This window comes from Elioraea rosea (assembly GCF_007644105.1).
Lineage (GTDB): Bacteria > Pseudomonadota > Alphaproteobacteria > Acetobacterales > Acetobacteraceae > Elioraea_A > Elioraea_A rosea.
On record NZ_VFAC01000006.1, the window covers coordinates 1 to 54,858 of the forward strand.

Genomic DNA, 54,858 nt, shown 5'->3' on the forward strand with positions numbered 1-54,858 from the left:
GTTGCGCTCGCGGGCCCCGCGCTCGCGCAGGCGCAGCGGCCGCAGCAGGGGCGCGGCCAGCCGCAGCGGGGCCAGAGGCAGCAGGCGCAGGCGCCTCGGCCGCAGGGCAGTCCCGCCAACACGCCGCTCGGGCCCCTCGACACGCTCGCCCGCCACGCGCTGATCGTCGATTTCGACACGGGCGCGACGCTGCTCGAGAAGGATGCGGACATTCCGATGCCGCCCGCCTCGATGAGCAAGCTGATGACCGCCTATGTGGTGTTCGAGAAGCTCCGCGAAGGCAGGCTTAGGATGGAGACCGAGCTTCCGGTGAGCGAGCGCGCCTGGCGCATGGGCGGGTCGAAGATGTTCGTCGAGGTGGGCCAGACCGTCCGCGTCGATGACCTGCTTCGCGGCGTGATCGTGCAGTCCGGAAACGATGCCTGCGTGGTGCTCGCCGAGGCGATCAGCGGCTCGGAGGAAGCCTTCGCCGACATGATGACCGAGCGCGCCCGCGCCATCGGCCTGACGCAGACGACCCTGCGCAACTCGACCGGCTGGCCGGACCCGAACCACCGCATGTCCTGCCGCGACCTCGCAGTACTGTCGGCGCGGATCATCAACGACTTCCCGGACTACTACCGGATCTACAGCGAGAAGTCGTTCCGGTTTGCTAACATAAGCCAGGAGAACCGCAACCCGCTCCTCTACCGGAACGTGGGCGCCGATGGGCTCAAGACCGGGCACACGGAGGAGAGCGGGTACGGGCTCACCGCCTCTGCCATCCAGGGCGGGCGGCGCGTGATCATGGTGGTGAACGGGCTTCCCTCGATGCGCGTGCGGGGCGAGGAGAGCGAGAGGCTGATCGGCTGGGCCTTCCGCGAGTTCGAGAACGTGCGGCTGTTTGGCGCGGCCGAGACGGTGGAGGAGGTGCCCGTCTATCTCGGCGAGCGCGCCACCGTGCCGCTCGTCGCGGGGCGTGACCTCGTGATGACCGTGCCACGCAACTGGCGCTCGGGCGCGCAGATCGCGGTGCGCTACGCCGCCCCCGTGAAGGCCCCTGTCGCGCGTGGCATGGAGCTCGGCCATCTCGAAGTCTCGGGCCGCGGCGTGCCGGACATGACGGTGCCGCTCTTCGCCGGCGCCGACGTGCCGCGGCTCGGCTTCGTGCCGCGCATCGGCGCGAGCCTGAGGCATCTCGTCTTCGGAAGCTGACGCCTCTACCCTCCGCGCCATGCGGGGAAGGTTCATCACGCTCGAGGGCGGCGAGGGCGCGGGAAAGACGACGCAGCGCTCGCTGCTCGCAGCGTCGCTCCGCGCCTCTGGGCTCGAGGTGCTGGAGACGCGCGAGCCGGGAGGCGAGGCGGGCGCGGAGGCGATCCGCGCGCTTCTCGTCTCCGGCGAGCCCGGACGGTGGGAGCCGCTTGCCGAGACGCTCCTGCACTACGCGGCCCGGGCGCAGCATGTCGCCCGCGTCATCGAGCCTGGCCTCGCGCGCGGCGCCTGGGTGGTCTCCGACCGCTTCGCCGATTCGACCGCCGTGTACCAGGGTGCGGGGCAGGGGCTCGCGGCCGAGAGGATCGCCGCGGTGCACGCCGCCACGCTCGGCGGCTTCGCTCCCGACCTCACACTGATCCTCGACGTGCCCGTCGAGACCGGCCTTGCCCGCGCGGGGCAACGGGGGGAGACGAACCGCTACGAGCGCTTCGATGCTGGGTTCCATGCGCGCATCCGCGAGGGGTTCCTGGCGATCGCCGCCGCCGAGCCTCGCCGCTGCACGGTGATCGACGCTTCGCGCCCGCCCGGACAGGTGGCGGCAGCGATCCGCGAAGCCCTCGGCGCCCGCCTCGGCCTCTCCCTTCCCGACACGGCATGAGCCCGGCCGAGGCGACAGAACTGCTCGGGCACGCCGCGGCGGCGGAAAGCTTCGCCGCTGCCTGGGGCTCGGGGCGGCTGCACCATGCCTGGCTGATCGGCGGCCCACCCGGCATCGGCAAGGCGACGCTCGCCTACCGCGCGGCACGCTGGGTTCTCGCCGGCGGCCCGGCCTCGGAGGAGACGTTTGGCCTCGCTTCGAGCCACCCGGTGTTCCGCAAGGTCGCCGGGGGGAGCCACCCCGACCTCCGCGTGGTCGAGCGGGCGGAGAACGCCAAGACAGGCCGGCTCTACAGCGAGATCCGGGTCGACGACATCCGCGCGATGACGGACTTCCTCCGCCTGACCGGTGCCGAAAGCCCCTGGCGGGTGGCCATCATCGACCCGGCGGACGAGCTCTCCACCGAAGCCGCGAACGCGCTTCTGAAGATCCTCGAGGAACCGCCACCGAAAGCACTGATCCTGCTCGTCTCGCACACCCCGGCGAGGCTGCTGCCGACGATCAGGAGCCGCTGCCGGCGCCTGATGCTGAGCCCGCTGCCGAAGGCCGATGTCGCCGCCCTGCTCGCCCGGCTCGCTCCCGCGCTTCCGGCAGCCGAGGCAGAAGCGTCGGCCGCGCTTTCGGGCGGCTCGATCGGGCGGGCGCTCGCGCTCGCCGAAGGCGGGGCGGCGGAGCTGTCGGCCGCGATCGGGCGCGTGTTCCAGGGGCTTCCGGCACTCGACCAGGCGGCCGCGCATGCGCTGGCGGACAGGCTCGCGCGGCCAGGCGCGGAGGAGGGGTTCGCCCTGTTCATGGGCCTGGTGCGCGACCGGCTTGCCGCGCTCGCCAAGGCGGCCGCCACGGGCCGGGCCGATGCCGTCGCTCGGCTCCGCCCGCTTGAAGAGTGGGGAACGCTGTGGGAGAAGGTCGGCCGCATGGCGCGCCTTGCCGACGCGCTCAATCTCGACCGCAAGCAGGCCGTGCTCTCCGTTCTCCAGGCCCTTCGCCCGGGCGCGGCGCTCGACGCGCCCTGACCCTGCCGGCCGGGAGCGTCGCCCAGGAAGAATGATGCAGAAACAGCGCTACTACGTCACGACGCCGATCTATTACGTCAACGACGTTCCCCATATCGGCCACGCCTACACGACGCTCGCGGCCGATGTGCTCGCACGCTTCATGCGGCTCGACGGGCGGGAGGTGTTCTTCCTCACGGGCACCGACGAGCATGGCCAGAAGGTCGAGAAGGCCGCGGCCGCGCGCGGCCTCGAACCGAAGCCCTTCACCGACGAGGTGAGCGCGAATTTCCGCGAGCTCGCCGAAGCGATGGGGTTCTCGAACGACGACTTCATCCGCACCACCGAGCCGCGCCACTACCGCGCCTGCGAGGAGCTCTGGCGCCGCATCCACGCCGCGGGCGACCTCTATCTCGGCGACTATGGCGGCTGGTACGCCGTGCGCGACGAGGCGTTCTACCGCGAGAGCGAGACCGTCGTCGGCGAGGATGGCATCCGCCGCGGCCCGTCCGGCGCGCCGGTCGACTGGGTGAAGGAGCCGTCCTGGTTCTTCCGCCTGTCGGCCTGGCAGGACAGGCTTCTCGCCTTCTACGAGGCGAACCCCGACTTCATCGCACCCGAGAGCCGGCGCAACGAGGTGCTGAGCTTCGTGCGGTCGGGGCTCGAGGACCTTTCCGTCAGCCGCACGAGCTTCGGCTGGGGCGTGCCGGTTCCCGACAGCCCAGGCCATGTGATGTATGTCTGGCTCGATGCGTTGACCAACTACGTCACTGCCACCGGCTGGCCCAACACGCATGCCGAGCGTGCAGGGTTTTGGCCTGCTGATCTCCACCTCGTCGGCAAGGACATCCTGCGGTTCCACGCCGTCTACTGGCCCGCCTTCCTGATGAGCGCCGGGCTCGAACCGCCGAAGCGCGTCTTCGCCCATGGGTGGTGGACCGTCGAGGGGCAGAAGATGTCGAAGTCCCTCGGCAACGTGGTCGACCCGTACGCGGTGATCGGCGAGTTCGGGCGCGACGCGTTCCGCTTCTTCCTTCTGCGCGAGATCCATTTCGGCGCGGATGGGGATTTCTCGCGCCGCGGGATGCTGCGGCGGCTGAACGTCGATCTCGCCAACGAGTTCGGCAACCTCGCCCAGCGGACGCTCGGCTTCGTCGCGCGCAACTGCGGCGGCGTGCTGCCCGCGCCGGCCGCGCTGTCGGATGACGACAAGGCGCTGCTCGACAGTGCAGCGGCGCTGCTGCCCACCTTGCGGGCCGAGATCGGCCGCCAGGCATTCCATTCCGGGCTCGAGGCCGTGTGGAGCGTCATCCGCGACGCCAACGCCTATGTCGACCGCGAGGCGCCCTGGACGCTCAGGAAGACCAATCCCGAGCGCATGGGCACGGTGCTGTGGACGCTCGCGGAGCTCCTCCGCCGCCTCGGCATCCTGCTCCAGCCGGTGATGCCGGATGCGATGGCGACGCTGCTCGACCAGCTCGGTGTATCCGACCGCAGCTTCGCCGCGCTCGAGGCGCCGATGCCGGGCGGCGTTGCCCTGCCTGCGCCGAGCCCGATCTTCCGCAAGGTGGACGACGAGGCGGGGAAGGGGGTCTGAGACCGTGCTGATCGACAGCCACTGCCATCTCGACCACTGGGAGGAGGCGGAGCGGGAAGGGCTCGTGACGCGCGCCCGCGAGGCCGGCGTCGGCACGCTCATCACCATCGGCGTGCGGATGCGCCAGGCGGCGACGGTGAAGGCGATCGCCGAGGCATTCCCCGAGGTGTGGTGCACCGTCGGCATCCACCCGCACAACGCGGCGGAAGAGCCAGTGCCCGAGGTGGCGGACCTCGTGGCGCTCGCCGATCACCCACGCGTCGTCGGCATCGGCGAAAGCGGGCTCGACTACCACTATGACAAGGCGCCGCGAGACATTGCGGCTGAAAGCTTCCGCCGCCACATCCGTGCCGCGCGCGAAACAGGCCTGCCGCTCGTCGTACACGCGCGCGACGCGGACGCCGATATCTCGCGGATCTTGAAGGAAGAACACGAGGCTGGAGGGGCGTTTCCGTTCCTCCTCCACTGCTTCACCTCCGGCCGCCAACTCGCTTTCGATGCAGTAAAGCTCGGCGGCTCCGTGAGCTTCTCGGGCGTCTTGACCTTCCGGCGCTCCGACGAACTCCGCGACATCGCGCGCGAACTGCCAGCAGACAGGCTGCTGGTCGAGACCGATGCGCCCTATCTCGCGCCCGAGCCGTTCCGCGGCAAGCGGTGCGAGCCCGCGCTCGTCGCCTACACCGCCAAGGCGCTCGCCTCCGTCCGCGGCCTTCCGGTGCCTGCGCTCGCCGAGCTCACCACCGCCAACACGCTCCGGCTGTTCAGCCGGATCAGGCTGCCGCAAAGCGCGTGAAGGTCATCGTCCTCGGCTGCGGCTCGTCCGGCGGCGTTCCGCTGATCGGCGGGCGATGGGGACGCTGCGACCCGTCCGACCCGCGGAACCGCCGCACGCGCGCCTCGATCCTGGTCGAGACCGAGGGGCGAACGCTTCTGGTCGACACCACGCCCGACCTTCGCGCCCAGCTTCTCGCGGCGGAGCGCTGGAAGCTCGATGCGGTGCTCTACACCCATGCGCATGCAGACCACATCATGGGGCTCGATGACCTGCGTGCGGTGAACCGGCTGATCGGGGCGCCGCTTCCGGCCTTCGCAGATGGCCGCACGCTCGCCGACCTGCGCCGCCGCTTCGACTACGCGTTCCAGCCGCTGAGGCAGGGCTCGGGGTTCTTCCGCCCGGTGCTCGAGCCCGTCGAGATCGTGCCGGGCGAGCCCTTCGAGGCCGCGGGTGTCTCAGTGCTGCCGGTCCTGCAGGACCATGGCTTCATGCCGAGCCTCGGCTTCCGCATAGGCGACTTCGCGTATTCGACCGACGTTCTCGATCTCGACGAGGCCGCGCTCGCAGCGCTCGAGGGGGTTCGCGTCTGGATCGTCGGCTGCTTCCAGGAGCGGCCGCACGTGACGCATGCGCATCTCGAGCGCGCGCTGTCCTGGGTGGCGCGGCTGAAGCCAGAGAGGACGGTGCTGACCCACATGGGCGAAGGCTTCGACTACGCCACGCTGTCGGCCATTCTTCCGGCCGGGGTCGAGCCTGGCTACGACGGCCTCGTGCTGGATGTCTGACCACACCGACATTTTCCATAATCATGATTAGCGGATATTCGTGTGGTCCCAAGGGAGGGGCGCGATGACGAACGACACGCCGGAAGCCGCAGAGGAGCTTCGCCGCCTCCTCCGTGTCATGGCCGCGCTGCGCGACCCCGAGCGCGGCTGCCCCTGGGACCGCGAGCAGAGCTTCGACACGATCGCGCCGTACACGCTCGAGGAAGCCTATGAGGTGGCCGATGCGATCGCCCGGCGCGACTGGGCGGCCCTCGAGGACGAGCTCGGCGATCTCCTGTTCCAGGTCGTCTACTACGCGCAGATGGGCTCAGAGGACGGGCGCTTCGACTTCGCCGCCATCGCCCGTGGCATCGCCGAGAAGATGATCCGCCGCCACCCGCACGTGTTCGGGGCTGAGAGCCGCGAGAGCTCCGCCGAGCAGACCGCCGCCTGGGAGGCGCAGAAGGCCGAGGAACGCGCGCGCCGGGCCGAGACCGGCGTGCTCGCTGGGCTTCCCCTCGCCCTCCCCGCCCTCACCCGTGCCGCCAAGCTCACAAGCCGCGCCGCCCGCGTCGGCTTCGACTGGCCGGACGCCGACGCCGTACTCGACAAGCTCGCCGAGGAGACCGGAGAGCTCCGCGCCGAGCTCGCAACCGCCGCGCGCGACCAGGCGAGGCTCGCGGACGAGGTGGGCGACATGCTGTTCGTCCTCGCCAACCTTGCCCGCAAGCTCGAGCTCGACCCGGAGGCGTGCCTGCGCGGCGCCAACGCCAAGTTCGAGCGCCGCTTCGGTGCGATCGAGGCCGCGCTCGCGTCGGAGGGGCGAAGCCCCGACCAGGCGAGCCTCGAGGAAATGGAGGCGCACTGGCAGGCGGCGAAGGCGGCGGAGCGCGCATGAGCCGTCCCGAGGTCATCGCCTCGCTCGCCACCTCGGCCGACGGGTTCGTCGCCGAAGCCGGCGGCGGGTTCGACTTCCTGCTTCCCTATGACCCCTCCGCGCTCGGCTTCGACGCCTTCCTCGCCGGCATCGACACGGTGCTGATGGGCAGGACGACCTTCGAGCATGTGCTCGCCATGGGCCCCTGGCCCTATGGCGGCAAGCGGGGCGTCATCGTTACCTCGCGCGAGGCGGCTCTGCCGGAGGGCGTGATCGCCATCCCGCCGGAGCCGGCGGCGCTGGCCCCTGCGCTCGCGTCCCTCGGCGCGCGGCGCGTGTGGAATGTCGGCGGCCCGCGCACCCTCGCCTTCAGCCACGCGGCGGGCCTGCTCGACAGGCTGGAGCTGCACGTCGTTCCCGTCGCGCTCGGGGCCGGCATCTCGCTCGGCTTCGCGCCCGCCTCGCTCGCTCTCGAGGAGGCGACCACCGTGCCCCTCGGCGTCGCCCGGCTGCGCTGGCGCGTGCTTCGCCCGTGAGCGCCTTCGGCGTCTGGCCCACCCTCGTCCTCGTCTCCGCCGCCTGGGGAACCACGCTTCTCTGGATCAAGCTCGCTGGCGGAACGCTCGCCCCCTTCACGCTGACGATGTGGCGTGGGGTGGCCGCGATCATCGCGCTCGGGCTGTTCCTCCTGTGGCGCGGAGAGCGGCCGCGCATGCGGCTTCGCGACGTGCTCGTCCTCGGCACGACGAATGGCTGGCTGTCCTCCGCGCTCATGGCCTTCGCACTTGGCCGCATAGACACCGCGCCGGCCGCGCTCGTCGCCGCCTCGATGCCGCTGATCCTCGCGATCCTCTCGCACCTCTTCCTGCCGGGGGAGCGGCTCACCGCGCGCGCGGCAACCGGCATCGTCATCGGCTTCTGTGGCATCGCGCTCGTGCTCGGCCCGGGCGTGCTCGCCGCCTCCTCGGCCTCCATCGAGGGGTTCGCCGCGATGCTCGCGGTCGCTACCGGCTATGCGACGGGCGCGACCTACGGCCGGCGCACGAGGCCGCCCGACCCGGCAGGAACCGCGCTCGGCCAGCAGGGCGTGTCGGTCGTCGTCTCGGCCCTGCTCGCGCTCGCAACGGGACAGGGAATCGCCCCGCCGACGGATGCTCTGACGATCGGCTCCATCGCCGCGCTCGGCTCGGTCGCGACCGCGCTGCCCATGGTCCTCTACTGGCGGCTTCTCTCCCGCGCGCCGACCTCCATCGCAGGCTTCGTCGACTACCTGATTCCGCTCTGGGCGACGCTGATCGCCGTGACGATCCTCGGCGAGCACCCGCAGCCGACGGCGCTCGCAGGCGGCGCGCTCGTGCTGGCAGGCATCGCGGTCACGACGCGGCCGTTCAGGCGGGCAGCGGGATGAACTCGCTCTCTCCCGGCACTGCCTCGAACCGCCCGGCCTGCCAGTCGGCCTTCGCCTGCTCGATGCGCTCCTTCGAGGACGAGACGAAGTTCCACCAGATGAAGCGCGGCCCGTCCATCGCCGCGCCGCCGAGAACGAGGATGCGCGAGGCCGTGACGGCGGCGAGCGCGATGGGGTCGCCCGCGCGGAACACGAGAAGCCGCCCCGCCTCATGCCGCACGCCGCCGATCTCGATCGAGCCCTCGAGGACGTAGACCGCCCTCTCCTCAGTCTCGCGCGGCAGCCCGAGCCGCGCGCCCGGCTCGAGCGCGATGTCGGCATAGAGCGTCTCGGAAGCAGGCCGCACCGGGCTCCGCATGCCGAACCCCTCGCCGACGATCAGGCGTATGTCGAGCCCCTCGCCCGACCAGGCGGGAAGCTCGCCGGCGGCGTAATGGTCGAAGCCCGGCGCACGCTCCTCCTGCGCCTTGGGCAGGGCGATCCAGCTCTGGATGCCGTAGAGCCTGTGCGGTGCCGCGCGGGCAGCGAGCGGCGAGCGCTCGCTGTGCGCGATCCCCTTTCCCGCCGTCATCCAGTTCACCGCGCCGGGCGTGATCTCCATCTCCGTGCCGAGGCTGTCGCGGTGCATTACGCGGCCCTCGAACAGATAGGTGACGGTGGCGAGCCCGATATGCGGATGCGGGCGGACATCGACACCCGTGCCGGTGACGAACTCGCCCGGCCCCATCTGGTCCCAGAAGATGAAGGGCCCCACCATCTTGCGGCCCACCGAGGGCAGCGCCCGCCTTACCTCGAAGCCGCCGATGTCATGCGCGCGCGGCACGATCACGGTCTCGACAGCGCCGTCGGGCGTTGCCGGGCATTCCGGGTCGGAGGCGGGAAGCCAGCTCATCGCGGTCTCTCCTTCGGCGCATCCGCGCGGCCCTCGAGCGCCATCATGGTCGCGAGCGCCGTGGCGGCGAGGCTTTCCTTCCCCTCCCTTACCGCGAAGAGATCGGCCGAGACCACCGTGAGCGTGCCGCCCGAACGCTTCACTTCGGCACGCGCGACGATCACCTCGCCATCGGCCGGGCTCATGAAGTTGACCTTCATCTCGACGGTGAGGATCGACGCCTCCGCCGCGAACAGCGTGAAGGCGGCATAGCCGCAGGCCGTGTCGGCGAGGGTGGCGACGGCGCCGCCATGGACGAAGCCGTGCTGCTGCAGGAGGTCGTCGCGCCGCTCCAGGGTGATCTCGCAGCGCCCGGGCGCGAGCGCGGTCATGCGCGCCCCGAGCATCGCGGTGAAGGCTTGGCGCGCGAAGCTGTCGCGCACCCGCGCCTCCCAGCCCGGGTCGCGCGGCGTCATGGCTCGAGGAGGGCGGCGTGCACCGCCTGCCAGGTCGCGCGGTCAGGCGCGGCGATCAGCCCGCCACGATGCACCCCGCCGTGATACGGCCTTCCGTCCAGCAGCGCCGCATGGCCGCCCGCCTCGCGATGGATCAGCACGCCTGGCGCATGGTCCCACGGCATCAGCTTCCAGTAGAGAAGCGCGTCCAGCTGGCCCGACGCGGCGAGCCGCCACTCATGCGCTGCGCACCGGAGCTCCCAGCCCGCGGCGAAGAGGCCGAGCCGCGGCCGAACGCGCGCGGCGAGTTCCTCGGGAAGGTAGCGATGGCTGATCGCCGCGCGCATTGCGCCGACCGGCCCTGGGGCAGAAGCGCGCAGGTCATGCCTCCGCCCGTGGCGATCCTCGACCCATGCCCCCTGCCCTGCCAGCGCGATCGCCGTGTCGTGCAGTACGGGGTCATGGATCCAGGCCGCAACCGGATCGCCACGGTGGAGAAGCGCCAGCATCGTGCAGAACAGCGGCAGGCCGGCGGCGAAGTTCGCCGTGCCGTCCACCGGGTCGAGAACGAAGCACCACTCCGCCCCGCCGGTCGCAGCCAGCAGCGAGGCATCGGCAGACGCCGCCTCCTCGCCGACGATCTCGATACCGGGGCAGAGCCGCGCGAGCGCGGCGACGACGGCGCGCTCGCAGGCCTCGTCCGCCGCGGTGACAAGGTCCTGCGGGCCCGATTTTGCGCGCACCTCGCCGTCTGCGAGGTTGCGGAACCGCGGCATCACCTCCGTGACCGCGGCTTCCGCAAGCGCCGCAGCGATGTCGGAGGCGCGCGTGGCGGAGGCGACGGGGTTGGAGAGGCTCACCCCTCGATGCCGAAGATGTCGCTCTCCTTCATGATCACGCGGTCCTTGCCGTCGAGCTTCACTTCGGTGCCGGACCATTTCCCGTAGAGAACGACGTCGCCGACCTTCACGTCGAGCTTCATCAGCCGCCCGTCCTCCGCCCGCGAGCCGGGGCCGACCGCGAGCACCTTGCCGCGCGTCGGCTTCTCGCCGGCCGTCTCGGGAATGATGATGCCGCCCTTGCTCTTGGTCTCGGCGGAGATCGGCTCGACCAGGATACGGTCGCCGAGCGGGCGGAATTTCGACGGCATGGGTCTCTCTTTCTCTGTCCTTGGGGGATCGTGCCGGCGGATGGCATCAGGAAGTGCCGGAGCAGTCAATCCGGTGCAAGATCGCACGCGAGAACCGGAGGAGCCCATGTCGGTCGACCTCGCCCAGGCGCGGGCGGACACGCCAGGCTGCGCGCATGTCGCGCATTTCAACAACGCCGGCGCCGCGCTGAAGCCGCGCCCTGTCATCGAGGCGGTGCGGCGGCATCTCGACCTCGAGGCGACGATCGGCGGCTACGAGGCGGCCGATGCCGCCCACGCGGCCGCCGAGCGGTTCTACGACGCCGTCGCGACGCTTCTGTCCTGCCATCGCGACGAGGTTGCCTTCGTCGAGAGCGCCACGCGCGGCTGGGACATGGCCTTCCACGCCCTGCGGTTCCGCGAGGGAGACCGCATCCTGACCGGGCGTGCGGAATACGCCTCGAACGTGATCGCGATGCTCCGCGAGGCCGAGCGCACGGGGGCAAGCCTCGAGATCGTGCCCGATGACGAGGCTGGGCAGATCGACGTCGCCGCGCTCGAGGCGATGATCGACGACCGCGTGAAACTCATCGCGCTCACGCACGTGCCGACGAATGGCGGGCTCGTGAATCCGGCCGAGGCGGTGGGCGCCGTCGCGCGCCGCGCGGGGGTGCCCTTTCTGCTCGATGCCTGCCAGAGCGCCGGCCAGATGCCGCTCGACGTCGATCGCCTCGGCTGCGACATGCTCTCTGCGACGGGCCGGAAGTTCCTCCGCGGGCCGCGCGGCACGGGGTTTCTCTATGTCCGCCGCGCCTGGATCGAGCGCCTCGACCCGCCCTTCCTGGACCTTCATTCCGCGACATGGACCGGCCCGCGAAGCTACGCCGTGCGCGGCGACGCGCGGCGCTTCGAGCAGTGGGAGCGTGACGTCGCCGGCCAGATCGGCTTCGGCGTCGCCGTAGGCTATGCCCTCTCCGTCGGCCTGGCGGCGATCTGGTCGCGCATCTCGATGCTGGCCGCGAGCCTGCGCGAGCGGCTCGCCGTGCTGCCTGGGGTCAGCGTGCACGACAAGGGCGCCGTGCGGTCGGGCATCGTCACGTTCAACGTGGACGGCGAGACGGCGGAGGCGGTGCAGCGAAGGCTCCGCGCCGAGGCCATCAACACCGCGACCTCAACGGCGGGCAACGCGCGGTTCGACATGCCCGACCGCGGGCTCGACGCGCTCGTCCGCGCCTCGGTGCACTACTACAACTCGGAGGAGGAGATCGCGCGCCTCTGCGAGGCGGTCGCCAGCCGCTAGCCGGGCCCGCGCTTGAGGCCTTCCCTGGCGGCGCGGGCGCGACGGCTTTCGAAGCGCGCGCGGTCATCGTCCGACAGCCGCACGGCGAGATGGATCGCCTCCGCCCCGTCGCGCCGGTCGATCACCTCGCCATGCGCGTAGAGCCAGGCGAGGGCCGCACCCTCCGCCGGCTTCAGCGCGATGCGGTGCACGGCGAGCCCGGCGGAGAGCTTCGCGTCGATCGCAGCCTTCAGCGTACCCAGGCCCGCGCCGGTCAGCGCGGAGACGAGCACGAGACCAGCCCGGCCGGCGAGCGCCTCGCGGTCATCGTCCGCGAGAAGGTCTGACTTGTTCAGCACCTCGATCACCCTGTCCTGCCAGGCGGGGTCGAGCGCGCCGTCCTTCACCATGCTGTCGAGCACGGCGAGAACGTCTGCCCGCTGCGCGGCGCTGTCGGGGTGGGCGACGTCGCGCACATGCAAGATGATGTCTGCCTCCGCCACCTCCTCGAGCGTGGCGCGGAATGCCTCGACGAGCTCATGCGGCAGGTCGGAGATGAAGCCCACCGTGTCGGAGAGGATGACGCTCCGGCCAGAGGGGAGCTTCAGCCCGCGCATCGTCGGGTCGAGCGTGGCGAAGAGCTGGTCCTTGGCCAGCACCTCGGCCCCGGTGATGGTGTTGAACAGCGTCGACTTGCCGGCGTTCGTGTAGCCGACGAGGGCGACGACCGGGAAAGGCACCTTCTTCCTCGCGCCGCGATGCAGCCCGCGGGTGCGGCGCACCTCCTCGAGCTCCTTCCTGATCTTGGCGATGCGCTCGCCGATCAGCCGCCTGTCGATCTCGATCTGGCTTTCGCCGGGGCCGCCGAGGAAGCCGAAGCCGCCGCGCTGCCGCTCGAGATGGGTCCAGGACCGCACGAGCCGCGTGCGCTGGTAGTCGAGATGGGCGAGCTCGACCTGGAGCGAGCCTTCGCGGGTGCGCGCGCGGGCGCCGAAGATCTCGAGGATCAGCCCGGTGCGGTCGATCACCTTGCAGCCCCAGGCGCGCTCGAGGTTGCGCTGCTGCACGGGTGTGAGCTGGGCATCCACCACCGCGACAGCGATGCGGTGAAGCTTGACCTCGGCGCCGACATTCTCGACCTGGCCGGAGCCGAGCAGCGTGGACGGCCGGCGCGCGCGGAGGGGCAGGATGCCTTTCCACGCGACCTCGAGCCCGATCGCACCGGCGAGCGCCGCGGCCTCCTCGAGGCGCGCCTCCGCCGGGCGAAGCAGCGATGGGGGAATCTCTCCAGGGTCGGACCCGGCGGCGCGCGCGGCGTCCGGCCGTTCCCAGGGCAACACGACGGCAGCGGCGTTCGGCTCGGGCGGAAGCCTCTCCTCCGCCGGCGCCTCCGCCGGCTCAGTCGCCCGCCGTTGCCGGCGCAGAAGCGCTCTCCCTCGGCGTTGCCGTCAGCGTGTTCGGGCCCGGCGCCTGAGCAGGCTGCTCGGATCCGGCGCGGGAGGCATCGAACAGCATGATCGGCGCACCCGGCATCACCGTCGAGATCGCATGCTTGTAGACAAGCTGCGTATGGCCATCACGGCGGAGAAGCACCGAGAAATTGTCGAACCAGGTAATGATGCCCTGGAGCTTCACGCCGTTCACGAGGAAGACCGTGACGGGTGTCTTGTTCTTGCGCACGTGATTCAGGAACACGTCCTGCACGTTTTGCGCTTTTTCGGTCGCCATGGCCCAACCTTTTCTGCGTCATTGCCGCGTTCGGCATGTGCGGCACATTCGCGCGCGGCATATCCCGGCCGTTTCGCACTTGCGAGATATAGCACGCGCCCGACACCGTACAAGAACACCAGCATTCGCGGCGGCACGCAACAGAATGCGCGTGCTGGACGCCGTGGTCATGCACGCGTGACGAGAAAACCCCTGAGCATGGCGTGATCGGCCGCGTGCCAGTCATGCCCCGCTGCGGCGAGCCCGCCGTCATGCGCCGCATCGCCCACGAGAACGCCCGTCAGCCCCGCGTTGCGCGCAGCCAGCATGTCGAGTGCCGTGTCGCCGACATACCAGACGGTCCGGCTGGCCGAGAGGCCGAGCGCACCGAGCGCCAGGCGAAGCGGGGCCGGGTCGGGCTTGTCGGCTTCGGCATCGCCTGCCCCGACGAGGGCGCCGAACCGGGGCGCCCAGCCGAGCGCCTCTGCCTCCCGGCGGAGATAGCGACCGGTCTTGTTCGAAACGACCGCAAGGGGAATGCCGAGAGCGGCCGCGTGTTCGAGCGTCGCCGCAGCGCCTGGAAGGGGCGTGACGGTCTGCAGGTGCGTCTGCTCGAGCGCGGCGTAGAACACGTCCCTCGCCTCCTCCCAGCCGCGTCCGAACATCGAGGGGAAGGTGTCGCGCAGCGATTTCCGGACGCGCGCGCGCACCTCGTCGAGGCTCCAGGGCGCTTGGCCGAAGCGGGTGAGCGCCGCATTCAGGGCGGTGGCAATGCCCGGCCAGGCATCGACGAGCGTGTTGTCCCAGTCGAAGAGGATCGCCTCCGGCGGCGGCGGGGCAGCGCTCACGCCGCGCGGTGATCCAGCACTCACGCTGCGCGGCCGGCCGGTTCGTTCCGCATGCCGTGCACGTGGCGGGCGAAGATGTCGAACAGCTTCCGTGTGACGGGCCCGGGCGTGCCGTCTCCCACCTTCGCGCCATCCACCGCCAGGATCGGCTTCACGAAGCTCGTCGCCGAGGTGATGAACGCCTCCTTCGCCTCGCGGAGCTCGGCCTCGGTGAACGGCTCCTCGGCGAAGTCGATGCCGTTCTCGCCCATCAGGTCGACCAGGACGCGGCGCGTGCAGCCAGGCAGGATGTTCGAGCCGAGGTCGCGCGTCCGCAGCCGTCCCTTCGCGTCGACGATCCAGAAGCTGGTCGCGGCACCTTCGGTCACGGTGCCGTCGGGCGCGATCAGGATCGCTTCCGAGGCGCCCTTCTCCTTCGCCGCCTGGCGGGCGAGCACGTTCGGCAGAAGCCCCACGGTCTTGATGTCGCAGCGCGCCCAGCGCTGGTCGGGGTAGGTGATGGCGGTGGTGCCCCAGTTCTCGATCGAGGACGGGTAGGGCTTGATCCGCTTGACGGTGACGACGATCGCCGGCGGCACGGGCTTGGAGGGGAACGCATGGTCGCGCCGGGCGACGCCGCGGCTGACCTGCATGTAGAGGAGCCCCTCCTCGATCCGGTTGCGCCGGATCACCTCGCGCAGCACGCCCTTCAGCGCCTCGCGTCCCATCGGCATGGGAATGCGGATCTCGCGCAGGGAGCGCTCGAGCCTGTCGAGATGCGGGACGTCATCGATGAAACGCCCGCCATGGACGTGCACCACCTCGTACACGGCATCGGCGAACTGGTAGCCGCGGTCCTCCACATGCACCGACGCCTCCCGGTGCGGGACGTAGCGGCCATTCACATAGGCGATGCGCGACATCGGCGGCCTCCTGGCTGGGTGGCCGGAGTGAAGCGCAAGCCGGGGCGGATGGCTAGGCGAAGGAGCGAAGGGCGGGCCCGCGTTGGAATGGTCACGCGAAGGATCGTCTCAATGGCCCGGAGACTTGCCCGGCGCCGAAGGCCCGGTCAGTGCGCGGGCGCACAGACGCGGGCAGTCAGAGCAGCGCCCCGTCAGGTCCCGTCGCGCAGGGGCAGGGCATGGGTCGCGAATGGGTTGCCTGTGACGCGGGTGAAGCCAAGGGCGTTGTACATGGCCGCCGCACCCGGATTGTCCGGCCCCATGCGCACGCGGATCAGGCGGAAATGCTGCGCGGCATCGGCAAGCGCATGGCGGGCGAGTGCCGCGCCGATGCCGCGCCCTCGCATGTCGCGACGCACATAGAGGTGCCGCAACCTGCCGACGGATGGGTCCTGAGAATGCGGGTCGATGCCGCGGCCGAGCACGCCCGCGAGCGTCTCGCCGACCCAGGCGCCGATCACCATCTCGCCCGGCCTGTCGAACCGGTTCGTCCCGGCATGCCAGTCGGCCGCCATGCGGTCGAGGAAGCGATGGCCCTCCTGCCGCGCATCCTCGGCGAGTGCCGTGAACCCCGCGCCGTCGATATCGTCGAAGGGGCGGATCACCGCGCCGCTCATGCAGGCCTCTCGGCGACGTCGACGACACGGCCGCCGGAGAGGGCGAGCAGCGCGTCGGGGGTGGTGGCGAAGACATGGGCGGGGCTTCCCGCCGCCGCCCAGACGCGGGAAAGCCGCATGACCCGTTCGTCGATCAGAACGACGGGCGGCGTCAGGTGCGCGATCGGCGAGACACCGCCGATGGCGAAGCCTGTCGTCTCGCGCACCCAGCGGCCCTCCGCCCGCTCGATCGGCGCGCCGACCGCCTCTGCGACGCGGGCGAGGTCGACGCGGTCGGCGCCGGAGGCGACGACGAGAACAGGACGCGCGGAGCCCTTGGCGCGGAAGACGAGGCTCTTGGCGATCTCGGCGACGGCGCAGCCGACGGCGCGGGCAGCATCCTCGGCCGTGCGGGTGCCTTCAGGAAAGACGGAGATCGTGTCGTCATGCCCGGCAGCGAGAAGGGCGGCGCGGACCCGCGCGACGGAACCCCCAGCCTGCGGAGCCGGACCTCCCGCCTGCGGCACTGGACCTCCCGCCTGCGGCACTGGGCCTGCCCCCTGAGGCGCGCCTGCCTGGCTGTCGTCAGGCATTGCCGTTCACGGCGGCGCGGTCATCGGCGTTCACGCCGAGCGTCTTCAGCTTCCGATGCAGCGCGCTCCGCTCCATGCCGACGAAGCTCGCCGTGCGGCTGATGTTGCCCGAGAAGCGGTTGAGCTGCGCGAGAAGGTACTGCCGCTCGAACAGCTCGCGCGCCTCGCGCAGCGGCAGCGCCATGATCTCCCCGCCCCTCTCCCAGCGCAGGACCGTCGGCGCCGTCGCGCCGATATCGGGCGGCAGGTGCTCGGCGCGGATCGACTCGCGCGGTTCGCCAGGCGCCATGATCAGCAGCCAGTCCATCAGGTTGCGCAGCTGCCGCACGTTGCCCGGCCAGTCATAGCTCTGCAGCACCGCCAGTGCGTCGTCGGAGAGGTCGCGCAGCGCGAGCCCAGAGGCCTCGGCGGATCGGGCGAGGAAGTGCCGCGCGAGCGCGGGGATGTCCTCGCGCCGCTCGCGCAGCGCAGGCAGGCGCAACGGCACGACGTTGAGGCGATAGAACAGGTCCTCGCGGAAGCGGCCGGCCTGGATCTCGGCGGCAAGGTCGCGGTTCGTCGTCGCGATCACGCGCACATCGACCTTCACGCGCGTCGCGCCGCCGATGCGCTCGAAGGCCTGGTCCTGCAGCACGCGGACGATCTTGCCCTGCGTCTCGAGCGGCATGTCTGCCACCTCGTCGAGCAGGATCGTGCCGCCATGGGCGTGCTCGAGCGTTCCCGCGCGGCGGGGGCTCGCCACGGGGTCCGCGCCCGCCTCGACGCCGAACAGCTCGTCCTCGAGCCGCGCGGGGTTCAGCGTGGCGCAGTTCAGCACCATGAAGGGGCCGGAGGCGCGGCGGCTCAACGTGTGCAGCATCCGCGCCACCACCTCCTTGCCCGCGCCTGCGGGGCCGGTGATCAGCACGCGCGAGCCGGTGGGCGCCACCTTCTCGACGGCGGCGCGAAGCTCGCGCATCTGCGGGCTCGTGCCGATCAGCTCGGTCTCCGCGCCGGCGCGGAGGCGCAACTCGCTGTTCTCGCGCTGGAGCTGCGCGGCCTCGATCGCACGGCGGACGACGAGGAGGAGGCGGTCGGCCTTGAACGGCTTCTCGATGAACTCGTAGGCGCCCTGCTGGATCGCCTGGACCGCCGTCTCGATCGTGCCGTGGCCGGAGATCATCACCACGGGAACGTGCGGCTCCTCCCGATGCAGCACCTCGAGGATGCCCAGGCCGTCGAGTCGCGAGCCCTGCAGCCAGACATCGAGGATGACCAGGGATGGCCGGCGCTGCTTGAACGCGGCGATGGCTGCGTCGCTGTCGCCCGCCTCGCGTGTCTCGTAGCCCTCGTCGCGCAGGATGCCGGTGACGAGCATGCGGATATCGGGCTCGTCGTCGACGATCAGGATGTCATGCGCCATGGGCGGCCTTCGGCATCTCCGTCTCGCTCCTCGGCGTGGGCCAGGGTTCCCCCTCCCGTCCGTCTCCCCGACCCGGGGCGGCGAGCGGCAGCGTCAGCGCGACCCGCGCACCCGGCAATCCGTCCTGCCGGTCGGATAGATCGAGCCGGCCCGTGTGGTCTTCCATGATCTTCTTGACGATCGCAAGACCGAGCCCGGTTCCCTTGGTTTTCCGCGTCACATACGGTTCCGTGAGCGACTCGCGGCCGTCCGCCGGAAGCCCCTCCCCGTCATCCTCCACCACGATCGTCGCCCTGCCTTCGGCCGAGGCGACCGTCACGGCGATTCGCCCCGCGCCCTCGCGCGCGGCAACCGCGTCCGCCGCATTCTGCAACAGGTTGGTCACGGCCTGGGAGATCAGCCTCCGGTCGCACAACGCGCGCGGGGGCGGCTCCTCGATCGCGACGTCGTAGGTGACGGCGGGGTGGGCGTTGCGCTGCAGGAACACCGCCTGTCGGACGATGTCGGCGAGATCCTCCGGCTTCAGCACAGGCTGCGGCATGCGCGCGAAGGCGGAGAACTCGTCGACCATCCGCCCGATGTCGCCGACCTGCCGCACGATGGTGTCCGTACAAATCCGGAACGTGTCGGGATCGGACTGGATTTCGGAGAGGTACTTCCGCTTGAGCCGCTCTGCGGAAAGCTGGATCGGGGTCAGCGGGTTCTTGATCTCGTGCGCGATGCGCCGCGCGACGTCCGCCCAGGCAGCCTGTCGCTGCGCGGCGAGAAGCGCGGTGACGTCGTCGAAGGTGACGACGAAGCCCCGCACCCGCTCGTCGGCGAGCTCTGTGTCGATGCGGACGAGCAGGGTCCGTCGCGACGAGACCGGACCGATGCGCACCTCCGCCTCCGCCGCGGCACGCGGGTTGGTGGCAGCCTTCTCGAGCACCGCTGCGAACTCGGGCACCACGTCGGCGAGGCTCGCGCCGAGATGGGAGACGAGGTCGATGCCGAGAAGCTCCGACGCCGAACGGTTCGGCAGGTTGATGCGCCCCTGCCCATCGAGCCCGATCACGCCCGCGGAGACGCCCGCGAGCACGCCTTCGGTGAAGCGCCGCCGCTCGTCGATCTGGCGGTAGGCGTCCATCAGCTCGTCGCGGTTGGCGGAGAGCTGGCCGATCATGCGGTTGAAGGCGCGCGAGAGCACGCCGATCTCGTCGTCGGACTGCCGTTCCGGCACGCGGATGCCGAGATCGCCCGCGCGCACGCGTTCGGCCGCGAAGACGAGCGAGGAGATCGGCCGGGCCATCTGCCCCGCGATGACCAGGCCGATGAGCACGGCGGCAAAGAGGATCATTAGCGCTACGACGGTGAAGATCAGCGCGAAGGTGATCTGCAGCCCGGACCTGCTCGCCTCGAGGCGTCGGTACTCGGCGACGGCCTGCTCGGTCCGCTCCATGTGGCCGAGCACGTCCGGGTCGACCGGGCGGCCGACCAGGAGCATCAGCGGGCCCGGAATGTCGAGGGAGACGAGCGCACGCACGCGGTCCTGTCCCGGCGCGGGTCGCAGCAGCGCCACCTCGCCGCTGCGTGCATACTCCATCGCCCAGGCGGGAAGGTTCTCGCCGACCGGCGGCACGAGGAGCCCAGCGGTCGCGACCAGCCTTCCGTTCGCCGCGTTGAACACCACCGCCTCGGTGAGGCCGCGGAACACGATCTGCCTCTCGAGAAGGAGCGAGAACACGGTCGGCCCCTGCGCGATGAGCATCTGGCCTGCGCGGTTGAGGTCGTTCGCCATCGCCAGCGCCTCCGCACGGATCGTGCGCTGGTGCTCCTCGAGATAGGCCTGCGAGGCGGCGAGACTTTCCTCGAGCGCGGTGCGGACGCGCTGGTTGAACCAGTTCTCGAGGCCGCGGTTGAAGAAGGCGGCGGAGAAGCCCGTGACGATGATCGTCGGCGTCACCGCGACGAGGCCGAACAGCACGACGAGGCGTACGTGCAGCCGCGAGCCGGCCGATCCGCGCCTTCGCTCCGCCCAGACGCGCACGACGCGCACGGCGAGGATGGCGGCGAGCGCGAGGAGCAGCGCGAGGTTGGCGTTGACCAGCCAGAGGATGGAGCCCGGCGGCAGGCCGAGCGCGCCCGTGCCGGTGACGGCAGCGAAGGTGAACACGCCGGCAGCGACGGATGCGATGGCGATGCCGAGCGTCACCCACCGCCCGGCGCGGCCGACGACGAGCCATTCCATCGTGCGGCGAAGCACGCCGCGCCGCTCCGCCCTGCCCTCCGTCGCCGCTGCCTCGTCGGTTGCTGCCATGCCGTGCGCCGTCAGCCGAGGCCGCGCACCACGGGGATCTCGAGCTCGCGGATCTTCTTGCGCAGCGTGTTGCGGTTGAGCCCGAGGACGTGCGCGGCGCGGATCTGGTTGCCGCGCGTCGCGGTCAGGGTGAGCTGGATCAGCGGCCGCTCGATCTCCTGGATGATCCGGTCATGCACGCCGGGGCTCGGCAGCCCGTCCTTGTGGCCCGCGAAATAGGCGCGGAGATGCCGCTCCACCGCCTGCGCAAGCGTCTCCGGCTCGCCCGCGACAGGCTCGGGCTCTCCGGCCACGGTCTCGGCGAGCTCTGCCGCGATCACCTCCTCGCCGATCGTCTCCTGCGGGTAGAGCGCGGCAAGGCGACGCATCAGGTTCTCGAGCTCTCGCACGTTGCCAGGCCAGCGATAGGCCTTCAGCCGCTCGACCGCGCCGGCATCGAGGATCTTCGCAGGAAGCCCCTTCTGCCGGTTGGCGGAGAGGAAGTGGCGCGCGAGGGCGGGGATGTCCTCCTCGCGCTCGCGCAGAGGGGGAAGGCGGATCGGCACGACATTGAGGCGATAGAAAAGGTCCTCGCGGAACAGGCCCTGGCGGATCAGCGCGCGCAGATCGCGATGCGTGGCCGCGACGATGCGCACGTTGACGCGCACAGGCGTGCGCCCGCCGACGGAGGTGAACTCGCCTTCCTGCAGCACGCGCAACAGCCGCGTCTGCGCCTCGGGCGGCATGTCGCCGATCTCGTCGAGGAACAGCGTACCGCCATTGGCCTGCTCGAAACGCCCCTGCGAGCGATTGAGCGCGCCGGTGAAGGCGCCGCGCTCATGGCCGAACAGCTCGCTCTCGATCAGCTCGCGCGGGATCGCCGCCATGTTGATCGCGACGAACGGCCCGGCCCGGCGCGCGCCGTAGTCGTGCAACGCGCGCGCGACCAGCTCCTTCCCCGTGCCGCTCTCGCCGGTGATCATCACGGTGAGGTCGGTCGCGGTGACGCGCGCGACGGTGCGGTAGATCTCCTGCATCGCCGCCGAACGCCCGACGAGGGGAAGCTTCTCCTCCTCCGCCTCCGCCTGCTCGGGCGTCTCGGCCGGCGCGGGCGGGGCGGCGAGCGCACGGCCGACCACGGCGAGCAGCTCGTTCAGGTCGAAGGGCTTCGGCAGGTACTCGAAGGCGCCGCGCTGGGTCGCCTTCACCGCCGTCGTCAGCGTCGACTGCGCGCTCATCACCACGACGCGAAGGTCGGGGCGGACGCGCCGGATGCGCGGCACGAGGTCGAGGCCGTTCTCGTCGGGCATCACCACGTCGGTGATGACGAGATCGCCCTCCCCGTCCTCCACCCAGCGCCACAGCGTCGCGGCCGTGCCTGTCGTGCGCACCTGGTAGCCCGAGCGCGTCAGCGCCTGGCCGAGCACGGTGCGGATCGAGCGGTCGTCGTCTGCGACGAGGATCGTTGCGGTCATCCTGCCCCCTCAGCGCTCATGCGACCTCGTCGTCCTGCACCAGCCTGACCCCGGTCCCGGGGTGCATCGGCAGGTGCAGGCGGAACACCGTGCGGCCGGGGACGCTGTCGCATTCGACGAGCCCGCCATGGTCGCCGACGATCTTGGCGACGAGCGCGAGGCCGAGACCGCTTCCCTGGCGCTTCGTTGTCACGAACGGGTCGAACAGGTTCGGGCGAAGCTGCTCGGGGATGCCGTGGCCGCTGTCGCGCACAGAGACGACGAGCGGCAGGTGGAGCCGCGTGGTCGCGCCCGGAACGGCAAGGCGGACGCCGTGCTGGTAGGCGGTGGCGAGCTCGATCGTCCCGCCGGCCTCGGGGATCGCCTCCGCGGCATTCTTCACGAGGTTGAGCACGACCTGGATGAGCTGGTCGCGGTTGCCCCAGACGGCGGGAAGCGAGGGGTCGTACGCCTCGACGAAGCGCACATGCCGCGCGAAGCCCGATTGCGCGAGGCGGCGCACATGCTCGAGCACCTGGTGGATGTTGACCTCGCCGCGCTCGATCGGGCGGTCGGAGAAGCTCTCCATGCGGTCGACGAGGGCGCGGATCCGGTCCGCCTCGTCCTGGATGAGTTGCGTCAGCTCCCGGTCCTGCTCGGAGGCGGAGCTTTCGAGAAGCTGGGCGGCGCCGCGGATGCCCGAAAGCGGGTTCTTCACCTCGTGCGCGAGGATCGCCGCCATGCCGGTGACCGAGCGCGCGGCGTTGCGGAAGCCCATCTGCTTCTCGAGCTTCTGCGGCGTCGAGCCGTCGATCAGCGTCAGCGCGACGCAGTCGGGTGCCTCGGGAACCGGCGCGCCGTGCACGGTGATGCCGCGCTTGGAAAGCCGCGGGCTCTCGATCGCCATGTCGTAGTCCGACACGCTCACCGCACCGTCGAGCACCTGGCCGATGAGCTGGTGAAGCGGGCTGTCCTCCGGCACGAGCTCGGCGAGCCGCGTGCCGCGGAGCGAGGTGGCGGAGAGCGCGAAGAATTCCTCCGCCGCCTGGTTCGCGAAGCGGAACCGCCCCTGGCGGTCGACGACCACCACGGCGGTGGCAAGCGCGGAGAGGATGGACGCCGCATCGGGCGCGGGCGTTGACGCGACCGCCGGCCGCAGCAGCCGTGCCGGCGCCTCCATGATCTCCTCGGCGAGGTCCCGCACCACGGCGAGGGACCGCCGCCCCCGCCCGGCCTTCAGTCCGACCTTCATGCCAAGCCCCCTGCCCGCGCCACGGCCGTCATCCCGTCATCCCCCGCTGCCCAGACCCGCCCCCCGCGGGCATGCCTCATGCGGCGAGCCTGAGCGGCTCGCCCCTCTGCTCGGCCTCGATCAGCGGCCGGTAGAAGCCTTCGATCAGCTCTGCCACCTCTGCGCGCGTGTCGGCGCGGTTCACCGCGGAGCGGAACTCGGCTGAACCGGGGAGACCCTTCGAGTACCAGCCGACATGCTTGCGTGCGAGGCGCACGCCCGGGTTCTCGCCGTGGTGGGAGAGCATCGCGTCATAGTGCTGCATCAGCACGGCGTGCTGACGCGCGAGGCTCGGCTCAGGCAGGCGCTCGCCCGTCGCGAGGAAATGCGCCACCTGGGCGAGGATCCACGGCCTGCCATAGGCGCCGCGGCCGATCATCACCCCGTCGGCCCCGGAGAGCGCGAGCGCCTCGGACGCGTCCTCGGGGGTCACGATGTCGCCGTTGACGATCACGGGCAGGCGCGTGGCCGCCTTCACGCGCGCGACGAACGTCCAGTCCGCCTCGCCGGTGTAGAACATCTGCCGCGTGCGGCCATGCACGGTCACCATGCGGATGCCGCATTCCTCGGCGATGCGCGCGAGGTTCGGCGCGTTCAGGCGCGAATGGTCCCATCCCATGCGCATCTTGAGCGTCACCGGCACCGACACGGCACGGACCGTGGTCTCGAGGATGCGGGCGGCGTGCACCTCGTCCTTCATGAGCGCCGAGCCCGCGCTCTGCCCGTTCGTGACCTTCTTCACCGGGCAGCCGAAATTGATGTCGATGATCGCAGCACCCCGGTCCTCGTTCAGCCGCGCGGCCTCGGCCATCGCTTCCGGATCGCAGCCGGCGAGCTGGACCGACTGGGGCGAGCCCGGGGCGCCCTCGTCCGCCTCGCGGTCGAGCGCGGCCATCTTCAGCGTCTGGCGGTTCTCGCGGATCATCGCCCAGGAGGCGATCATCTCGGAGACGACGAGCCCCGCGCCAAGGCTACGGCAGAGCCTGCGAAACGGCAGGTCCGTCACGCCGGACATGGGCGCGAGGATCACCGGCACGGCGATCGTGGCGCGCGGTCCGAGGACGATCGGCGCAAGGGGGCCGGGCGGGCGCTGCGGACGTTCGGTCCGGGCTGCGCGCGCGCTGGTCACATCCGGGGCGGCGTCTGCACACTCGGCATCCATCGCCTTGGGGTCTCTCTCGATGCTGCTCACGATTTGGGCAAAGTAGCGACGCACCCCCCGCTCCGCAATCGGCCATCCACGCGAGCTCGACCGCACGGGCATTTCCTCGTCGGTGGCGAGGCGCTAGCGTGCGGGCGCATGCGAAGCGTGGCGCTCATTCTCGCGGCCGGGCGCGGCGAGCGCCTCGGTTCGCCCCTCCCCAAGCAGTTCCTCACCCTGGCCGGGCAGCCCCTGCTCCGCCATTCCGCCCGCGCCTTCCTCGCGCATCCGCGCATCGCCGGCGTCCGGGTGGTGGGCGAGCCGGAAGGCTGCGCCGCGGCCCTGGACGGCCTCGGCCTGCCTGCCGCGACCCCAGGCGGGGTGACGCGGCAGGCGAGCGCGCGCGCCGGGCTGGAAGCACTTGCGACCGATCCGCCCGATGTCGTGCTGATCCACGATGCCGCGCGCCCGCTCGTCTCGCCTGCCGTGATCGAGGCGGTGCTCGATGCGCTCGCCGCCGGCGCCGAGGGCGCGATCCCGGCCGTGCCGGTGACCGATACGCTGAAGCGCGACGCAGCGGGCATGGTGGGCGAGACGGTGCCGCGGGAGGGGCTGATGCGGGTGCAGACGCCGCAGGGCTTCCGCTTCGAAGCGATCCTCGAGGCGCACCGCGCGGCAGCCGGCGCGGCAATGACCGACGATGCCGCGGTGGCAGAGGCGGCAGGGTTGGGGGTTCGCCTCGTTCCCGGCTCGGAGGACAACATCAAGGTGACGCTTCCCGGTGACATCGCCCGCGCAGAGGCGCTGCTCGGCGCCGCGCTGGTCCCCCGCATCGGCACGGGGTTCGACGTCCACCGCCTTGTGCCTGGCCGCCCCCTGGTCCTCTGCGGCGTCGCGCTGCCCTCCCCGCTCGGCCTGTCGGGGCATTCCGATGCCGATGTCGGCATCCACGCGCTGTGCGACGCGATCTACGGCGCGATGGCGGAGGGGGACATCGGCACGCATTTCCCGCCGTCCGAGGCGCGCTGGAAGGACGCCGACAGCGCCGCCTTCCTCCGCCATGCCGCCTCGCGCGTTGCCGCGCGCGGCGGGCGAATCGCCCATGCCGACGTGACGCTGATCTGCGAGCGGCCGAAGATCGCCCCGCATGCGGCGGCGATGCGCGAGAGGCTTGCGGCGCTGATGGGCGTTGCCGCCTCCTGCGTCTCGGTGAAGGCGACGACGACCGAGCGCCTCGGCTTCGCCGGCCGTGGCGAGGGCATCGCTGCCCAGGCGGCGGCGACGCTGCTTCTGCCGCCCTGAACCGGGACGCGGATTGCGTTGCAATTTGCAACCGCCTTGGCAAAAAAATGCGGGGCCGCCTGTTCGGCAAGCCCCGCGAGGCAAGGTTGAGGAAGGCTTAGCAGACAGCCGCAGGATAAACTCTGCGACCGACAACTCTCCTGCAGCAAGCCGCGTGCCAGACCCAGGAAGCTAGTCCGGCGACAGCCCGGCGGCAGCGCCGGCGGGGTCGAGCACTGCCTCCGCGCGTCGTGCCGCGAGCCTCGCGAAGCGCAGCATCACCGCCTTGCGCCGGGCCGGCGCGAGCGGATGGCACGAGGCGTCGCGCAGCACCGCCCCGTCCCACGCATCGGCCACGATCAGCCCCACCTCGCCCGGGATCAACCCGTGTGGGAACGCGGGATCGACGGCGAAGTACAGGCGGTCGCACCAGGCGAGGTAGTCCTGCCACTTCGCATCCGTCAGGTAGTCCCGCGCGCAGGATTTCACCTCGACGATGGTGAAGCCGCCATCGGGGGCGAGGCAGAGAAGGTCCGCCCGCCTCCCATCCGCGAGCGGCACCTCGCGCAGCACGGCGAGGCCGAGGCGGCCCATCAGCCGCGCAGCCCCCTGCGTGACGGCAAGCGTGCGTTCGGCGGCGCGGGCCTCTGCGAGCATCGACATACGCGCATTGAACGCCGGAGGCGCCGCCGCTGCCAAGACCAGGCACGACAGAGCTTGTCATGCACCAGCGCGCCGCGTAGGCGGGACGGCATGACAGAACAACGCCTCCCGCTCGACGCCGCAGAGACGCTCGCGGCCGCCGTGCTCCGTGCCTCCGGTGCGGGCTCGGACCCGGCCGCGCATACGGCGCGGATGCTCGCCCGCGCCGACCTCGACGGCATCGCGAGCCACGGGCTCTCCCGCCTTCCGGCCTATGCGGCGCAGCTCCGCGCCGGCAAGCTCAAGGGCGCCGCCTCGCCTTCCCTCTCCCGCCCCGCCGCCGCAACCATCGCCGTCGATGCCGATGACGGGCTCGCCTACCCGGCGATCGCGCTCGGCCTCTCCTGGATGGCCTCGCTTCTACCCGCGCAGGGCGTGGTCGCCTGCGGGGTGCGCAACAGCCACCATGCCGGCGCGCTTGGGCTCTTCGCGGAGGACCTCGCGCGTGAGGCGGGCGCCTTCGTGCTCGCCTTCACCAACTCGCCCGCCGCCATCGCGCCTGCGGGGAGCGGCACGCCGCTCTTCGGCACCAACCCCATCGCCTTCGCCTGCCCCATGGCTGGCCGCGCGCCACTCGTCATCGACCTCTCCCTCTCCGTCGCTGCGCGGGGAAGGATCATGGTCGCCGCGCAGAAGGGCGAGCCGATCCCTGAAGGCTGGGCGGTGGATTCGGCGGGTGCGCCGACGACGGATGCGAAGGCCGCGCTCGCTGGCGCGATGCTGCCGATCGGCGGCGACAAGGGAGCGGCGCTCGTGCTCGCGGTGGAACTGCTCACGGCGGCGCTGACTGCCTCCCATGCCGGGTTCGAGGCCTCGAGCTTCTTCGACGACAAGGGCGGGCCGCCGCGCATCGGCCAGAGCTTCCTCGCGATCGCGCCGGGCGCGGTCGGCGGCACGGCAGAGGCGGTCGCGGCACGGGTCACGGCGATCACCGCGCGCGTGCTGGCGGAACCTGGCGTCCGGCTTCCGGGCGACAGGCGGCTGCAGGTGCGGGCCCGCAACGCCGCCGAAGGCATCCCCTACCCCCAGGCGCTCCTCGCGACATTGCGCGACCTCGCCGGAGCCTGATCACGCCCCTCACGACCGGCTGATGCAGCCTCAGCGCGGTTCCGCCACGCGGGGTGCCGCCGGCGGGTTCGACGCCGGCGGTGCGGGCGACCGACGCGCGCTCAGCCCGAAGGCTCGGTGTCGAGGGCGTAGCCCGCGGCACGCACGGTGCGGATGACGTCGAGCTCGCCCGGGCCGTTCAGGCTCTTGCGCAGGCGGCGGATGTGCACGTCCACCGTGCGCGGCTCGACATGAATGTCGGGACCCCACACGGCGTCGAGAAGCTCCTCGCGCGAGAACACCCGGCCCGGGTGCTGCATGAAGAACTCGAGCAGGCGGAACTCCGTTGGGCCGAGATGAACCGACCGCCCCTGCCGCTGCACGCGGTGGGCAGCGAGGTCCATCGTGATGTCGTGGAACTTCAGCGTTCCCTTCGCAGGCGTTGCCCCCGACCGGCGGAGCAGCGCGCGGATGCGCGCAAGCAGCGTCTCCATCGGGAAGGGCTTGGTGATGTAGTCGTCCGCCCCCGTGTTCAGGCCGCGCACGGCATCGGCATCCTCGGCCCGTGCGGTGACCATGATCACGGGAAGGTCGCGCGTCGCCGGCTTGCGGCGGATCTGGCGGCACACCTCGATGCCCGACATCGCCGGAAGCATCCAGTCGAGCAGGACGAGATCAGGCCGGACCTCGGCGATCTTGGTCAGCGCCTCCTGCCCGTCGGTCGCTTCCTCGACGCGGAAGCCCTGCTTCTCGAGATTGTAGCGCAGCATGGTGACGAGCGGCGCCTCGTCCTCCACGACGAGGATGAGCGGCTTCAGCATTCCCGAGATGCTGGCGGCCGCGGACATGCTCGGTTCAAGCCTCACGGGTCGCGTCTCCTGCCTGTGCCGAGGCGAGCGCGGAGGTGTCGCCCTTCGGCCTTGCGCCGACCGGGTCCTCGCCGACCACGGCGAAATGGATCGTCTCGGCAATGTTCGTCGCGTGGTCGCCCATACGCTCGAGGTTCTTCGCGATGAAGAGAAGATGCGTGCACGGCGTGATGTTGCGCGGATCCTCCATCATGTAGGTCAGCAGCGTGCGGAACACCGCGCTGTACATCTCGTCGACCGCCTCGTCGCGGCGCCACACCTCCATCGCCTTGGGGTCGTCGTCCGTGGCGAAGGCATCGAGCGTGTCCTTCAGCATCTCCTGCACCATGCGGCTCATCCGCTCGAGCGGGCCGACGGAGACCTGAGGCGGCATCTGCGCGAGGACGATCGAGCGCTTGGCGACGTTCGCGGCATAGTCGCCCACCCGCTCGAGGTCCGAGGATATGCGCATGGCCGCGACGATCAGCCTGAGGTCGGACGCCACGGGCTGGCGCAGCGCGAGCAGCCTGACGACGTGATGGGCGATCTCGCGGTCGAGCGCGTCGACCTGCGGGTCTGCCTCGACGACGCGGGAGGCGAGCGCGACGTCGCGCCTGACCATCGCGTTGGTTGCCTGGGAGAGCTGGCTTTCGACCATGCCGCCCATGCGGGCGATCATGTCGCGCAGCAGCCTCAGTTCGTCCTCGTAGCTCTTCACGATGTGCTCGCTCACCTCGGGGGGTCCTCCTGCGGGCCGCTCAGCTGAAGCGCCCGGTGATGTACTCCTGGGTCTTCGGGTGCTTCGGCCTCGTGAACAGCTCCGCCGCGGGCGAGACCTCGATCAGCTCGCCGAGGAAGAAGAAGGCGACCTGGTCGGCGCAGCGCGCGGCCTGCTGCATGTTGTGCGTCACGATCACGATGGTGAAGTCGCGCTTCAGCTCGTCGATCAGCTCCTCGATCTTGAGCGTCGAGATCGGGTCGAGCGCGGAGGTCGGCTCGTCGAACAGGATCACCTCCGGCTTCACCGCGATGGTGCGCGCGATGCAGAGGCGCTGCTGCTGCCCGCCCGAAAGCCCCATCGCGTTGGTGTGCAGCCGGTCCTTCGCCTCGTCCCAGATGGCGGCACGGCGGAGCGACCACTCGACGCGCTCGTCCATCTCGCGCTTGCCGAGCTTCTCGTGCAGCTTCACGCCGAAGGAGATGTTCTCGTAGATCGTCATCGGGAACGGCGTCGGCTTCTGGAACACCATGCCGACGCGCGAGCGGAGGAAGTTGAGGTCGACCTTGTCGCTGAGGATGTTCTCGCCATCGAGGATCACCTCGCCAGTCGCGCGCTGGCCGGGGTAGAGGCTGTACATCCGGTTCAGCACGCGCAGCAGCGTCGACTTGCCGCAGCCCGAGGGCCCGATCATGCCCGTCACCTGCCGGTCGGGGAAATCCAGCGTGATGCCCTTCAGCGCCTGGTTGTCGCCGTAGAAGAAGTCGAGGTTGCGGCAGGAAATGCGCGGCTCGTTCAGCGTCGCGCGCGAGCGCGCCGCCACGCCGCCGAAGCTCCTCGTCGAACCGGGATCGGCCGCGACCGCCACGGAGGGAGAGTCGTTGCTCATGGCCATTCTCACTTCCTCGAGGGTTCGGTTCGGATCAGGTAGCGGGCGACGATGTTGATCGCGAGCACGGCGACGGTGATGATCAGCGCGCCCACCCAGGCGAGCGCGATCCAGTCGTCGTACGGGCTCGCGGCGTACTGGTAGATCGTGATCGGCAGGGAGGGCATGGCCTCGTTCAGGTCGGTCGACCAGTTGAGGTTGCCGAGCGAGGTGAACAGAAGCGGCGCCGTCTCGCCCGCGATGCGCGCGACGGCGAGGAGCACGCCGGTGATGATGCCCTGCATCGCCGCGCGGTAGCAGACGAAGCGGATCATCACCCATTTCGGCGAGCCGAGCCCGATCGCCGCCTCGCGAAGCGTATCGGGGATCAGCCGGAGCATGTCCTCGGTCGTCCTCACGACGACGGGGATGACGATGATCGCGAGCGCGACGACGCCGGCCCAGCCGGAGAACCCGCCCGTGTTGATCACGATCAGCTGGTACACGAAGAGGCCGATCAGGATCGAGGGCGCGGAGAGAAGAATGTCGGACACGAACCGCACCGTGTTGCCGAGCACGGAGTTGCGCGCGTACTCGGCAAGATAGGTGCCGACGAGAAGCCCGATCGGGGCGCCGATGGCGGTGCCGAGGACGGTCTGGATCAGCGTGCCGACCATCGCGTTGAGCAGGCCGCCGCCACTGCCCGGCGGAGCGGTCGACTTCGTGAAGATGGTGACGTCGAACGCCGCAGCGCCGCGGCCGATCAGCGTGACCAGGAGCCAGCCGAGGAAGAACAGGCCGATCGCCGTCGAGGCATAGGCGAACAGCCCGATGAGCCTGTCCATGCGCTTGCGCCGGCGCGCCAGCGCCGTCGCAGGCCGGCGGAGCGTCGGGGCGGAGAGTGCGTCGGCCATGTCCTGATTCCTGGGCCTAGTTCCCGAGGCGCGGGCGCAGCATGTAGCGCGACGTCGCCAGGACGATGAAGGAGATGACGAACAGGATGAAGCCGAGCGCAAGAAGCGAGGAGAGCTTCAGCGAGCCCTGCAGCGCCTCGGGGAACTCGAGCGCGATGACGGAGGCGATCGTGTTGCCGGTGGCGAAAAGCGACGGGCTGATCGCGTTGGCGTTGCCGATCACGAAGGTCACCGCCATCGTCTCGCCGAGCGCGCGGCCGAGGCCGAGCATGATGCCGCCGACCACGGAGGCGCGCGTGTAGGGGAACACGACGTTGCGCACGACCTCCCAGCGCGTCGCGCCGAGGCCGTAGGCGCTCTCCTTGTAGATCGCCGGAACCTGCATGAAGACGTCGCGCATGGTCGCTGCGATGAAGGGCAGGATCATGATCGCGAGGATGAGTGCCGCGGTGAAGATGCCGATGCCAAAGGCCGGGCCGCCGAACAGCTCGTTCAGGATGGGGATGTCCATCGTCCAGTCCTGGATCGGCGGCTGGACGTATTGCGCGAGGAACGGTGCGAGGACGAACAGGCCCCACATGCCGTAGATGATCGAGGGCACGGCGGCGAGCAGCTCGATCGCGATGCCTACGGGCCGGCGGATCACCTCCGGTGCGATCTCGGTGAGGTAGTAGGCGATGCCAAAGGCGACAGGCACCGCGAAGACGATCGCGAGGATGGAGGTGACGATGGTGCCGTAGACGGAGATGACGGCGCCGAACTGCTCCCGCACCGAATCCCACTCCGCGCTCCAGAGGAAGCCGAAGCCGAACTCGCGGAAGGCAGGCCAGCCGCCGATGAAGAGCAGGACGATGATGCCGCCGAGCAGGCCGAGCACGAGAAGGCCCGCGGCGGTGACGATGCCTTCGAAGATCCGGTCGCCAAGGTTGGAGGACCGGCGTGCCGTGCGCGCCCGGCCCCCATGGCTGCCGAGCGGGCCGCCCATCGTTGCCGCCGCGCTAGCTGCCTGCTGCATCATGCCCCCTCGGCATCGACCGGCCCCTTCGCCCCATCACGCAAGACACCTGGCAGGGTGGCAGGACCGCCAGGCCCCGCCACCCCAGACCGGGTTTCACCTCACGAACCGCTGCCCGTCCAGATGACTTCGCCGTTCGGGCCCTTGATCTCGCGGCTCCAGGCCTGGCGGATCACGTCCTTCACGTTCTGCGGGAGCGGGATGTAGCCGAGTTCGTCGGCGAACCGGTCACCCTCCTTGAAGGCCCAGTCGAAGAACCGCATCACGTTGCGGCTGCCGGCAACGTCGGTCGGGTTCTTCGGCAGGAGGATGTAGGTGGGCGCCACGATCGGCCAGCTCTTCTCGCCCTGCTGGTCGAGCAGCGAGATGCCGAAGGTCGGGTCCGACAGCCAGTCGGCCGAGGCGGCCGAGGCCTGGAACGTGTCCTCCGTCGGGTAGACGAAGTTGCCCGCCTTGTTGCGGAGCTGCGCCATGGCGAGGTTGTTCTGCTTGGCGTAGGCATGCTCGACATAGCCGATCGAGCCGCGCGTCTGCCGCACGATGCCGGCCACGCCCGCGTTGCCGCGCCCGCCCGTGCCCGCCTTCCAGGGAACCGAGGTGCCCTGGCCCACGTTCGTCTTGAACTCGTCTGAGACGATCGAGAGGTAGCCCGCGAACTGGAAGGTCGTGCCCGACCCGTCGGCGCGGTAGACCGGCGCGATCGGCAGGTTCGGCAGGTTCAGCTCGCGGTTCAGCTCGACGAGCTTGGGGTCGTTCCAGCGGCGGATCTTGCCAAGATACATGTCGGCCACGAGCTCGCCCGTCAGCCGCAGCTTGCCGCTCTCGATGCCTGGGATGTTGTAGACGAGGACGATCGAGCCCAGCACCGTCGGGAACTGGAACAGGTTGGCCTGGCCGAGCCGCTCCGCGGTCAGGTTGGCGTCGGAGGCGCCGAACAGCACGGTGCGGTTGGTGATCTGGTTGATGCCACCGCCCGAGCCGATGGCCTGGTAGTTCAGCTGCAGCCCCGTGGGCTCCTGCCCCGCCTCGCCCCATTTCTGATAGAGCGGTGCCGGGAACGTCGCCCCCGCGCCGGTGATCTGCTGCGCCGCGGCCGTCCCGAACGACAGGACAAGCCCGGCAGCGGCCGCGAGGGCCGTGTTTCGGATGCTCACTCCACCTCTCCCTTGTCACATTCAGACGCGACGGCACGCGCCGCCGCGACTCCTGGCGGGCGCCACCATAGGAGCCGTCCAAGACGGTCATGTTTCGGTTTGATGAAGCTTCCGTGACACTCGCACCGCCGGGCACGAACGCATGTCCGGACAACATGCGAGCGTTGTCGAGAAGCGCGGCCGCCTTCGCGCGGGGGCGCGAAGCGGCGCAGCGATACGCACTCAGCGTCATTGGCGGTGCCAGGAAATGGTCGGAGCGGCGGGATTCGAACCCACGACCCCCAGTCCCCCAGACTGATGCGCTACCAGGCTGCGCTACGCTCCGACGGCCCTCTGATGGCCCGCGCCTTCGCGGCTGTCAACGCCCGCGCCGCGGGGCAGCCCGGCCCAGCTACTCCTGGTCCGAGCCCGCCCGGCGAGCCTCGCGATGCTCTGCCGGGACGTCGATCAGCGAGCGGATGGCACGGAGCTCCGCCAGCAGGTCACCGAGCACGGCGCGAAGCGCTGCCTCGCGCCCTTCGCCCGCGGGCGCGGGCGCGGCGGCACGCTCCGCACGCACGCGAACGACGGGCTTCGGCGCCCGCGCCCGCTCAGCTTCCGCGCTGCCAGGCGGCATGCCGGGAAGCGGAAGCTGCGGCTTCGGCGCCTCCTCGAGCTCCGGCTCGGCGTGCTCCGGCAGGGGTGCCTCGCCCTCCTCGGCGCCGCCTTCGCGCAGCAGGCGCTGCACGCCCTTGATCGTGTAGCCCTGGATGTAGAGCAGGTCGCTGATCCGGCGGAGGAGATCGACATCCTCCGGCCGGTAGTAGCGCCGTCCGCCGCCGCGCTTCAGCGGCTTCAGCTGGGGAAACTTGGTTTCCCAGAAGCGCAGCACATGCTGCGGGATGTGAAGTTCATCGGCCACCTCGCTGATCGTTCGGAAAGCCGATGGCGCCTTCCGCCCAGGCGCGCGCTGCGGCGGGAGCGGATCCCCGTCGGGGCTCACGCCTCATCCTCCGCCGGCACGGTCTGGCCGTTCACACGCGCCTTCAGCACTTGGCTTGGCCGGAAAACCAGCACCTTGCGGGGCAGAATGGGCACCTCGATGCCGGTCTTGGGGTTGCGGCCGATGCGCCGCCCCTTCTGCCGCACGGCAAATGTTCCGAATGAGGAGATTTTCACGGGCTGGCCCTGCTCGAGCGCGCCGGCGACGATCTCGAGCACGGTCTCGACAAGCTGCGCTGACTCGTTGCGCGACAAGCCAACCTGTTCGTAGACGGCCTCGGCAAGCTGCGCGCGCGTCACCGTGCTTCCCGTCATGCCGCCTCGTCCAACTTTGCTTCGTTACAAGGACGCTACCAGCCGTTGCTTCGCTCCGTCAAGCAGAGTGCCCGGCCGAATGAAGAAAGATCAGGGCATTAGGATGGGCGGATCAGGCGCCCAGGAAGCGCGGCCTAAAGGCGGGCAAGCGCGGCGCCCCAGGTGAGCCCGCCGCCGATCGCCTCCATCAGGACGAGCTGGCCCTTGCGCAGCCTGCCGTCGCGATGCGCCTCCCAGAGCGCGAGCGGGATCGAGGCGGCGGAGGTGTTGGCGTGGCGATCGACGGTCACCACGACGCGCTCCGGCGGAAGCCCGATCTTGCGGCCCATCGCGTCGATGATGCGGAGGTTCGCCTGGTGGGGCACCAGCCAGTCCACATCGCCCTGGGCTAGGCCGTTCGCGGCGAGCGCCTCGTCAACCACCGCGGCGAGCTTGGACACGGCGTGGCGGAACACCTCCCGCCCCTGCATGCGCACATGCCCGACGGTACCGGTCGTGCCCGGGCCGCCATCGACGTGGAGGATGCCCTCGTGCCGTCCGTCGGCGTGGAGATGCGTCGAGAGGATGCCAGGCTCGGCGGTGTCGCCGCGCCCCTCTGCCGCACGGAGGACCACCGCCCCCGCCCCGTCCCCGAACAGCACCGCCGTGCCACGGTCGGACCAATCGAGGATGCGGGAGTTCACCTCGGTGCCGATCACCAGCAGCGCGCGGGCCTGGCCTGCGCGGATCATCGCGTCGGCCACGGAGAGGGCGTAGATGAAGCCGGTGCACACGGCTGCGACGTCGAACGCAAAGCCCCGCGTCATGCCGAGCTTCGCCTGCACGAACACCGCCGTGGCGGGATAGGTCCGGTCGGGCGTGGAGGTGGCGAGCACGATGCCGTCGATCGCCTCCGGCTCGAGCCCGGCATCGGCAAGTGCCGCCCGGGCCGCCTCGGCGGCGAGGTCGGAGGCGGTCACCCCATCTGCCGCGATGCGCCGCTCGCGGATTCCGGTGCGCTCGATGATCCACTCGTTCGAGGTATCGAGCGTCGCGGCGAGATCGTCATTCGTCACGACGCGGGGCGGCAGGGCGCCGCCGAAACCTGCAAACACCGAGCGGATGCGCGGCGCGACGGCGGCGGGCGCGCCAGGGTCGCGCGCGGGGTGGACGCCGTCCATCGCCTCAGCCCGACACGGAGGCGGGCACGGCAGGAGCGCCCCGCGCGGCCTCGCCGTTGCCGTTCGCTAGCGCCTGCTCGCGCGCCGTGCGCGCCGCGGCCTCCTCGCGGAGCTGCGTCAGCTCTGCGCCGATGCGCTCGTTGAACCCGTGCGTGACCATGTCCATCGCGAGGTCGACGGCGTGGGCGAAGCCGAGCGCGTCTGTGCCGCCATGGCTCTTCACCACGACGCCGTTGAGGCCGAGCAGGACGGCGCCGTTGTAGCGCCGCGGGTCGAGCCATTCGCGAAGGCGCTCGAGCGCGGGGCGGGCGAGGATGTAGCCGAGCTTGGCCGCGAGCGTCGAGGAGAAGACCTGGCGAAGGAGGTCGCGCACCAGCTTGAGCGTGCCCTCCCCGGTCTTCAGCGCGACGTTTCCGGTGAACCCGTCCGTCACCACGACGTCGACCGTTCCGGCGGCGATGTCGTGGCCCTCGATGAAGCCGTGGAAAAGCGGCGAGACATGCGAGGCGCGCAGCACCTCGGCCGCCTGGCGAACCCGCTCGTCCCCCTTCAACTCCTCGGCGCCCACGTTGAGCAGGCCGATGGAGGGGGAGCGGAGGCCGAGAACGGTACGGGCGAACACTTCACCCATCACCGCGAACTCGACGAGGTTGCGCGCATCGCACTGCACGTTCGCGCCGAGGTCGAGCATCACGAAGTCGCCGCGCGCGGAGGGGCCTATACCGGCCATGGCGGGGCGGTCGATGCCGGGCAGCGACTTGAGCACGATCTTGGCGAGCGCCATCAGCGCGCCGGTGTTGCCGGCGCTGACCACGCCGTCGGCCTCGCCGGCCGCAACCGCGTCGATCGCAATGCGCATCGAGGAGTTCCGCAGCCGCAGCGCGGCCGTGGGCTTCATCTCGTTCGGCACTGCCTCGGCCGCGTGGCGCAGCGTGCAGGCAGCGGCCAGCGCAGGCTTGCGGGCAAGCAGCGGCGTCAGCGCCGCCTCGTCGCCGACGAGCAGGAAACGCGTGCCAGGATGGCGCTCGAGCGCGACGGCGAGCCCGTCGATGACCATCGCGGGCGCCTTGTCGCCGCCCATCGCGTCGACGACGAGCGGATACGGAGCGCTCATGGGGCAAGGACCGGGGTCGTCACGCCCCGGCCAGCCCGCTCAGGCACGGCTCGCGCCATGCTTCCTCCGTGCCGCCGCTCAGGTGCGGACGACAACCTTCAGCTTGTCCCCCGCCGGCGCGATCTCGCGGCCGTCATAATAGCCGCAGGACCCGCAGACATGGTGCGGGCGCTTGAGCTCGCCGCAGTTGGGGCACTCGCCATGTGCCTCGGTGTGCAAGGCCTCATGCGAACGGCGCATGTTGCGCCGTGAAGGGGACGTCTTCCGCTTGGGAACCGCCATTGGGATCCGCCTTGCTCTGTCACGAAAAGGAAACCGTGGAAGGGCGAGTTGCTAGCAGAGGCCCTCCGGCGCGTAAAGTTCCAAGTGCCACAGGAGTTTCCAGCATTTTCCGCATGGCTCGCCGATACCGGTCAGGTCGCGTCGTGCGGCGGGGCCTCGGCGCCTGGGGCACGCGGCCACGGGTCCATCACCAGTGCGAGGGTCTGCGACACCGCCTCCCCGAGGTCGATGGTGCCGCCTTCGTAGGGTTCCTCGTCCTCGGCCTCCGCATCGAGCTCGACCTCGCCTGGCCCCGAATCCTCGGGGCGGAATAGAATCGACAAGGGCTCGTCGATCCTCTCCGCGATGGGCTCGAGGCTGACGACGCAGAGACGGTCGAGCGTCGCGCGAAGCCGCCCGCGCACCGCGACGAGCCCCTTGCCGCGCGGGGCGAGGCGAAGCTCGGCCTCGACCTCCCGCACGCCCTCCACGCCGAGGCGTCGGGCGAGCGCCTGCCGCTCCGCCTCGGTGGCGGTCAGCGTCACCGCCTCGCCGCCCGGCTTCAGGGTGGCGACGGTGACGGGGCGGGAGAACTCGGGTCGCGAGATCACGGCCCTGCCCATCACGATTGGGCGAGCGCCGCCGAGGCGGGCAGGAACTGCGCCTCGCCAGCCACGAGCGCGGCGAAGTCCTGGCCTGCGAGGTGCCGGCGCTGGCGGTGCACCGCCTCTGCGAGCCGCGCCGCCCCCTCGGTCGGCGCCTCTACGCGCCAGACATTCCGCCCCAGCGCCTCGGCGAGCGCCCCCTCCTCCCCGCTCTCGACGGCCGCGGCATAGACCCGGGCGCGGCCGTTGAAGGCCTCCCACATCACCTTCACCTTCTTGCCGACGGAAAGGTCGCCAACCCCCATCTCGCGCAGGTTCTGGTCCATGTCCGCGAACATCGCGTCGAACACGGCCTGGGCGAGCTCTGGCCCGCGCGCATCCGGGTCCGACCGCGCGCGGTCGACCAGGAGGAAGGCGAAGACGGCGATCATGTCGAAGCGGCCGTCGAGCGTGTCGGGAACGCCGAGCTCGGCATACCAGGCAGGGTCGCGCGCCGCGGCGACGGCCATGCCGTAGAGCCGGAAGCCCTCGCGCTCGAAACGGCGGCGGCGGAACAGCGAGGCAAGGGGCATGGCTTCGATCCGGCTTCGGGGCGCTTGCCGAACGGCACGTTGACAGCACGCCGGCGAGTGTGACACCCGATGAGATGGTCCGGACAGGATCGGCGTCAATCGCAGTCCGGGATGGGATCGCCATGCACAAGACCAGCCTCGGGGCCCGCCTCGGCCCTCTCCTGCTCGCCGGCACCCTTCTCGCCGGCTGCGGCATCGTCGACTCGACGAAGGATCCGCGCGGCCACCGGGTCGACAAGGAGCTCCTGGCCGAGATCGTCCCCGGCGTGCAGACGCGGGCCGACGTCACCGCCCTGCTCGGCTCGCCGACCGCCACCGCGCCGTTCGGGGAGGAGACCTGGTACTACATCGGCGGGATGACGGAGAACCGCGTCGGCCGCGTCGACGCGCTGATCGAGCAGGAGGTCGTCGCCGTCCGCTTCGACAGGATGGGCGTGGTCCAGGGCTTCGAGGTGATCGGCAAGGACGAAGCCAAGCCCATCGACCCCATCGCGCGCGTCACCCCCACCCCTGGCAACGACGTGAGCTTCCTCGGCATGCTTCTCGGCAATATCGGGCGCTTCAGCCCGGGCGGGCCGGCGCAGAACCGCGGCCCCGGCGCGCCGGGCATCTGACGACCCGACCGGGTCCCGCCCCCGAACGGCAAAGGGCCGGCGGATCGCTCCGCCGGCCCTTTCGTTTGGCTCTGTCCGCGCCTCAGCCGACGAGCTTGGCGAGGATCGCGAGAAGCAGGATGGCCACGATGTTGATGATCTTGATCATCGGGTTCACCGCCGGCCCGGCCGTGTCCTTGTACGGATCGCCGACCGTGTCGCCGGTGACAGCCGCCTTGTGCGCCTCCGAGCCCTTGCCGCCATGCAGCCCGGTCTCGATCAGCTTCTTGGCGTTGTCCCAGGCACCGCCGCCGGCCGTCATCGAGATCGCGACGAAGAGGCCGGTCACGATCGTGCCGAGCAGCATCGCGCCGAGCGAGGCGAAGGCAGCCGCCTGGCCGGCGATGACCGCGATCACCACCCACAGCACCACGGGCGCGAGCACCGGCAGCATCGAGGGGATGACCATCTCCTTGATGGCGGCCTTGGTCAGCATGTCGACGGCGCGGCCGTAATCAGGCTTGGCCGTGCCTTCCATGATGCCCGGAATCTCGCGGAACTGCCGCCGCACCTCGACGACCACGCTTGCCGCCGCACGGCCGACGGCCGTCATGCCCATCGAGCCGAACAGGTAGGGGAGCATGCCGCCCATGAAGAGGCCGATGACGACATAGGGGTCGGCCAGGCTGAACTCGACGGGCACCGAGGGGAAGTAGTGCTTCAGGTCCTCGATATAGGCGGCGAACAGCACGACGGCGGCGAGGCCGGCCGAGCCGATCGCGTAGCCCTTCGTCACCGCCTTCGTCGTGTTGCCCACCGCGTCGAGCGCGTCGGTGGTGACGCGCACCTCCGCCGGCAGCTCCGCCATCTCCGCGATGCCGCCCGCATTGTCCGTCACCGGCCCGTAGGCATCGAGCGCGACGACGATGCCGGCGAGCGCGAGCATGGTCGTTGCCGCGATGGCGATGCCGTAGATGCCCGCGGTCAGGAACGCGACCAGAATGCCGATGCAGATGATGACGACCGGCGCAGCCGTCGCCTCCATGCTGATCGCGAGGCCCTGGATCACGTTGGTGCCGTGGCCCGTCGTCGAGGCGTTGGCGATCGAGATCACAGGGCGATACTCGGTCGCGGTATAGTATTCCGTGACCCACACGATCGCTGCGGTGACGCCCAGGCCGACGAGCGAGCAGACGAACAGCCCGAAGCCCGAGAAGGCGGTGCCCTCGATGCGACCGAGCCCGGTGTAGAGGAGCATGATCACGAAGATCAGCGCCGCGGAAATCGCGCCCGTTGCGATCAGGCCCTTGTAGAGCGCCTTCATGATGGCGTTCGAGCCATCCAGCTTGACGAAGAACGTGCCCGCGACGGAGGCCGCGATGCAGACGCCGCAGATCAGGAGCGGCAGCATCATCAGGGTCGCTGCGGTCTCGCCGGTGAAGAAGATCGCGCCTAGCAGCATGGTCGCGACGATCGTCACGGCGTAGGTCTCGAACAGGTCCGCCGCCATGCCCGCGCAGTCGCCCACGTTGTCGCCGACGTTGTCGGCGATCACGGCCGGGTTGCGGGGGTCATCCTCGGGGATGCCGGCCTCGACCTTGCCGACGAGGTCCGCGCCCACGTCGGCGCCCTTGGTGAAGATGCCGCCGCCGAGACGGGCGAAGATGGAGATGAGGCTCGCGCCAAAGGAGAGTGCGACGAGCGCCTCGAGAACCGTCCGGTCCGCCACGCCGGCGCCGCGCAGCCAGGCCCAGTAGCCGGCGACGCCGAGCAGGCCGAGACCGACCACGAGAAGCCCGGTGATGGCTCCGGACTTGAAGCTGATGTCGAGCGCGGGCTGCAGGCCCTGCCGCGCGGCTTCCGCCGTGCGCACGTTCGCCCGCACCGAGACGTTCATGCCGATATAGCCCGCGACGCCCGAAAGCACGGCGCCGATGACGAACCCGATGGCGGACCAGATCGACAGCAGGATCGCGAGCGCGATGCAGACGACGACGCCGACGATGGCGATCGTGGTGTACTGCCGGTTCAGGTAGGCCTGCGCACCCTGCTGGATGGCCGCGGCGATCTCCTGCATGCGCGCGCTGCCGGCGGGAGCGCCGAGCACGGCCTTCGCCGCGTAGGCGCCATAGGCGACGGCCAGGAGGCCGCAGAGGATCACGAAGGTCAGGCTCATTGGCGATCCCGTGACTGTGCTTGTTGTCGTTGACCGGGCGGATGCCCGTGCGAGCGGCGGCAGCGTGCCCCGGGCCAACCTGTCCTCGCCGCACTGTCACGGCGCGGTCACGGTCTTGCGAGGCCGCGACCCTATGCCATGCACGGAAGGGCGACGCAATCTCACCCGGGCGCGGGCACCTCTTCCCTGCGCGGGAGCCAGGCAAGCGCCAGCAGCGCGACGCCGACGGCCGGCAGGATGGCGAGATTGAGCACGAGCCACCCGACATGGTGGTGCACCACCCCGGCCCCGACCGCGGTGAACGTGACCGAGCCGAACACGATCATGTCGTTCGCGGCCTGGCCGCGATACCGCTCGGCCGGCGCGAGGGAGGCGGAGAGAAGCGTGGTCGCGCCGACGAACATGAAGTTCCAGCCGATGCCGAGCAGGACGAGGGCTGCGAGGAAATAGCCGAACGCCGAGCCCTGGATGGCGATGGCGGCGCAGGCCGCCGTCAGCATCGCGCCGGTCCCGATCACGCGCCCCACCCCGAAGCGGGAGATCAGGTGGCCCGTGACGAAGGCAGGAGCGAACATCGCCGCGGCATGCCACTGGATGATGGTCGCGCTGTCGTTCACCCCGAAGCCGCAGAGCATCATCTCGAGCGGGGTGGCCGCCATCACGAGGTTCATCGTGTCCCAGGCAATGACGGCGGCGATGATCGCGACAAGAACCTGCGGCCGGCGCAGGATGGGGCCGAGCGGCACCGCGACCGCGGGGCGTGGCGGCGGCGCGGGCAGGCGCGTCATCGCCAGCACGACCAGCGCCGTCGCCGGGATCACCGAGAAGGCGACGTAGCTGCCCGCGAACAGGACGGGCGCAAGCCCCTCCTTGGTCCACTTGACGATCTCCGGCCCGGCCCAGGCGCCGAACACGCCGCCGGCCATCACGAGGCTGATCGCCTTCGGCCGCCAGGACGCATCCGCTGCCTCGGCGGCGGCGAAGCGGTAGTGCATGGCGATGCCGAAGGCGAGCCCGCCGAAGGCCGTGGACAGCAGATAGAGGCCGAAGCTTGCCTGCCACAGGGCGATGACCGCGAGCGCGAGCGAGACGAGATGCGAGGTCGCGCCGGCGGAGAAGCCGATGCGCCGGCCAAGCCGCGCGAACATCCACGACGCCGGGATGGAGGCAGCCATGGTCGCTGCCATCTGCACCGCCATGGGGAGGGTCGCGAGCGCCTTGTCTCCCGCGAGGCTGTGGCCGATCAGTGCGGACATCGCGACCTGCCCGCTCATCGCCGCCTGGTTCAGCGACTGGCAGAGGAACAGCAGGCCGACATTCCGCCTCTGGTGGGCGATTCCGCTCATGCAACGTGGCTCCAGCCGCCGCGGCCAAGCCTCAGCGGCGCGCCATCGGCGCCGGTTACCGTCACGCCCGAACCGGGGCCGAAGGCGCCGATGCGCGCGACCGGCACCCCTGCCCGCGCGGCCGCTGCGCGCACGGCGTCCGCCGCCGCCTCGGGCGCCGCAAAGACGAGCTCGTAGTCGTCGCCTCCGGTCAGGCAGGTGGCGAGGCGCGTTGGGTCGGCGGCGACCGCTTCTGCCGCGGGCGGCGAGAGCGGCACGGCAGCGGCCTCGATCGTGGCGGCGAGCCCCGCGCCGCGCGCGAGATGGCCCACGTCCTGGACGAGCCCGTCCGACACGTCCATGCAGGCGGTGGCCAGGCCGCCCAGCGCCGCGCCGAGCGCAAGCCGCGGCTCGGGAAGCCGGTAGCGGGAGGCGAGATGGGCACGGCCCTCCCCGCCGAGCTCATCCAGCCGGCCGGTCAAGGCCAGCAGGCCGAGCGCGCCGTCGCCGATCGTGCCGCTGACCCAGAGCGCATCGCCCGCGCGCGCGCCGCTGCGCTTCAGCGCCGCCCCCTTGGGCACCGAGCCAATAATGGTGAGCGAGAGCGTCACCGGCCCAGTGGTCGAGACCGTGTCTCCGCCGAGCAGGTAGCAGCCGAAGCGTGCCTGGTCCTCCGCGAGCCCTGCGGCGAAGGCGGCGAGCCAGGGATCGCCGGTGTCCTTCGAAAGCGCTGTCGTCATCAGGTAGCCGAGCGGTTCCGCCCCCATCGCTGCGAGGTCGGACAGGTTCACGCGGAGAAGCTTGCGGCCGATCGTCTCGGGCGGGTCGTCCGGCAGGAAGTGCACGCCGGCGACCATCGCATCGGCTGCGAGAACGAGCGTCCGTCCGGGCGGCGGGTCGAGCAGTGCCGCGTCGTCCGACAGGGCGAGCGCGCCTGGCGCGTGCGCGGCGAGCGGCCGGAAGTGACGGGCGATGAGGGCGAACTCGCCCGGAAGGGCATCGCCCTCCTCGCTGGTGGACACGTGGTCAGCCCAGGCCGGTGGCGAACTCGGGCCCGCGCAGCGTGCGCGCGATCCGGTCGAGCACGCCATTGGCGAAGCGCGGCTCCTCGCCGCCGAAGAAGCCGTGCGCGACGTCCATGTACTCGTTGATCACGGCGCGGGCAGGCGGGCCCTTGGCATCGAAGAGCTCGGCCGCGGCGGCGCGCAGTAGCGCGCGCAGGACAGGGTCGAGCCGCGCGAGCGGCCAGTCCTCCGCGAGCGAGGCGGCGACGACGCCGTCGAGCGCCTCGGCGTTCACGGCGTAGCCGCGCACGATGCGCGCGAGAAGCGGCACGTCGGCGCCGGGGGCTGCGCCCTCGTCGAGCGGGCCGGCGGCGAGCGGCGCGCCCTCCTGCCCGCCGACGCGGTGGCGGACGAACTCGTCGAGCACCGTCTCGGGACTGATCGAGCCATGCTCGGCCTGGTAGAGCGCCTGCACGGCGGCAAGCCGCGCGGCCGTCCTCGGCCGTCCGGCCGCGGCAGGCCTGCCCTTGCGGGCGGATTTCGCTGCGGCGCTCACGCGCCCCATGTCCTGGCGAGCGCGATCTGCGCGAGGACGGCGTTGGCGGCTTCCACGCCCTTGTTCATCTCGTCGTCGCGGGCGCGGGCGAGCGCCTGCTCCTCGTCATGCACGGTCAGCACGCCGAACGCGACGGGCACGCCGAACTGCACGGTCAGATCCATCAGCCCGCGAGCCGTTTCGCGGCAGATATGGTCGTAGTGGTCGGTCTCGCCGCGCACCACGCAGCCGAGCGCGATGAACCCGTCCCAGCGCGGCCCGCCGGCGCGCGCCATCGCGCCAATCGCAAGCCGGACGGCGCCGGGAAGCTCGAAGGCGCCGGCCACCTGCACGACCTCGAAGCTCGCGCCTGCGGCCTCGAGCGTGCGCTTCACCCCGGCAAGCTGGCCCGCGGCGATCTCGCGGTAATAGGGCGCCTCGACCACCAGGATGTGGGGCGGCTTCGGCTTGGTGTCGGGCATGATCAGGCGGCCTCGTGCGGAATGGGACGATGCGCGACGACCGACAGCCCATAGCCGTCGAGCCCGACGATCGCGCGCGGGTGATTGGTCAGCAGCACCATCTCGCGCACGCCGAGATCGAGGAGGATCTGCGCGCCGACGCCGTAGTCGCGCAACGCAGGCGGCGAGCCGTCGCGCGCCCGCGCGACGCGCTCCGACAGCGCCGTCGGCCGTGGCTCGCGGATCAGCACCACCGCGCCGCGGCCCTCTGCGCCGATCATGCGCATCGCCTCGTGCAGCTCCGCCCCGCCGGAACCGGCGCCGACATCGCCGAGCACGTCGGTCAGCACATTGAGTGCGTGCATGCGCACGGGCACCGGCCCGCCCTGCGTCACGTCGCCCTTCACCAGCGCGATATGCTCCGCGTACTCGACGGTGTTAGCGTAGACGATCATGCGGAACGTTCCGCCGAAGGAACTCTCGAACACCGTCTCGGCGACGCGGCCGACGAGCCGCTCGGTGCGGCGGCGATGCGCGATCAGGTCGGCGATCGTGCCGAGCTTCAGCCCGTGGCGCTGCGCGAAGCCGACGAGGTCTGGGAGCCGCGCCATCGTGCCGTCGTCGTTCATCACCTCGCAAATCACGCCGGACGGGTTCAGCCCCGCGAGGCGGGCGATGTCGACCGCCGCCTCGGTATGGCCTGCGCGGACGAGCGTGCCGCCCTCGCGCGCCATCAGCGGGAAGACATGACCCGGGGTCACGAGGTCCGACGGCCCCTTCCCAGGGTCGATCGCGACAGCGACGGTGCGCGCGCGGTCGGCCGCCGAGATGCCCGTGGTGACGCCCTCGCGCGCCTCGATGGAGACGGTGAAGGCCGTCTGGTGCCGGGTGCCGTTTGCCTGGCTCATCAGTGGAAGGCCGAGCGTCTCGACGCGCTCGCGCGTCATGGCGAGGCAGATCAGCCCGCGCGCGTGCTTGGCCATGAAGTTGACGGCTTCCGCATCGGCAAACTGGGCGGGGATGACGACGTCGCCCTCGTTCTCGCGGTCCTCGTCATCGACGAGGATGAACATCCGGCCCCGGCGCGCCTCCTCGATGATCTCCTCTGTGGGGGAGAGGAACTCGCGCCAATCGACGGAGAGGGGCTTCGGCGCGGCCATCATGCGCCCCGTGCGCCTGCTGCAGCGGTCTGGCCCAAAATGCGAGCGACGTAGCGGGCCAGCATGTCCACCTCAAGATTGACGGGATCGCCGGGGCGGAGCGCGCCGAAGCTCGTCACCGCGGCCGTGTGGGGGATGATGTTGACCCCGAAGCCGTCCGCGTCAACGTCGTTCACGGTCAGGCTGACCCCGTCCACCGCAACGCTGCCCTTCGCGGCGATGAATTGCATCAGCGCAGGCGGCGGGCGGAAGCGCCAGCGCACCGAGCCGCCATCGGGTTCGGCCAAGGCGGCGACACCGACGCCATCGACGTGGCCCGAGACGAAATGCCCGCCGAGCTCGTCTCCCACCTTCAGCGACCGCTCGAGGTTGACGCGCGTGCCGGGCCGCCAGCGGCCGAGCGTGGTCTTCGACAGCGTCTCGCCGGAGGCGTTGAAGGCCATCCACCCCTCGCCCCTCTCCACCACGGTCAGGCAGCAGCCCGAGCAGGCGACGGAGGCGCCGAACTCGATCGCGGCGGTGTTCCAGGCCGTCGCGATCTCGAGCCGAAGGTCGGTCGCGGTTCCGGCCGGCACGATGGCGCGGACGGTGCCCAGATCGGTGACGAGGCCTGTGAACATCAGTCTCACTCCTCGCGGGCGAGTTGCAGGAACAGATCCCCGCCCGGAAAGGCAAGGGAGAGGCGGCGGAACCGCGGCATCGCGCCGATGCCGGGCAGGCCGAGTGCGGCGATCGCGGGCACCCCGTCCGCCCCGATTAGGGCGGGGGCGCCGAACCAGGCGAGCCTGTCGACCAGATCGGCCGAAAGTAGCGCTGCGGCAAGGGTCCCTCCCCCTTCGGCGAGCACACGGGTGATCCCCCGCCCCGACAGGGCGCGGAGCGCGTCGGCGAGGTCGGGCTGGCCGGTGGCGGGATCCTGCTTCACCTCGATCACGGTGCAGCCGGCTTCGGCGAGAGCGCCGATCCGCGCGCGGTCATTGCCCGGAAGCGTCAGCACCCAGGTTGGCGTCTCCCGCGCCGTTGCCACCAGAACGGAGGTGAGCGGCATGCGAAGCCGCCCATCCGCCACCACGCGCACGGGGCCGGGCCTTCCGCCTGGCACGAGCCCGGCGATGCGGACGGTGAGAGCGGGGTCATCGGCCGCGGCCGTGCCGGCGCCGACCAGCACGGCATCGTGCGCGGCGCGCAGCATGTGGGCAACGCGCCGCGAGGCCTCGCCCGAGATCCAGCGGCTCTCGCCGTTCGGTGCGGCGATCCGCCCGTCCAGCGTCGAGGCGAGCTTCAGCGTCACCATCGGCCGGCCGGCGCGGATTCGCGACACGAATCCGAGATTGACCTCGGCCGCCTGAGCCTCCGCCACCCCCTCGGTGACCGAGACGCCACCTGCCGCAAGCCGGGTGATACCCTCGCCGTTCACCCGCGGGTCGGGGTCGCGCAGAGCGATCACGCAGCGGGCGATGCCGGCAGCAAGCAGCGCATCGGTGCAGGGGGGCGTGCGGCCCCAGTGGCAGCAGGGCTCAAGCGTGACATAGGCCGTCGCCCCCCGCGCCGCCTCGCCCGCGCGCCTGAGCGCCTCTGTCTCCGCATGCGGCCGCCCGCCAGGCTGCGTCCAGCCCCGGCCCACCGCGATGCCGTCCTTCACGATGACGCAGCCGACGGCGGGGTTCGGCCAGACATTGCCCAGCCCCCGTCGTGCGAGCGCCAGGGCGGCCCGCATCCAGACGAGATCGGCCTCCGCCCCCGTCATTCTGGCGCCTTCACCCCCCGCTTCGGGGGCGGCTGCCCAGCGTCTCGACGAAGGCCTCGAAGTCCTTGGCTTCGCGGAAGTTCCGGTACACCGAGGCGAAGCGGACATAGCCCACGGGGTCGACCTCGCGGAGCGTATCCATCACCATCTCGCCGATCGCCTTGGACGGGATCTCGCTCTCGCCCGAGCTCTCGAGCTGGCGCTGCACACCGTTGACGATGCGCTCGATCCTGTCCTCGTCCACCGGCCGCTTGCGCAGCGCGATGCGGATCGAGCGGGCGAGCTTGTCGCGGTCGAATGCCACGCGCCGGCCGTCGGACTTCACCACAGTGAGCTCGCGGAGCTGCACCCGCTCGACCGTGGTGAAGCGCTGCCCGCAGGAGGGACAGGACCGCCGGCGCCGGATGGCGGTGCCGTCCTCGGTCGGACGGCTGTCCTTCACCTGGGTGTCCTCGTGGCCGCAGAAGGGGCAGCGCATCGGTTCTGTCTCGCGCTTCCTGGCTCAGTCCCGGTAGATGGGGAAGCGGGCGCAGAGCGCCTTCACCCGCTCTCCCACCGCCTTCTCGACGGCGGCATTGTCACCATCGTTGCTCCGCGAGAGCCCATCGAGCACCTCGCCGATCATCCGCCCGACCTCGCGGAACTCGGCCACGCCGAAGCCGCGGGTGGTTGCGGCCGGCGACCCGAGGCGAATGCCGGAGGTGACCATGGGCTTCGCAGGATCGAACGGGATCGCGTTCTTGTTGCAGGTGATGTGGGCGCGTTCGAGAGAGGCCTCTGCCGCCTTGCCTGTGAGATTCTTCGGCCGGAGATCGACCAGCATCAGGTGGCTGTCCGTGCCGCCCGTGACCACGCCGAGGCCCTGCGCGAGAAGCTCGTCGGCCAGGGCGCGGGCGTTCTCGATGACGGCCTTCTGGTAGGCCCGGAACCCGGGCGTCAGCGCCTCGCCGAAGGCCACCGCCTTGGCCGCGATCACATGCATCAGCGGTCCGCCCTGCAGGCCTGGGAAGACGGCAGAGTTGATCTTCTTCCCGAGCGCCTCGTCGTTGGAGAGGATCATGCCGCCGCGCGGGCCGCGCAGCGTCTTGTGCGTCGTCGTCGTCACGACATGCGCATGCGGCAGCGGCGTCGGGTACACGCCCGCGGCAACGAGCCCGGCGTAGTGCGCCATGTCGACCAGGAGGTAGGCGCCCACCTCGTCTGCGATGCGGCGGAATGCCGCGAAATCAAGGGCACGCGGAATGGCGCTGCCACCGGCGATGATCATGCGCGGCTTGTGCTCGCGCGCGAGCGCGGCGACCTGGTCCATGTCGACGAGGCTGTCCTCGCGCCGCACCCCGTAGGTGACGGGCTTGAACCACTTGCCGGAGAGGTTCACCGCGGCCCCGTGCGTGAGGTGCCCGCCGGCGGCAAGGTCCATGCCGAGGATCGTGTCGCCAGGCTGGAGCAGGGCCAAGAACACCGCCTGGTTCGCCTGTGCGCCGGAATGCGGCTGCACGTTGGCGAAGCTGCACTCGAACAGCCTGCACGCGCGCTCGATCGCCAGCGCCTCGACCTTGTCGACCTCGACGCAGCCGCCGTAGTAGCGCCGCCCGGGATAGCCCTCGGCGTACTTGTTGGTCATCACCGAGCCCTGGGCCTGCATCACGGCGCGGGAGACGATGTTCTCCGACGCGATCAGCTCGATTCCGTCCTGCTCGCGGACGAGCTCGCCCGCGATGGCGGCGGCAACGGCCTCGTCCACCTCCGCGAGGGGGGCGTTGAAGAAGCGGTCGAGCGCGCGGGAGGGCGTGTCGATGTTCATCGGACCGTCTCCGTAGAGGGGGAAAGCTTGGCGACGCGGCGGGCATGCCGGCCGCCTTCGAAGGGGGTGTCGAGGAAGGCGCGCAGCGCGTCTAGCGCCGGCTCGGCGCCCGTCATGCGCGCGCCGAGGGCAAGCACGTTGGCGTCGTTGTGCGCGCGGGTGAGGCGCGCGCCCGTCGCATCATGGACGAGCGCGCAGCGGATGGCGGGGTTGCGGTTCGCCGCCATGCTCATGCCGATGCCCGTGCCGCAGACGAGCACGCCGAAGCCGGCGCGGCCGGAGGCGACGGCCTCGCAGACGCGGGCGGCGAAATCCGGATAGTCGACGCTTTCGGGCCCGTTCGTGCCGAGGTCGAGCACGGTGTGGCCCATGCCGCGCGCGGCCTCTGCCAGCGCGTCCTTGAGCGCGAGCCCGGCATGGTCTGCGCCGAAAGCGATGATGTAGGTCACGCCAAGGGGTCCGCCCGTCTCCGCCCGGACTGCCCGGACGCCGGAGGCATACCACGGGCTGCGGTCGGCGCGGAAGCCGACCACAAAACCCTGCCTCGGGAGCGGGTTAACGCGGCAGGTGCGCAGCGAGGAAGGCTGGCGCGCGGGAGACTGCGTCGGCCCGCGCCGCCGGGTCGGTGCCGACATGCACCCGGCCCGAGCCATCCGCAGAGAACGCGCCCTGTGAGCACCCTGGCACGGGAGTTCGGCGCGTCGAACCCGTGATGGGCGCCCGGATCGGCGTGGCAGGCGATCGCGGGGCGGGCGCCGCCGCCGAGCGCGGCACACGGAGGCGGCGAGCATCAGTTATCCGCCTCGCAGGTCAGGGGCCACGCGCGGAACGGCCCCCGCCGTCAGCAGGGGCCGCATGTGGTTCAGCCGAGAGGGCCCCAGGTGGCCTTGTTGAACACGCTGTCCTTGACCTCGCCGAGCAGAACGAACGGCGTCATGTTCTTGAGGCCGATCACTTCGATCGAACTCGAGCCGCCGCCCTGGATGCCGCCGAGCTCGAACGTGATCGGCACGCCGCTCGCGTTGACGGTGCCGGTGCCGGCAACCGTCACCTCCACGTCCTTGTCGTTGCTCATCACGATGAAGCCGCTCTTCACCTCGATCGCACCGATCGCCCACTTGCGCTTCATGGTCCAGTCATTGCCCTTCTTCCGGTAGAGCTCGGCAAGCGCGTCGCCGATCTTCTCCGAATTCCTCAGCTGCATCTCGTCATAGTCGGCGAGGTAGCAGGCGACGGCATGCTTGGACGAAAAGCTCACCTTCACGGAAAGCCCAGCCGATCGACGACCGGGTCAGGAACACCGGCGTTGATCGCCTTGAGGTTGCCCAGGCGCTCGTAGACCTTCCCGTCCCGTTCGCCGTAGGAGCCGCATTCGGCCGTGGCGAAGCCGTTGGATACGAAATAGCCACGCTCGCGGTGCATGAGCGGAGCGGTCTTGTTGAGGAGTGACATCGCGTCCTCCATATGTTGCGGAAGCGCAACTATATGGAGGCGAGGCGAGGCCGGTGTATGCCGGCCGTCACTCGCAGCCGGACCCTAAGCCCTGGGCCTTTGCCAGGCGACGCCGGAGCTTGCCGATCGCTGCCTGGCGCACGGCGGAGGGGTTCGCGGCCGGCCCGACCGCGACCACCTCCTCGCCCGTGGCAGGATCGACCGCGGCGACCCTCAGCCACACCCCCATGCGCCGCTCCTCGAGCAGGAGTTCGGCGGTCGGCAGGGACCACTCATGCCCACCATGGTGACGCGCACCGACGTATGCCATCGTCCGACCTGCCAACCCCGCCACATGGGAGAGAGACGCGCCAATGTCGGACCAGAAGATCACCAATCCGGAAACACTCGTGCTGCACGCGGGCCACCGGCGCGACCCGGCCTTCGGCTCGGTCGCCGTGCCGATCCACCAAACGACGAGCTTCCAGTTCGACAGCACAGCGCACGCGGCCGATCTCTTCGCGCTGAAGCAGCTCGGCAACATCTACACCCGCATCATGAACCCGACGGTGGACGTGCTCGAGAAGCGCATCGCCGCGCTCGAGGGGGGCGTGGCCGCGCTCGCCGTCGCCTCCGGCCAGGCGGCCTCGGCCTTCGCCGTGCTCGCTCTCGCCCAGGCCGGCGACAACATCGTCTCCTCGACCGACCTCTATGGCGGAACCTGGAACCTCTTCGCCAACACGCTGAAGCAGTTCGGCATCGAGTGCCGCTTCGTGGACCCCGCCGACCCCGAGAACTTCCGCCGCGCGACGGATGCGAAGACGCGCTGCTACTACGCGGAGACGCTGCCGAACCCGAAGCTCCAGGTGTTCCCGATCGGCGAGGTCGCGGCGATCGGGCGGGAGCTCGGTGTGCCGCTGATCATGGACAACACGGCCTCGCCCATCCTCTGCCGCCCGATCGAGCATGGTGCCGCGGTGGTGATGCATTCGACGACGAAGTTCATCGGCGGGCACGGCACCTCGATCGGCGGCATCATCGTCGATGGCGGGAACTTCGACTGGGAGAAGCACGCCGAACGCTTCCCGCTCCTCAACACGCCCGACCCCTCCTACCACGGCGCGGTGTGGACCGAGGCGGTGAAGCCTCTCGGGCCGATCGCCTTCATCATCCGCGCCCGCGTGGTGCTGCAGCGTGACCTCGGCGCGCCGATGTCGCCCTTCAACGCCTTCCTGTTCCTGCAGGGGCTCGAGACCCTGCCGTTGCGCATGGAGCGGCACTGCGCCAACGCGCTGAAGGTCGCGGCGTGGCTGTCCGACCACCCTGCCGTGACGCGGGTGATCCACCCCTCCCTGCAGGAGGGCGAGGCGAAGCGACGGGCCGATGCGTATCTTCGCGGCGGCTACGGCGCGCTGCTCGGCTTCGAGCTCGCCGGGGGCGCGGAGGCAGGGCGTCGCTTCATCGATGCGCTGAAGCTCGTCTATCACGTCGCCAATATCGGCGATGCGCGCACGCTCGCGATCCACCCCGCCTCGACCACGCACAGCCAGCTCAACGCCGAGGAGCAGGCAGCCACAGGCGTGACGCCGGGCTATGTGCGGCTTTCCATCGGCATCGAGCATATCGACGACATCCTCGGCGACCTCGGCCAGGCGCTGGATGCGGCAACGGGCGGGCAGAGGAAGGCGGCGGAGTGAGCACGATGCACGGTGGCTATCCGGCAATCAGGATGCGGCGGAACCGGTACGATTCCTGGACGCGGCGTCTCGTTGCAGAGACCACGCTTTCCGTCGACGACCTGATCTGGCCGATCTTCGTGCGCGAGGGCACCGGCGTGCGCGAGCCCGTGCCGTCCATGCCGGGCGTCGAGCGCCTCTCGATCGACCTCGCCGTCGCCGCGGCCGAGCAGGCCGCCTCGCTCGGCATCCCTGCCCTCGCGCTCTTCCCGGTCACGCCCAAGGAGGCGAAGGACGAGGACGGCACCGAGAGTGCGAACCCGGAGAACCTGATGTGCCGCGCGACGCGCGCGATCAAGAAGGCGGTGCCCGAGATCGGCCTCGTCGGCGACGTCGCGCTCGATCCCTACACGGGCCACGGCCATGACGGGGTGATCCGCGACGGCTACGTCGCGAACGACGAGAGCGTGGCGATCCTCTGCCGTCAGGCCGTCGTGCAGGCCGAAGCCGGCATCGACGTGATCGCGCCGTCCGACATGATGGACGGGCGCATCGGCGCGATCCGCGCCGCACTCGACGGCGCGGGGCTGATCCATACCCGCATCATGTCCTACGCGGCGAAGTACGCCTCCGCCTTCTACGGCCCGTTCCGCGACGCGGTTGGCTCGGGCAGCGCGCTGAAGGGAGACAAGAAGACCTACCAGATGGACCCCGCCAACACCGACGAGGCCTTGCGCGAAGTGGCACTCGACCTCGCCGAGGGCGCCGACATGGTGATGGTCAAGCCGGGCATGCCGTATCTCGACGTGGTGCGCCGCGTGCGCGAGCGCTTCGGCGTGCCGACCTTCGCCTACCAGGTGTCGGGCGAGTACGCGATGATCGCCGGCGCGGCCGAGCGCGGCTGGCTCGACGGCGAGCGGGCGATGATGGAGAGCCTGCTCGCCTTCAAGCGCGCGGGCGCGAACGGGGTGCTGACCTACTTCGCACCGTTTGCGGCGAAGGTGCTGCGGAGCGGCTAGCCTCCGGCCCATCGCCGCGACGCCGCGGCCAGCCCAAGAAGGCCGAGGCCCAGCAGGGCAAGCGAAGGCGGCTCCGGCACATAGTGGGGACCGGAAAGGAACCCACTTACTGTGCACGTCCTTTCGCCACTCGGTCCGAGGAAGCACAGGTCGGGATTGTCCGATCCGTAGGTCCCCGCCAACAGTACATTTAGATTGTTTAAAGGCGGCCCGCCGAGCGCAAAGACAAGAACGTCGTTCAAGGCGGTGAGCTCGAGGCGGAAAAGCGTTGGCTGGACGTTCGGCTGCTTGAGATCCTCGGGATTCGTCTCATCCGGGATCGTCACGTCGAAACGCCAATGGACGAGGCTGGATGGGAACGCTGCCGACAGATCGTCGAGCGTGACATCGATGTCACCGAATGACACCTGGAGGTCATCGACACCAAGGTCTTCCCAGTCCGGAGGAAATCACTGAGGACCGAAGAGCGAGAAATCGATACCGGCGTAATACTCCGCCAGGGAGAATTGCACGAAGCCCGCACGCGTCGGGCTGATGATCACGGTAGGGTCAGAGCGATCGCCGAAGTACGCCGCCATGTTGTCGAAATAGAAGCGGATCACGTCGGCACGGGCCGGTTCTGCGATGGCCAGGCCCGCCATCGTAACGGCAAGCGTGCAGAGAGCGCTGAAGCGTTTCCGGAACCGGCCGCGCTGCTCGAATGCAGAGAAACTGTGCTTCATGGTACCGCCCCCTTCTGAAGGTCCCGTTTCATTCGGAGCTGGGTTCGAGGGCCTCATGGCACAGCGTCGCTCCCTGCCCGCCGCCGCACGATCGCAAGACCAAGGAGCCCGACGCCGAGCACCGCCAGTGCCGTCGGCTCCGGGACGACATAGAATGGTCCAGACAGCACGCCGGAGACGCTGCAATACGTCTGCGCCGGTGGGGTGGAGAAGCAGACATCCACGTCGTCGGTGCCGTACTCGCCGAGCAGCGCGGGCTGGCCCGGCGCGGCGAGGCCGAACACGAGGTCCTCCTGCGTGGTGGTCAGACGGAGGTGCAGCACCGTCGGCATGACGTTGGGCTGCTTCAGGTCATCGGGGTTCGGGAGGTCGGGGATGGCCACATTGAGGGACCATGCGCCGAGCGGCCCGGCCGGATAGGGGTTGGCAAGATCGTCGAGCCTGATGTCGATGCCGCCGAACGAGACCTGAAGGTCGTCGAGCCCGAGCGCGCCCCAGTTCGGCACGGGCCCGGGCGGCAGCGCGGCGTTGATGGAGATGCCGTTGTAGTAGTCGGCGAGGGAAAACTGGATGAACCCAGCGCGGACCGGACCGACCTCGACGACAGGCGGACCGGGCGGGTCGTCATCCACAGCGGCCATGTTGTCGAAGTAGAAGCGGATCACATCCGCCTTCGCCGGAACGGTGCCAAGCGTTGCCAAGAGCGCAACTGCCGCTGCGATGCTGAACACCGAGCGGGCGTGCCGCGATTCGCCCCGCTCGCTAAGGCGTCTGCAAGATAGGGGTGAACGATGCATGTGTCCCTCCTGGGCGCTTCCGCTCTTCTTCTTGTCGTCGGAGCATCACGACGCCAGTGGAGAGCGGGCGGATCCGGAAGGTCAAGCACGGTGCTCCGCGGGCCTTGCTCGGTATCAAGGCCTGGCGAATCGAATGCCGAAACGGTCAGTCCCTTGCAATCATGAACCGTTCGAACACCGCCCGCGCCTCGTCCGGCGTCGGCTTGGGGCGGCCTGTCGCCTTCTCCACGTGCACGTGCACGAAATGGCCCTCGGCCGAAGCGCGGTCCTCGTCCTCGCGGAAGATGCCGATGCCGTAGCGGATCGACGACGTGCCGAGGCGCTCGACGCGCAGACCCACCGTCACCGCATCGGGGAACGACACCGAGGCGTGGTAGCGGCACTGCGTTTCGACCACGTAGCCCATCAGCGTCGGCGCAACGGGCAGGATCTCGCAGATCAGGAAGCGCGCCACGGCCGTGTCGAACCAGGAATAATAGACGACGTTGTTCACGTGCCCGTAGGCGTCGTTGTCCATCCAGCGGGTGATGATGGGGGTGAACCAGGCATAGTCGGCCCGGTGGCCGATCGGCTTCGTCACGATGGGGCTCCCTGCTCGTCCGT

General features: G+C 70.4%; 61 protein-coding genes, 1 tRNA gene and 1 pseudogene. 15 read left to right on the forward strand and 48 right to left on the reverse strand.

Translation table 11 applies throughout. The annotated features are described in order from the left end of the window. The 9 genes from FIF60_RS05980 to FIF60_RS06020 form a co-directional block, all read left to right on the forward strand. The coding region (locus tag FIF60_RS05980) for a D-alanyl-D-alanine carboxypeptidase family protein (RefSeq protein ID WP_144184873.1) at positions 1–1,194 on the forward strand (1,194 nt) is incomplete at its 5' end. Positions 1,195–1,213: 19 nt separating this feature from the next. Continuing rightward, entirely contained in the window at positions 1,214–1,855 is a 642-nt protein-coding gene (tmk, locus tag FIF60_RS05985) for a dTMP kinase (protein WP_144184875.1), read from the forward strand. Then, the gene (locus FIF60_RS05990) at positions 1,852–2,868 is read left to right on the forward strand and encodes a DNA polymerase III subunit delta' (RefSeq protein WP_144184877.1); all 1,017 of its coding nucleotides are present in this window, start codon (positions 1,852–1,854) and stop codon (positions 2,866–2,868) included. The genes tmk and FIF60_RS05990 overlap by 4 nt, the downstream gene beginning before the upstream one ends. Positions 2,869–2,899: 31 nt before the next feature. Continuing rightward, positions 2,900–4,444: a methionine--tRNA ligase gene (metG, locus tag FIF60_RS05995; RefSeq protein ID WP_144184879.1), complete on the forward strand. Its 1,545-nt coding sequence runs from the start codon at positions 2,900–2,902 to the stop codon at positions 4,442–4,444. Positions 4,445–4,448: 4 nt separating this feature from the next. Further along, complete coding sequence (locus tag FIF60_RS06000) at positions 4,449–5,237, forward strand: TatD family hydrolase (protein WP_144184881.1); 789 nt, start codon at positions 4,449–4,451, stop codon at positions 5,235–5,237. After that, entirely contained in the window at positions 5,234–6,004 is a 771-nt protein-coding gene (locus FIF60_RS06005) for an MBL fold metallo-hydrolase (RefSeq protein WP_144184883.1), read from the forward strand. The genes FIF60_RS06000 and FIF60_RS06005 overlap by 4 nt, the downstream gene beginning before the upstream one ends. A 64-nt stretch (positions 6,005–6,068) precedes the next feature. Continuing rightward, positions 6,069–6,881, forward strand: a complete 813-nt coding sequence (mazG, locus tag FIF60_RS06010) for a nucleoside triphosphate pyrophosphohydrolase (RefSeq protein ID WP_144184885.1) — start codon at positions 6,069–6,071, stop codon at positions 6,879–6,881. Then, positions 6,878–7,396: a dihydrofolate reductase family protein gene (locus FIF60_RS06015; protein WP_144184887.1), complete on the forward strand. Its 519-nt coding sequence runs from the start codon at positions 6,878–6,880 to the stop codon at positions 7,394–7,396. Before mazG ends, FIF60_RS06015 begins: the two co-directional genes overlap by 4 nt. After that, positions 7,393–8,268 carry a DMT family transporter gene (locus FIF60_RS06020; protein WP_158639085.1) on the forward strand — a complete coding sequence of 292 codons (876 nt, stop codon included), beginning with the start codon at positions 7,393–7,395 and terminating at the stop codon, positions 8,266–8,268. The genes FIF60_RS06015 and FIF60_RS06020 overlap by 4 nt, the downstream gene beginning before the upstream one ends. Here FIF60_RS06020 and FIF60_RS06025 read toward each other — a convergent pair. Genes FIF60_RS06025 through FIF60_RS06040 form a run of 4 tightly spaced genes read right to left on the reverse strand, consistent with a single transcriptional unit; the run spans position 8,249 to position 10,744 of the window. Further along, positions 8,249–9,160 (reverse strand): pirin family protein, encoded by a 912-nt coding sequence (locus tag FIF60_RS06025; protein WP_144184890.1) that lies wholly within the window; start codon positions 9,158–9,160, stop codon positions 8,249–8,251. The two genes, FIF60_RS06020 and FIF60_RS06025, sit on opposite strands and share 20 nt — an antisense overlap. Further along, complete coding sequence (locus FIF60_RS06030) at positions 9,157–9,615, reverse strand: PaaI family thioesterase (protein WP_144184892.1); 459 nt, start codon at positions 9,613–9,615, stop codon at positions 9,157–9,159. The genes FIF60_RS06025 and FIF60_RS06030 overlap by 4 nt, the downstream gene beginning before the upstream one ends. Further along, positions 9,612–10,454 (reverse strand): inositol monophosphatase family protein, encoded by an 843-nt coding sequence (locus FIF60_RS06035; RefSeq protein ID WP_239451511.1) that lies wholly within the window; start codon positions 10,452–10,454, stop codon positions 9,612–9,614. Before FIF60_RS06035 ends, FIF60_RS06030 begins: the two co-directional genes overlap by 4 nt. Then, positions 10,451–10,744: a co-chaperone GroES gene (locus tag FIF60_RS06040; RefSeq protein WP_144184896.1), complete on the reverse strand. Its 294-nt coding sequence runs from the start codon at positions 10,742–10,744 to the stop codon at positions 10,451–10,453. Before FIF60_RS06040 ends, FIF60_RS06035 begins: the two co-directional genes overlap by 4 nt. 106 nt (positions 10,745–10,850) lie before the next feature. On the opposite strand from FIF60_RS06040, the gene FIF60_RS06045 reads away from it, so the two are divergent. Continuing rightward, positions 10,851–12,023: an aminotransferase class V-fold PLP-dependent enzyme gene (locus FIF60_RS06045; RefSeq protein ID WP_144184898.1), complete on the forward strand. Its 1,173-nt coding sequence runs from the start codon at positions 10,851–10,853 to the stop codon at positions 12,021–12,023. Here FIF60_RS06045 and hflX read toward each other — a convergent pair. From hflX to dusB, 11 genes are all read right to left on the reverse strand, one after another. Then, positions 12,020–13,342 (reverse strand): GTPase HflX, encoded by a 1,323-nt coding sequence (gene hflX / locus FIF60_RS06050; RefSeq protein WP_144184900.1) that lies wholly within the window; start codon positions 13,340–13,342, stop codon positions 12,020–12,022. The genes FIF60_RS06045 and hflX overlap by 4 nt on opposite strands. Positions 13,343–13,400: 58 nt before the next feature. After that, positions 13,401–13,730: an RNA chaperone Hfq gene (gene hfq / locus FIF60_RS06055; protein ID WP_239451512.1), complete on the reverse strand. Its 330-nt coding sequence runs from the start codon at positions 13,728–13,730 to the stop codon at positions 13,401–13,403. Between the two features lie 167 nt (positions 13,731–13,897). Beyond that, entirely contained in the window at positions 13,898–14,557 is a 660-nt protein-coding gene (locus FIF60_RS06060; RefSeq protein ID WP_144184902.1) for an HAD family hydrolase, read from the reverse strand. Between the two features lie 20 nt (positions 14,558–14,577). Continuing rightward, a complete protein-coding gene (locus tag FIF60_RS06065) occupies positions 14,578–15,459 on the reverse strand; it encodes a D-amino-acid transaminase (protein ID WP_144184904.1) in 882 nt (293 codons plus the stop codon). Positions 15,460–15,650: 191 nt separating this feature from the next. Next, the gene (locus FIF60_RS06070) at positions 15,651–16,115 is read right to left on the reverse strand and encodes a GNAT family N-acetyltransferase (RefSeq protein ID WP_144184906.1); all 465 of its coding nucleotides are present in this window, start codon (positions 16,113–16,115) and stop codon (positions 15,651–15,653) included. After that, the gene (locus tag FIF60_RS06075; RefSeq protein WP_239451513.1) at positions 16,112–16,621 is read right to left on the reverse strand and encodes a YbaK/EbsC family protein; all 510 of its coding nucleotides are present in this window, start codon (positions 16,619–16,621) and stop codon (positions 16,112–16,114) included. Before FIF60_RS06075 ends, FIF60_RS06070 begins: the two co-directional genes overlap by 4 nt. 58 nt (positions 16,622–16,679) lie before the next feature. Beyond that, positions 16,680–18,089 (reverse strand): nitrogen assimilation response regulator NtrX, encoded by a 1,410-nt coding sequence (gene ntrX / locus FIF60_RS06080; protein ID WP_144184910.1) that lies wholly within the window; start codon positions 18,087–18,089, stop codon positions 16,680–16,682. After that, on the reverse strand, positions 18,079–20,385 hold the full coding sequence (locus FIF60_RS06085; protein ID WP_239451514.1) for a sensor histidine kinase NtrY-like: 2,307 nt from the start codon (positions 20,383–20,385) through the stop codon (positions 18,079–18,081). Before FIF60_RS06085 ends, ntrX begins: the two co-directional genes overlap by 11 nt. A gap of 11 nt (positions 20,386–20,396) precedes the next feature. Then, on the reverse strand, positions 20,397–21,839 hold the full coding sequence (ntrC, locus tag FIF60_RS06090; protein WP_144184912.1) for a nitrogen regulation protein NR(I): 1,443 nt from the start codon (positions 21,837–21,839) through the stop codon (positions 20,397–20,399). 16 nt (positions 21,840–21,855) lie between these two features. Further along, positions 21,856–22,998: a two-component system sensor histidine kinase NtrB gene (locus FIF60_RS06095; protein WP_144185147.1), complete on the reverse strand. Its 1,143-nt coding sequence runs from the start codon at positions 22,996–22,998 to the stop codon at positions 21,856–21,858. Between the two features lie 148 nt (positions 22,999–23,146). Then, on the reverse strand, positions 23,147–24,271 hold the full coding sequence (gene dusB / locus FIF60_RS06100) for a tRNA dihydrouridine synthase DusB (protein ID WP_144184914.1): 1,125 nt from the start codon (positions 24,269–24,271) through the stop codon (positions 23,147–23,149). 138 nt (positions 24,272–24,409) lie between these two features. Here dusB and FIF60_RS06105 point away from each other — a divergent pair, with 138 nt between their 5' ends. After that, complete coding sequence (locus FIF60_RS06105; RefSeq protein WP_144184916.1) at positions 24,410–25,552, forward strand: bifunctional 2-C-methyl-D-erythritol 4-phosphate cytidylyltransferase/2-C-methyl-D-erythritol 2,4-cyclodiphosphate synthase; 1,143 nt, start codon at positions 24,410–24,412, stop codon at positions 25,550–25,552. 171 nt (positions 25,553–25,723) lie between these two features. On the opposite strand, the gene FIF60_RS06110 is transcribed toward FIF60_RS06105, so the two are convergent. Next, positions 25,724–26,188 (reverse strand): MmcB family DNA repair protein, encoded by a 465-nt coding sequence (locus FIF60_RS06110; protein ID WP_239451515.1) that lies wholly within the window; start codon positions 26,186–26,188, stop codon positions 25,724–25,726. A gap of 96 nt (positions 26,189–26,284) precedes the next feature. On the opposite strand from FIF60_RS06110, the gene FIF60_RS06115 reads away from it, so the two are divergent. Then, positions 26,285–27,301: an Ldh family oxidoreductase gene (locus tag FIF60_RS06115; RefSeq protein WP_144184920.1), complete on the forward strand. Its 1,017-nt coding sequence runs from the start codon at positions 26,285–26,287 to the stop codon at positions 27,299–27,301. A gap of 101 nt (positions 27,302–27,402) precedes the next feature. On the opposite strand, the gene phoB is transcribed toward FIF60_RS06115, so the two are convergent. From phoB to FIF60_RS06185, 14 genes and pseudogenes are all read right to left on the reverse strand, one after another. Then, complete coding sequence (phoB, locus tag FIF60_RS06120) at positions 27,403–28,101, reverse strand: phosphate regulon transcriptional regulator PhoB (protein WP_144184922.1); 699 nt, start codon at positions 28,099–28,101, stop codon at positions 27,403–27,405. 34 nt (positions 28,102–28,135) lie between these two features. Beyond that, a complete protein-coding gene (gene phoU, locus FIF60_RS06125) occupies positions 28,136–28,861 on the reverse strand; it encodes a phosphate signaling complex protein PhoU (RefSeq protein ID WP_204251122.1) in 726 nt (241 codons plus the stop codon). Positions 28,862–28,886: 25 nt separating this feature from the next. Beyond that, positions 28,887–29,735, reverse strand: coding sequence for a phosphate ABC transporter ATP-binding protein PstB (pstB, locus tag FIF60_RS06130; RefSeq protein WP_144184924.1), 849 nt, complete (start codon positions 29,733–29,735; stop codon positions 28,887–28,889). Positions 29,736–29,743: 8 nt separating this feature from the next. After that, positions 29,744–30,628, reverse strand: coding sequence for a phosphate ABC transporter permease PstA (gene pstA, locus FIF60_RS06135; protein WP_144184926.1), 885 nt, complete (start codon positions 30,626–30,628; stop codon positions 29,744–29,746). Between the two features lie 16 nt (positions 30,629–30,644). Further along, positions 30,645–31,643, reverse strand: coding sequence for a phosphate ABC transporter permease subunit PstC (gene pstC, locus FIF60_RS06140; RefSeq protein WP_144184928.1), 999 nt, complete (start codon positions 31,641–31,643; stop codon positions 30,645–30,647). Positions 31,644–31,744: 101 nt separating this feature from the next. Continuing rightward, positions 31,745–32,797 (reverse strand): phosphate ABC transporter substrate-binding protein PstS, encoded by a 1,053-nt coding sequence (pstS, locus tag FIF60_RS06145; protein WP_239451516.1) that lies wholly within the window; start codon positions 32,795–32,797, stop codon positions 31,745–31,747. 248 nt (positions 32,798–33,045) lie between these two features. Continuing rightward, a tRNA-Pro gene (locus tag FIF60_RS06150) sits at positions 33,046–33,122 on the reverse strand. 374 nt (positions 33,123–33,496) lie between these two features. Beyond that, positions 33,497–33,743 (reverse strand): annotated as a pseudogene (locus FIF60_RS22440) (MerR family transcriptional regulator); the annotation flags it as partial. Positions 33,744–33,775: 32 nt separating this feature from the next. Beyond that, the gene (locus tag FIF60_RS06160; RefSeq protein WP_144184932.1) at positions 33,776–34,093 is read right to left on the reverse strand and encodes an integration host factor subunit alpha; all 318 of its coding nucleotides are present in this window, start codon (positions 34,091–34,093) and stop codon (positions 33,776–33,778) included. A gap of 134 nt (positions 34,094–34,227) precedes the next feature. After that, positions 34,228–35,253 carry a beta-ketoacyl-ACP synthase III gene (locus tag FIF60_RS06165; protein WP_144184934.1) on the reverse strand — a complete coding sequence of 342 codons (1,026 nt, stop codon included), beginning with the start codon at positions 35,251–35,253 and terminating at the stop codon, positions 34,228–34,230. A 4-nt stretch (positions 35,254–35,257) separates the two neighbouring features. Beyond that, positions 35,258–36,367 (reverse strand): phosphate acyltransferase PlsX, encoded by a 1,110-nt coding sequence (gene plsX / locus FIF60_RS06170; protein ID WP_144184936.1) that lies wholly within the window; start codon positions 36,365–36,367, stop codon positions 35,258–35,260. Positions 36,368–36,445: 78 nt separating this feature from the next. Further along, entirely contained in the window at positions 36,446–36,649 is a 204-nt protein-coding gene (gene rpmF, locus FIF60_RS06175) for a 50S ribosomal protein L32 (RefSeq protein ID WP_144184937.1), read from the reverse strand. A 131-nt stretch (positions 36,650–36,780) separates the two neighbouring features. Then, positions 36,781–37,239 (reverse strand): YceD family protein, encoded by a 459-nt coding sequence (locus FIF60_RS06180; protein ID WP_158639086.1) that lies wholly within the window; start codon positions 37,237–37,239, stop codon positions 36,781–36,783. Between the two features lie 11 nt (positions 37,240–37,250). Further along, complete coding sequence (locus FIF60_RS06185) at positions 37,251–37,805, reverse strand: ubiquinol-cytochrome C chaperone family protein (RefSeq protein WP_144184941.1); 555 nt, start codon at positions 37,803–37,805, stop codon at positions 37,251–37,253. Between the two features lie 122 nt (positions 37,806–37,927). On the opposite strand from FIF60_RS06185, the gene FIF60_RS06190 reads away from it, so the two are divergent. Further along, the gene (locus FIF60_RS06190; protein WP_158639087.1) at positions 37,928–38,419 is read left to right on the forward strand and encodes an outer membrane protein assembly factor BamE; all 492 of its coding nucleotides are present in this window, start codon (positions 37,928–37,930) and stop codon (positions 38,417–38,419) included. An 82-nt stretch (positions 38,420–38,501) separates the two neighbouring features. Here FIF60_RS06190 and FIF60_RS06195 read toward each other — a convergent pair whose 3' ends face one another. The 14 genes from FIF60_RS06195 to FIF60_RS06260 all read right to left on the reverse strand — a co-directional run bounded on the left by FIF60_RS06195 (position 38,502) and on the right by FIF60_RS06260 (position 50,372). Then, positions 38,502–40,574, reverse strand: a complete 2,073-nt coding sequence (locus FIF60_RS06195; protein ID WP_144184945.1) for a sodium-translocating pyrophosphatase — start codon at positions 40,572–40,574, stop codon at positions 38,502–38,504. Positions 40,575–40,735: 161 nt separating this feature from the next. Continuing rightward, positions 40,736–41,920, reverse strand: a complete 1,185-nt coding sequence (locus FIF60_RS06200) for an MFS transporter (protein WP_144184947.1) — start codon at positions 41,918–41,920, stop codon at positions 40,736–40,738. Next, a complete protein-coding gene (gene thiL, locus FIF60_RS06205; protein ID WP_239451518.1) occupies positions 41,917–42,921 on the reverse strand; it encodes a thiamine-phosphate kinase in 1,005 nt (334 codons plus the stop codon). The genes FIF60_RS06200 and thiL overlap by 4 nt, the downstream gene beginning before the upstream one ends. Positions 42,922–42,925: 4 nt before the next feature. After that, a complete protein-coding gene (gene nusB, locus FIF60_RS06210) occupies positions 42,926–43,459 on the reverse strand; it encodes a transcription antitermination factor NusB (RefSeq protein ID WP_239451519.1) in 534 nt (177 codons plus the stop codon). After that, the gene (gene ribH / locus FIF60_RS06215) at positions 43,456–43,920 is read right to left on the reverse strand and encodes a 6,7-dimethyl-8-ribityllumazine synthase (protein ID WP_144184953.1); all 465 of its coding nucleotides are present in this window, start codon (positions 43,918–43,920) and stop codon (positions 43,456–43,458) included. The genes nusB and ribH overlap by 4 nt, the downstream gene beginning before the upstream one ends. A 2-nt stretch (positions 43,921–43,922) precedes the next feature. Then, complete coding sequence (ribB, locus tag FIF60_RS06220) at positions 43,923–45,062, reverse strand: 3,4-dihydroxy-2-butanone-4-phosphate synthase (protein ID WP_239451520.1); 1,140 nt, start codon at positions 45,060–45,062, stop codon at positions 43,923–43,925. Next, complete coding sequence (locus FIF60_RS06225) at positions 45,059–45,679, reverse strand: riboflavin synthase (RefSeq protein WP_144184956.1); 621 nt, start codon at positions 45,677–45,679, stop codon at positions 45,059–45,061. The genes ribB and FIF60_RS06225 overlap by 4 nt, the downstream gene beginning before the upstream one ends. A gap of 5 nt (positions 45,680–45,684) precedes the next feature. Next, a complete protein-coding gene (gene ribD / locus FIF60_RS06230; protein ID WP_239451521.1) occupies positions 45,685–46,806 on the reverse strand; it encodes a bifunctional diaminohydroxyphosphoribosylaminopyrimidine deaminase/5-amino-6-(5-phosphoribosylamino)uracil reductase RibD in 1,122 nt (373 codons plus the stop codon). A gap of 10 nt (positions 46,807–46,816) precedes the next feature. Then, positions 46,817–47,284: a transcriptional regulator NrdR gene (gene nrdR, locus FIF60_RS06235; RefSeq protein ID WP_144184958.1), complete on the reverse strand. Its 468-nt coding sequence runs from the start codon at positions 47,282–47,284 to the stop codon at positions 46,817–46,819. Between the two features lie 24 nt (positions 47,285–47,308). Beyond that, positions 47,309–48,610, reverse strand: coding sequence for a serine hydroxymethyltransferase (gene glyA, locus FIF60_RS06240; RefSeq protein WP_144184960.1), 1,302 nt, complete (start codon positions 48,608–48,610; stop codon positions 47,309–47,311). Next, positions 48,607–49,059, reverse strand: coding sequence for a ribose 5-phosphate isomerase B (gene rpiB / locus FIF60_RS06245; RefSeq protein WP_144184962.1), 453 nt, complete (start codon positions 49,057–49,059; stop codon positions 48,607–48,609). The genes glyA and rpiB overlap by 4 nt, the downstream gene beginning before the upstream one ends. 413 nt (positions 49,060–49,472) lie before the next feature. Continuing rightward, a complete protein-coding gene (locus FIF60_RS06250) occupies positions 49,473–49,868 on the reverse strand; it encodes a hypothetical protein (RefSeq protein WP_144184964.1) in 396 nt (131 codons plus the stop codon). 2 nt (positions 49,869–49,870) lie between these two features. After that, positions 49,871–50,062, reverse strand: a complete 192-nt coding sequence (locus tag FIF60_RS06255) for a hypothetical protein (protein ID WP_144184966.1) — start codon at positions 50,060–50,062, stop codon at positions 49,871–49,873. Between the two features lie 67 nt (positions 50,063–50,129). Then, entirely contained in the window at positions 50,130–50,372 is a 243-nt protein-coding gene (locus tag FIF60_RS06260) for a DUF6898 family protein (RefSeq protein WP_144184968.1), read from the reverse strand. Between the two features lie 43 nt (positions 50,373–50,415). Here FIF60_RS06260 and FIF60_RS06265 point away from each other — a divergent pair, with 43 nt between their 5' ends. Together FIF60_RS06265 and hemB are read left to right on the forward strand one after the other, a co-directional pair. After that, entirely contained in the window at positions 50,416–51,738 is a 1,323-nt protein-coding gene (locus FIF60_RS06265) for an O-acetylhomoserine aminocarboxypropyltransferase/cysteine synthase family protein (protein WP_144184970.1), read from the forward strand. A gap of 5 nt (positions 51,739–51,743) precedes the next feature. Then, the gene (hemB, locus tag FIF60_RS06270) at positions 51,744–52,736 is read left to right on the forward strand and encodes a porphobilinogen synthase (RefSeq protein ID WP_144185157.1); all 993 of its coding nucleotides are present in this window, start codon (positions 51,744–51,746) and stop codon (positions 52,734–52,736) included. Here the strand turns inward: hemB and FIF60_RS06275 are convergent. The 4 genes from FIF60_RS06275 to FIF60_RS06290 form a co-directional block, all read right to left on the reverse strand. Beyond that, positions 52,733–53,143, reverse strand: coding sequence for a PEP-CTERM sorting domain-containing protein (locus FIF60_RS06275; protein WP_144184972.1), 411 nt, complete (start codon positions 53,141–53,143; stop codon positions 52,733–52,735). The genes hemB and FIF60_RS06275 overlap by 4 nt on opposite strands. 42 nt (positions 53,144–53,185) lie before the next feature. Next, a complete protein-coding gene (locus FIF60_RS06280; protein WP_144184974.1) occupies positions 53,186–53,458 on the reverse strand; it encodes a hypothetical protein in 273 nt (90 codons plus the stop codon). Between the two features lie 53 nt (positions 53,459–53,511). Beyond that, positions 53,512–54,159, reverse strand: a complete 648-nt coding sequence (locus FIF60_RS06285; protein WP_158639088.1) for a PEP-CTERM sorting domain-containing protein — start codon at positions 54,157–54,159, stop codon at positions 53,512–53,514. 241 nt (positions 54,160–54,400) lie between these two features. Then, positions 54,401–54,835, reverse strand: coding sequence for an acyl-CoA thioesterase (locus tag FIF60_RS06290; RefSeq protein WP_204251123.1), 435 nt, complete (start codon positions 54,833–54,835; stop codon positions 54,401–54,403). Positions 54,836–54,858: the final 23 nt, after the last annotated feature.

Coding starts and splice junctions, on each gene's coding strand:
- FIF60_RS06265 (WP_144184970.1), top strand. CDS start 50,416: ATGTCGGACCAGAAGATCACCAATCCGGAAACACTCGTGCTGCACGCG.
- FIF60_RS06160 (WP_144184932.1), bottom strand. CDS start 34,093: ATGACGGGAAGCACGGTGACGCGCGCGCAGCTTGCCGAGGCCGTCTAC.
- phoB (WP_144184922.1), bottom strand. CDS start 28,101: ATGCTGAAGCCGCTCATCCTCGTCGTGGAGGACGAGGCGCCGCTCGTC.
- nrdR (WP_144184958.1), bottom strand. CDS start 47,284: ATGCGCTGCCCCTTCTGCGGCCACGAGGACACCCAGGTGAAGGACAGC.
- ribH (WP_144184953.1), bottom strand. CDS start 43,920: ATGCCCGACACCAAGCCGAAGCCGCCCCACATCCTGGTGGTCGAGGCG.
- FIF60_RS06165 (WP_144184934.1), bottom strand. CDS start 35,253: ATGGACGGCGTCCACCCCGCGCGCGACCCTGGCGCGCCCGCCGCCGTC.
- FIF60_RS06095 (WP_144185147.1), bottom strand. CDS start 22,998: ATGGAGGCGCCGGCACGGCTGCTGCGGCCGGCGGTCGCGTCAACGCCC.
- FIF60_RS06225 (WP_144184956.1), bottom strand. CDS start 45,679: ATGTTCACAGGCCTCGTCACCGATCTGGGCACCGTCCGCGCCATCGTG.
- FIF60_RS06200 (WP_144184947.1), bottom strand. CDS start 41,920: ATGAGCGGAATCGCCCACCAGAGGCGGAATGTCGGCCTGCTGTTCCTC.
- FIF60_RS06115 (WP_144184920.1), top strand. CDS start 26,285: ATGACAGAACAACGCCTCCCGCTCGACGCCGCAGAGACGCTCGCGGCC.
- hfq (WP_239451512.1), bottom strand. CDS start 13,730: ATGGCGACCGAAAAAGCGCAAAACGTGCAGGACGTGTTCCTGAATCAC.
- FIF60_RS06015 (WP_144184887.1), top strand. CDS start 6,878: ATGAGCCGTCCCGAGGTCATCGCCTCGCTCGCCACCTCGGCCGACGGG.
- ntrC (WP_144184912.1), bottom strand. CDS start 21,839: ATGACCGCAACGATCCTCGTCGCAGACGACGACCGCTCGATCCGCACC.
- FIF60_RS06185 (WP_144184941.1), bottom strand. CDS start 37,805: ATGCCCCTTGCCTCGCTGTTCCGCCGCCGCCGTTTCGAGCGCGAGGGC.
- ribB (WP_239451520.1), bottom strand. CDS start 45,062: ATGATGGCCGCGCCGAAGCCCCTCTCCGTCGATTGGCGCGAGTTCCTC.
- ribD (WP_239451521.1), bottom strand. CDS start 46,806: ATGACGGGGGCGGAGGCCGATCTCGTCTGGATGCGGGCCGCCCTGGCG.
- metG (WP_144184879.1), top strand. CDS start 2,900: ATGATGCAGAAACAGCGCTACTACGTCACGACGCCGATCTATTACGTC.
- FIF60_RS06255 (WP_144184966.1), bottom strand. CDS start 50,062: ATGTCACTCCTCAACAAGACCGCTCCGCTCATGCACCGCGAGCGTGGC.
- FIF60_RS05990 (WP_144184877.1), top strand. CDS start 1,852: ATGAGCCCGGCCGAGGCGACAGAACTGCTCGGGCACGCCGCGGCGGCG.
- FIF60_RS06105 (WP_144184916.1), top strand. CDS start 24,410: ATGCGAAGCGTGGCGCTCATTCTCGCGGCCGGGCGCGGCGAGCGCCTC.
- ntrX (WP_144184910.1), bottom strand. CDS start 18,089: ATGGCGCATGACATCCTGATCGTCGACGACGAGCCCGATATCCGCATG.
- FIF60_RS06025 (WP_144184890.1), bottom strand. CDS start 9,160: ATGAGCTGGCTTCCCGCCTCCGACCCGGAATGCCCGGCAACGCCCGAC.
- mazG (WP_144184885.1), top strand. CDS start 6,069: ATGACGAACGACACGCCGGAAGCCGCAGAGGAGCTTCGCCGCCTCCTC.
- pstB (WP_144184924.1), bottom strand. CDS start 29,735: ATGAGCAACGACTCTCCCTCCGTGGCGGTCGCGGCCGATCCCGGTTCG.
- plsX (WP_144184936.1), bottom strand. CDS start 36,367: ATGAGCGCTCCGTATCCGCTCGTCGTCGACGCGATGGGCGGCGACAAG.
- FIF60_RS06190 (WP_158639087.1), top strand. CDS start 37,928: ATGCACAAGACCAGCCTCGGGGCCCGCCTCGGCCCTCTCCTGCTCGCC.
- pstA (WP_144184926.1), bottom strand. CDS start 30,628: ATGGCCGACGCACTCTCCGCCCCGACGCTCCGCCGGCCTGCGACGGCG.
- glyA (WP_144184960.1), bottom strand. CDS start 48,610: ATGAACATCGACACGCCCTCCCGCGCGCTCGACCGCTTCTTCAACGCC.
- FIF60_RS06070 (WP_144184906.1), bottom strand. CDS start 16,115: ATGAGCGGCGCGGTGATCCGCCCCTTCGACGATATCGACGGCGCGGGG.
- FIF60_RS06045 (WP_144184898.1), top strand. CDS start 10,851: ATGTCGGTCGACCTCGCCCAGGCGCGGGCGGACACGCCAGGCTGCGCG.
- FIF60_RS06260 (WP_144184968.1), bottom strand. CDS start 50,372: ATGGCATACGTCGGTGCGCGTCACCATGGTGGGCATGAGTGGTCCCTG.
- FIF60_RS06280 (WP_144184974.1), bottom strand. CDS start 53,458: ATGAAGCACAGTTTCTCTGCATTCGAGCAGCGCGGCCGGTTCCGGAAA.
- FIF60_RS06085 (WP_239451514.1), bottom strand. CDS start 20,385: ATGGCAGCAACCGACGAGGCAGCGGCGACGGAGGGCAGGGCGGAGCGG.
- FIF60_RS06065 (WP_144184904.1), bottom strand. CDS start 15,459: ATGTCGCGCATCGCCTATGTGAATGGCCGCTACGTCCCGCACCGGGAG.
- pstC (WP_144184928.1), bottom strand. CDS start 31,643: ATGCAGCAGGCAGCTAGCGCGGCGGCAACGATGGGCGGCCCGCTCGGC.
- hemB (WP_144185157.1), top strand. CDS start 51,744: ATGCACGGTGGCTATCCGGCAATCAGGATGCGGCGGAACCGGTACGAT.
- FIF60_RS06195 (WP_144184945.1), bottom strand. CDS start 40,574: ATGAGCCTGACCTTCGTGATCCTCTGCGGCCTCCTGGCCGTCGCCTAT.
- FIF60_RS06030 (WP_144184892.1), bottom strand. CDS start 9,615: ATGACGCCGCGCGACCCGGGCTGGGAGGCGCGGGTGCGCGACAGCTTC.
- rpmF (WP_144184937.1), bottom strand. CDS start 36,649: ATGGCGGTTCCCAAGCGGAAGACGTCCCCTTCACGGCGCAACATGCGC.
- FIF60_RS06040 (WP_144184896.1), bottom strand. CDS start 10,744: ATGCCGTCGAAATTCCGCCCGCTCGGCGACCGTATCCTGGTCGAGCCG.
- tmk (WP_144184875.1), top strand. CDS start 1,214: ATGCGGGGAAGGTTCATCACGCTCGAGGGCGGCGAGGGCGCGGGAAAG.
- dusB (WP_144184914.1), bottom strand. CDS start 24,271: ATGGATGCCGAGTGTGCAGACGCCGCCCCGGATGTGACCAGCGCGCGC.
- FIF60_RS06110 (WP_239451515.1), bottom strand. CDS start 26,188: ATGCTCGCAGAGGCCCGCGCCGCCGAACGCACGCTTGCCGTCACGCAG.